General features: G+C 68.0%; 57 protein-coding genes, 1 tRNA gene and 1 pseudogene (1 of these 59 cut by a window edge). 17 read left to right on the plus strand and 42 right to left on the minus strand.

All coding sequences use genetic code 11. The features are described 5' to 3' along the window. Positions 1–151: 151 nt before the first annotated feature. Together AC3WTD_RS13845 and AC3WTD_RS13850 are read right to left on the minus strand one after the other, a co-directional pair. The gene (locus tag AC3WTD_RS13845) at positions 152–796 is read right to left on the minus strand and encodes a DUF6348 family protein (protein ID WP_492614119.1); all 645 of its coding nucleotides are present in this window, start codon (positions 794–796) and stop codon (positions 152–154) included. Between the two features lie 2 nt (positions 797–798). Next, positions 799–1,317 (minus strand): M48 metallopeptidase family protein, encoded by a 519-nt coding sequence (locus AC3WTD_RS13850; protein WP_027491557.1) that lies wholly within the window; start codon positions 1,315–1,317, stop codon positions 799–801. Between the two features lie 58 nt (positions 1,318–1,375). On the opposite strand from AC3WTD_RS13850, the gene AC3WTD_RS13855 reads away from it, so the two are divergent. Then, positions 1,376–1,759, plus strand: a complete 384-nt coding sequence (locus AC3WTD_RS13855) for a VOC family protein (protein ID WP_492614120.1) — start codon at positions 1,376–1,378, stop codon at positions 1,757–1,759. Between the two features lie 37 nt (positions 1,760–1,796). Here the strand turns inward: AC3WTD_RS13855 and AC3WTD_RS13860 are convergent, their stop codons facing one another. The 4 genes from AC3WTD_RS13860 to AC3WTD_RS13875 form a co-directional block, all read right to left on the minus strand. Continuing rightward, a complete protein-coding gene (locus tag AC3WTD_RS13860) occupies positions 1,797–3,029 on the minus strand; it encodes an MgtC/SapB family protein (RefSeq protein WP_492614121.1) in 1,233 nt (410 codons plus the stop codon). Continuing rightward, entirely contained in the window at positions 2,972–3,469 is a 498-nt protein-coding gene (locus tag AC3WTD_RS13865; protein WP_492614122.1) for a hypothetical protein, read from the minus strand. Before AC3WTD_RS13865 ends, AC3WTD_RS13860 begins: the two co-directional genes overlap by 58 nt. 279 nt (positions 3,470–3,748) lie before the next feature. Then, positions 3,749–4,078, minus strand: a complete 330-nt coding sequence (locus AC3WTD_RS13870; protein ID WP_492614123.1) for a hypothetical protein — start codon at positions 4,076–4,078, stop codon at positions 3,749–3,751. A gap of 33 nt (positions 4,079–4,111) precedes the next feature. Next, positions 4,112–5,473, minus strand: coding sequence for a tryptophan--tRNA ligase (locus AC3WTD_RS13875; protein WP_027491561.1), 1,362 nt, complete (start codon positions 5,471–5,473; stop codon positions 4,112–4,114). Positions 5,474–5,612: 139 nt separating this feature from the next. On the opposite strand from AC3WTD_RS13875, the gene AC3WTD_RS13880 reads away from it, so the two are divergent. After that, positions 5,613–5,942 (plus strand): YegP family protein, encoded by a 330-nt coding sequence (locus AC3WTD_RS13880; RefSeq protein WP_027491562.1) that lies wholly within the window; start codon positions 5,613–5,615, stop codon positions 5,940–5,942. A 54-nt stretch (positions 5,943–5,996) separates the two neighbouring features. Here AC3WTD_RS13880 and rocF read toward each other — a convergent pair whose 3' ends face one another. From rocF to AC3WTD_RS13970, 18 genes are all read right to left on the minus strand, one after another. Then, positions 5,997–6,911, minus strand: a complete 915-nt coding sequence (gene rocF, locus AC3WTD_RS13885) for an arginase (RefSeq protein WP_492614124.1) — start codon at positions 6,909–6,911, stop codon at positions 5,997–5,999. 668 nt (positions 6,912–7,579) lie between these two features. Beyond that, complete coding sequence (locus tag AC3WTD_RS13890; RefSeq protein WP_492614125.1) at positions 7,580–7,813, minus strand: hypothetical protein; 234 nt, start codon at positions 7,811–7,813, stop codon at positions 7,580–7,582. 205 nt (positions 7,814–8,018) lie between these two features. Then, the gene (locus AC3WTD_RS13895; RefSeq protein ID WP_027491565.1) at positions 8,019–8,270 is read right to left on the minus strand and encodes a hypothetical protein; all 252 of its coding nucleotides are present in this window, start codon (positions 8,268–8,270) and stop codon (positions 8,019–8,021) included. 389 nt (positions 8,271–8,659) lie between these two features. Next, positions 8,660–9,247 (minus strand): DUF4124 domain-containing protein, encoded by a 588-nt coding sequence (locus AC3WTD_RS13900; protein ID WP_492614126.1) that lies wholly within the window; start codon positions 9,245–9,247, stop codon positions 8,660–8,662. Positions 9,248–9,336: 89 nt separating this feature from the next. After that, entirely contained in the window at positions 9,337–10,038 is a 702-nt protein-coding gene (locus AC3WTD_RS13905; protein ID WP_492614127.1) for a M48 family metallopeptidase, read from the minus strand. Continuing rightward, a complete protein-coding gene (locus AC3WTD_RS13910; RefSeq protein ID WP_492614128.1) occupies positions 10,035–13,322 on the minus strand; it encodes a type I restriction endonuclease subunit R in 3,288 nt (1,095 codons plus the stop codon). The genes AC3WTD_RS13905 and AC3WTD_RS13910 overlap by 4 nt, the downstream gene beginning before the upstream one ends. Before the next feature lie 250 nt (positions 13,323–13,572). Then, positions 13,573–14,889, minus strand: coding sequence for a restriction endonuclease subunit S (locus tag AC3WTD_RS13915; RefSeq protein WP_492614129.1), 1,317 nt, complete (start codon positions 14,887–14,889; stop codon positions 13,573–13,575). Continuing rightward, on the minus strand, positions 14,882–17,329 hold the full coding sequence (locus tag AC3WTD_RS13920) for a type I restriction-modification system subunit M (protein ID WP_492614130.1): 2,448 nt from the start codon (positions 17,327–17,329) through the stop codon (positions 14,882–14,884). Before AC3WTD_RS13920 ends, AC3WTD_RS13915 begins: the two co-directional genes overlap by 8 nt. Positions 17,330–18,150: 821 nt before the next feature. Then, a complete protein-coding gene (locus AC3WTD_RS13925; RefSeq protein WP_492614131.1) occupies positions 18,151–19,545 on the minus strand; it encodes a replicative DNA helicase in 1,395 nt (464 codons plus the stop codon). Positions 19,546–19,595: 50 nt separating this feature from the next. After that, positions 19,596–20,387: a hypothetical protein gene (locus AC3WTD_RS13930; RefSeq protein WP_492614132.1), complete on the minus strand. Its 792-nt coding sequence runs from the start codon at positions 20,385–20,387 to the stop codon at positions 19,596–19,598. Further along, positions 20,387–20,707 carry a hypothetical protein gene (locus AC3WTD_RS13935; protein ID WP_492614133.1) on the minus strand — a complete coding sequence of 107 codons (321 nt, stop codon included), beginning with the start codon at positions 20,705–20,707 and terminating at the stop codon, positions 20,387–20,389. Before AC3WTD_RS13935 ends, AC3WTD_RS13930 begins: the two co-directional genes overlap by 1 nt. An 8-nt stretch (positions 20,708–20,715) precedes the next feature. Then, positions 20,716–20,949 carry a helix-turn-helix transcriptional regulator gene (locus AC3WTD_RS13940; protein ID WP_492614134.1) on the minus strand — a complete coding sequence of 78 codons (234 nt, stop codon included), beginning with the start codon at positions 20,947–20,949 and terminating at the stop codon, positions 20,716–20,718. 79 nt (positions 20,950–21,028) lie between these two features. Continuing rightward, complete coding sequence (locus tag AC3WTD_RS13945) at positions 21,029–21,805, minus strand: hypothetical protein (RefSeq protein WP_492614135.1); 777 nt, start codon at positions 21,803–21,805, stop codon at positions 21,029–21,031. A gap of 109 nt (positions 21,806–21,914) precedes the next feature. Continuing rightward, on the minus strand, positions 21,915–23,132 hold the full coding sequence (locus AC3WTD_RS13950) for a tyrosine-type recombinase/integrase (protein WP_492614136.1): 1,218 nt from the start codon (positions 23,130–23,132) through the stop codon (positions 21,915–21,917). 164 nt (positions 23,133–23,296) lie between these two features. Further along, positions 23,297–23,372: transfer RNA gene (locus tag AC3WTD_RS13955), tRNA-Thr, on the minus strand. A gap of 39 nt (positions 23,373–23,411) precedes the next feature. Then, positions 23,412–24,077 (minus strand): SPOR domain-containing protein, encoded by a 666-nt coding sequence (locus tag AC3WTD_RS13960; protein WP_492614137.1) that lies wholly within the window; start codon positions 24,075–24,077, stop codon positions 23,412–23,414. Positions 24,078–24,123: 46 nt separating this feature from the next. After that, positions 24,124–24,867: a type III pantothenate kinase gene (locus AC3WTD_RS13965; RefSeq protein WP_492614138.1), complete on the minus strand. Its 744-nt coding sequence runs from the start codon at positions 24,865–24,867 to the stop codon at positions 24,124–24,126. Further along, complete coding sequence (locus tag AC3WTD_RS13970; RefSeq protein ID WP_492614139.1) at positions 24,864–25,853, minus strand: biotin--[acetyl-CoA-carboxylase] ligase; 990 nt, start codon at positions 25,851–25,853, stop codon at positions 24,864–24,866. Before AC3WTD_RS13970 ends, AC3WTD_RS13965 begins: the two co-directional genes overlap by 4 nt. A gap of 189 nt (positions 25,854–26,042) precedes the next feature. On the opposite strand from AC3WTD_RS13970, the gene AC3WTD_RS13975 reads away from it, so the two are divergent. Both AC3WTD_RS13975 and AC3WTD_RS13980 read left to right on the plus strand, forming a co-directional pair. After that, positions 26,043–26,366 carry a hypothetical protein gene (locus AC3WTD_RS13975; RefSeq protein ID WP_492614140.1) on the plus strand — a complete coding sequence of 108 codons (324 nt, stop codon included), beginning with the start codon at positions 26,043–26,045 and terminating at the stop codon, positions 26,364–26,366. 11 nt (positions 26,367–26,377) lie between these two features. After that, positions 26,378–27,172, plus strand: coding sequence for a M90 family metallopeptidase (locus AC3WTD_RS13980; protein ID WP_492614141.1), 795 nt, complete (start codon positions 26,378–26,380; stop codon positions 27,170–27,172). Between the two features lie 41 nt (positions 27,173–27,213). Here the strand turns inward: AC3WTD_RS13980 and AC3WTD_RS13985 are convergent, their stop codons facing one another. The 4 genes from AC3WTD_RS13985 to dusA form a co-directional block, all read right to left on the minus strand. Continuing rightward, the gene (locus AC3WTD_RS13985; RefSeq protein ID WP_492614142.1) at positions 27,214–28,635 is read right to left on the minus strand and encodes an ATP-binding protein; all 1,422 of its coding nucleotides are present in this window, start codon (positions 28,633–28,635) and stop codon (positions 27,214–27,216) included. Then, positions 28,601–29,293, minus strand: a complete 693-nt coding sequence (locus AC3WTD_RS13990; protein ID WP_027491571.1) for a response regulator transcription factor — start codon at positions 29,291–29,293, stop codon at positions 28,601–28,603. Before AC3WTD_RS13990 ends, AC3WTD_RS13985 begins: the two co-directional genes overlap by 35 nt. After that, on the minus strand, positions 29,293–29,616 hold the full coding sequence (locus AC3WTD_RS13995; RefSeq protein ID WP_027491572.1) for a PepSY domain-containing protein: 324 nt from the start codon (positions 29,614–29,616) through the stop codon (positions 29,293–29,295). The genes AC3WTD_RS13990 and AC3WTD_RS13995 overlap by 1 nt, the downstream gene beginning before the upstream one ends. Before the next feature lie 83 nt (positions 29,617–29,699). After that, positions 29,700–30,686 carry a tRNA dihydrouridine(20/20a) synthase DusA gene (gene dusA / locus AC3WTD_RS14000; RefSeq protein ID WP_492614143.1) on the minus strand — a complete coding sequence of 329 codons (987 nt, stop codon included), beginning with the start codon at positions 30,684–30,686 and terminating at the stop codon, positions 29,700–29,702. A 382-nt stretch (positions 30,687–31,068) separates the two neighbouring features. Between dusA and AC3WTD_RS14005 the strand changes: the two genes are divergently transcribed. From AC3WTD_RS14005 to AC3WTD_RS14015, 3 genes are all read left to right on the plus strand, one after another. After that, on the plus strand, positions 31,069–31,845 hold the full coding sequence (locus AC3WTD_RS14005) for a ferredoxin--NADP reductase (RefSeq protein WP_492614144.1): 777 nt from the start codon (positions 31,069–31,071) through the stop codon (positions 31,843–31,845). A gap of 116 nt (positions 31,846–31,961) precedes the next feature. Further along, positions 31,962–32,441 carry a DUF456 domain-containing protein gene (locus tag AC3WTD_RS14010; protein ID WP_027491575.1) on the plus strand — a complete coding sequence of 160 codons (480 nt, stop codon included), beginning with the start codon at positions 31,962–31,964 and terminating at the stop codon, positions 32,439–32,441. Positions 32,442–32,510: 69 nt separating this feature from the next. Beyond that, a complete protein-coding gene (locus AC3WTD_RS14015; RefSeq protein WP_492614145.1) occupies positions 32,511–34,283 on the plus strand; it encodes a DUF885 domain-containing protein in 1,773 nt (590 codons plus the stop codon). A gap of 152 nt (positions 34,284–34,435) precedes the next feature. On the opposite strand, the gene AC3WTD_RS14020 is transcribed toward AC3WTD_RS14015, so the two are convergent. The 3 genes from AC3WTD_RS14020 to AC3WTD_RS14030 form a co-directional block, all read right to left on the minus strand. Continuing rightward, the gene (locus tag AC3WTD_RS14020) at positions 34,436–34,768 is read right to left on the minus strand and encodes a TfoX/Sxy family protein (protein ID WP_492614146.1); all 333 of its coding nucleotides are present in this window, start codon (positions 34,766–34,768) and stop codon (positions 34,436–34,438) included. Beyond that, positions 34,765–35,427, minus strand: a complete 663-nt coding sequence (trhA, locus tag AC3WTD_RS14025) for a PAQR family membrane homeostasis protein TrhA (RefSeq protein ID WP_027493376.1) — start codon at positions 35,425–35,427, stop codon at positions 34,765–34,767. The genes AC3WTD_RS14020 and trhA overlap by 4 nt, the downstream gene beginning before the upstream one ends. A gap of 118 nt (positions 35,428–35,545) precedes the next feature. Then, a complete protein-coding gene (locus tag AC3WTD_RS14030) occupies positions 35,546–37,687 on the minus strand; it encodes a TonB-dependent receptor (protein WP_492614147.1) in 2,142 nt (713 codons plus the stop codon). Between the two features lie 422 nt (positions 37,688–38,109). Between AC3WTD_RS14030 and AC3WTD_RS14035 the strand changes: the two genes are divergently transcribed. From AC3WTD_RS14035 to AC3WTD_RS14055, 5 genes are all read left to right on the plus strand, one after another. After that, on the plus strand, positions 38,110–38,763 hold the full coding sequence (locus AC3WTD_RS14035; protein WP_027493374.1) for an energy transducer TonB: 654 nt from the start codon (positions 38,110–38,112) through the stop codon (positions 38,761–38,763). 139 nt (positions 38,764–38,902) lie between these two features. After that, positions 38,903–39,478 carry a cysteine dioxygenase gene (locus AC3WTD_RS14040; protein ID WP_027493373.1) on the plus strand — a complete coding sequence of 192 codons (576 nt, stop codon included), beginning with the start codon at positions 38,903–38,905 and terminating at the stop codon, positions 39,476–39,478. 31 nt (positions 39,479–39,509) lie between these two features. Further along, positions 39,510–40,877: an FAD/NAD(P)-binding protein gene (locus tag AC3WTD_RS14045; protein WP_492614148.1), complete on the plus strand. Its 1,368-nt coding sequence runs from the start codon at positions 39,510–39,512 to the stop codon at positions 40,875–40,877. 51 nt (positions 40,878–40,928) lie between these two features. Then, positions 40,929–42,323, plus strand: coding sequence for a cardiolipin synthase (gene cls, locus AC3WTD_RS14050; protein WP_492614163.1), 1,395 nt, complete (start codon positions 40,929–40,931; stop codon positions 42,321–42,323). Between the two features lie 8 nt (positions 42,324–42,331). Beyond that, a complete protein-coding gene (locus tag AC3WTD_RS14055) occupies positions 42,332–43,114 on the plus strand; it encodes a carboxylesterase family protein (RefSeq protein WP_492614149.1) in 783 nt (260 codons plus the stop codon). A gap of 7 nt (positions 43,115–43,121) precedes the next feature. On the opposite strand, the gene AC3WTD_RS14060 is transcribed toward AC3WTD_RS14055, so the two are convergent. Then, complete coding sequence (locus AC3WTD_RS14060) at positions 43,122–43,556, minus strand: hypothetical protein (RefSeq protein ID WP_235642411.1); 435 nt, start codon at positions 43,554–43,556, stop codon at positions 43,122–43,124. 59 nt (positions 43,557–43,615) lie between these two features. Here AC3WTD_RS14060 and AC3WTD_RS14065 point away from each other — a divergent pair, with 59 nt between their 5' ends. Beyond that, positions 43,616–44,266: a nicotinamidase gene (locus tag AC3WTD_RS14065; protein ID WP_492614150.1), complete on the plus strand. Its 651-nt coding sequence runs from the start codon at positions 43,616–43,618 to the stop codon at positions 44,264–44,266. 95 nt (positions 44,267–44,361) lie between these two features. Here AC3WTD_RS14065 and AC3WTD_RS14070 read toward each other — a convergent pair whose 3' ends face one another. Further along, positions 44,362–44,550 (minus strand): CPXCG motif-containing cysteine-rich protein, encoded by a 189-nt coding sequence (locus AC3WTD_RS14070; protein ID WP_027493367.1) that lies wholly within the window; start codon positions 44,548–44,550, stop codon positions 44,362–44,364. Between the two features lie 63 nt (positions 44,551–44,613). After that, positions 44,614–45,072: a putative toxin-antitoxin system toxin component, PIN family gene (locus AC3WTD_RS14075; RefSeq protein ID WP_492614151.1), complete on the minus strand. Its 459-nt coding sequence runs from the start codon at positions 45,070–45,072 to the stop codon at positions 44,614–44,616. Positions 45,073–45,140: 68 nt separating this feature from the next. Here AC3WTD_RS14075 and AC3WTD_RS14080 point away from each other — a divergent pair, with 68 nt between their 5' ends. After that, on the plus strand, positions 45,141–45,395 hold the full coding sequence (locus tag AC3WTD_RS14080) for a hypothetical protein (RefSeq protein ID WP_027493365.1): 255 nt from the start codon (positions 45,141–45,143) through the stop codon (positions 45,393–45,395). A gap of 24 nt (positions 45,396–45,419) precedes the next feature. On the opposite strand, the gene AC3WTD_RS14085 is transcribed toward AC3WTD_RS14080, so the two are convergent. From AC3WTD_RS14085 to AC3WTD_RS14095, 3 genes are read right to left on the minus strand one after another with little or no spacing between them, the layout of a single operon-like run. After that, the gene (locus AC3WTD_RS14085) at positions 45,420–46,142 is read right to left on the minus strand and encodes an HAD family hydrolase (RefSeq protein WP_027493364.1); all 723 of its coding nucleotides are present in this window, start codon (positions 46,140–46,142) and stop codon (positions 45,420–45,422) included. A gap of 25 nt (positions 46,143–46,167) precedes the next feature. Further along, positions 46,168–46,689 (minus strand): DUF6630 family protein, encoded by a 522-nt coding sequence (locus tag AC3WTD_RS14090; protein WP_027493363.1) that lies wholly within the window; start codon positions 46,687–46,689, stop codon positions 46,168–46,170. Between the two features lies 1 nt (position 46,690). Further along, positions 46,691–47,065 carry a YciI family protein gene (locus AC3WTD_RS14095; protein ID WP_492614152.1) on the minus strand — a complete coding sequence of 125 codons (375 nt, stop codon included), beginning with the start codon at positions 47,063–47,065 and terminating at the stop codon, positions 46,691–46,693. A 45-nt stretch (positions 47,066–47,110) separates the two neighbouring features. On the opposite strand from AC3WTD_RS14095, the gene tsaA reads away from it, so the two are divergent. After that, a complete protein-coding gene (gene tsaA / locus AC3WTD_RS14100) occupies positions 47,111–47,683 on the plus strand; it encodes a tRNA (N6-threonylcarbamoyladenosine(37)-N6)-methyltransferase TrmO (RefSeq protein ID WP_027493361.1) in 573 nt (190 codons plus the stop codon). On the opposite strand, the gene AC3WTD_RS14105 is transcribed toward tsaA, so the two are convergent. The 3 genes and pseudogenes from AC3WTD_RS14105 to AC3WTD_RS14115 form a co-directional block, all read right to left on the minus strand. Continuing rightward, positions 47,678–47,923 carry a hypothetical protein gene (locus tag AC3WTD_RS14105; RefSeq protein ID WP_027493360.1) on the minus strand — a complete coding sequence of 82 codons (246 nt, stop codon included), beginning with the start codon at positions 47,921–47,923 and terminating at the stop codon, positions 47,678–47,680. The genes tsaA and AC3WTD_RS14105 overlap by 6 nt on opposite strands. 560 nt (positions 47,924–48,483) lie before the next feature. Continuing rightward, positions 48,484–49,200, minus strand: a complete 717-nt coding sequence (locus AC3WTD_RS14110; RefSeq protein ID WP_492614153.1) for a L,D-transpeptidase family protein — start codon at positions 49,198–49,200, stop codon at positions 48,484–48,486. 148 nt (positions 49,201–49,348) lie between these two features. After that, positions 49,349–50,164: pseudogene (locus AC3WTD_RS14115) on the minus strand (L,D-transpeptidase scaffold domain-containing protein); the annotation flags it as partial. A 144-nt stretch (positions 50,165–50,308) separates the two neighbouring features. Between AC3WTD_RS14115 and AC3WTD_RS14120 the strand changes: the two are divergent. Further along, positions 50,309–51,010 carry a murein L,D-transpeptidase catalytic domain family protein gene (locus tag AC3WTD_RS14120; RefSeq protein ID WP_027493358.1) on the plus strand — a complete coding sequence of 234 codons (702 nt, stop codon included), beginning with the start codon at positions 50,309–50,311 and terminating at the stop codon, positions 51,008–51,010. Between the two features lie 36 nt (positions 51,011–51,046). Here AC3WTD_RS14120 and AC3WTD_RS14125 read toward each other — a convergent pair whose 3' ends face one another. Both AC3WTD_RS14125 and AC3WTD_RS14130 read right to left on the minus strand, forming a co-directional pair. Next, positions 51,047–51,427, minus strand: coding sequence for a hypothetical protein (locus AC3WTD_RS14125; RefSeq protein WP_027493357.1), 381 nt, complete (start codon positions 51,425–51,427; stop codon positions 51,047–51,049). Between the two features lie 363 nt (positions 51,428–51,790). Then, positions 51,791–53,437, minus strand: coding sequence for a trehalase family glycosidase (locus tag AC3WTD_RS14130; RefSeq protein WP_492614164.1), 1,647 nt, complete (start codon positions 53,435–53,437; stop codon positions 51,791–51,793). 106 nt (positions 53,438–53,543) lie between these two features. Between AC3WTD_RS14130 and AC3WTD_RS14135 the strand changes: the two genes are divergently transcribed. Then, positions 53,544–54,214, plus strand: partial view of an endonuclease/exonuclease/phosphatase family protein gene (locus AC3WTD_RS14135; RefSeq protein ID WP_492614154.1) — the 5' portion only. 181 nt of this gene lie beyond the right edge of the window; the window shows 671 of its 852 coding nt (coding positions 1–671); its start codon is at positions 53,544–53,546; the stop codon falls past the right edge of the window.

A 54,214-nucleotide genomic window follows, 5' to 3' on the forward strand; every position in this document is an offset into this window, starting at 1 on the left:
AAGTCGATCACGACCAAACCCAGTCTTTGACCGGCTTCAAGTGGATAACTTCTATATCATTGAACGCAAATTAGTATGAAAGCTGGGATTCGGGATTCGGGATTCGCAAGAGCAAAAGCATTGCCCGCGAGCGGGCTCCTACCCGACGGGATCAATAGTCACGCACATCCAGCAGCAGGAAGCGGCGCGCGACGTAATCGCCGCCGTGTGGCCACGGCACGGCGGTCAACGCCAGCGTTCCGGCCGTCCACGGTTCGTTGTCGAGCAGCGCCTCGCAGCATGAATCGCCGTCCGCGGCGTGGCGGTAGACCAGCCGCAGCCAGTGCAACTCGGGTGTCAACGCCTCGTGCTTCAAGGCGGCCTCGATCGACGCCAGCGCCTCGGCCGGCATGCGCGCAGCATCCGCGCCGCGAGCGCTGCTCGGGCCTATGAACACGTCCCAGCTGCGCACGCCGATGTTCCACGCGGCGATCCGCATGCGGCGCTCGTCGGTGACGTACCAGCATGCCGCCAGCAGCACGTGGAACACGTCGCGCTCGAACGTGCGCAAGGCATCGCGGCAACCGGCGTCGCCGCCGCCATCGCCGGCGAAGCTCTCCTCGATGTAGCGCTCCTCGCTCAGCACCACGTCGACGTCGAGCCGGCCGGGTTCACTTGCCGCGCCCTCATGCCAGGCAGCGCGGATCGCGGGGAAGTCGCCGTCAGTGACCAGCCAGCCGTCCTCGTCCGCTTCCAGCTCGACGTCGTGGCGCTCGAACAGGCGCAACAGGTACTTCTGCAGCGCTGCGCTGTCCATCGTCATGCCTGCAAGTGGGTGGTGTCGCTTGACGGCAGCTCGCGCCAGGTCAGGTAGACGCGCAGGTCGAACTCCAGCTGGTGGTAGTCCGGCAACATGTGCGTGCACAGCTGGTAGAACGCCTTGTTGTGATCCATCTCTTTCAGGTGCGCCAGTTCGTGCACCACGATCATCTGCAGGAACTCCGGCGCGGCGGCCTTGAACAGGCTGGCCACGCGGATCTCCTTCTTCGCCTTGAGCCGGCCGCCCTGCACGCGCGAGACCGCGGTGTGCAGGCCGAGCGCGTTGCGCAGCACGTCGAGCCTGGCGTCGTACAGCACCTTGTCGATGCCTGGCGCATTTCTCAGGTGCTGCTGCTTCAACGCGGCCACGTACGCGTACAGCGCCTTGTCGCTCTGCACGTCGTGGCGCGCCGGATAACGCCTGGCCAGGTGCTCGCCCAGGCGCTCCTGCACGATCAGCGCGCGCACCTTGTCCTGCAGCGGGGCGGGGTAAGCCTGGAGATACTTGAGCGCAACCATGCGGCTATTCTTGCACTGCATCGCCGCAGGCGTGGCGTCATTCGACGGAGACACTCCCATGCACCACAGTCGACTCAGCACCATCGTCATCGACTGCCAGGTCGACGAACTGGCCCCGGTCGCCGATTTCTGGAGCCAGGCGCTGGGCAAGCCGATCGCCAGCGTCGACCAGGACGGCGACGGCAAGTACGCGGAGCTGCAGACCGCCGCGGACGAGCCGATCATCCTGCTGCAGCAGGTGGACCACCCCAGCCGCGTGCACCTGGACATCGAGACCGACGATCTCGACGCCGAGGTGGCGCGGCTGGAACGCCTCGGCGCACGCCGCAGCGCGTTCGTACGCGGGCGTTGGTGGGTGCTGGAGGCGCCCAGCGGGCACCGCTTCTGCGTGGTGCGGCCGCAGCGCAAGGCGTTCGGGCCGCACCTCAACCGCTGGGACTGACGCACTATCGCCGGCGCGCCAGCGCGCATCGGACGAATCAGCCCAGCCACCAGCCCAGCCAGGTGGCCGCCAGCACCAGCGCCAGGCCCAGCAGCACCGGTCGCGCGAAGTCGCGGTCGCCGTTCGCGCGGGCGATCACCGCCTTGGACAGGCTGTTGCTGCTCAGCGCGATCAGGATCGGCAGCGCCGTGGCTGCGGGCTCGATCTTGCCGGTGGCGGCCAGCGCCGCCACGGATACCGCCGCCGCATGGGTGTCGGCGAAGCCGGCGATGGCTGTGGCGATAGCCAGCCCGCGGTCGCCCAGCCAGGCGCGCATCGCGGCGGACACCAGCAGTACCACGGCGATCATCAGGCCCAGCGCCAGCGAGGCCCTGACGCTGAATACCACGCTGCCCTGCACCGGGTCCGGTGTGCTCAGGCGCAAGCCCTTCCATGTCCACAACGCGCCGTAGAGCGCCGCGGTCACGCCGCCGCAGGCCAGCGGCACGGCGAACACGCGCAGCGTCGCCAGGTCGGTGGCCGCGAGTACCGCCGCCATCTGCACGAAGGTGGCCACGGTCGACAGCACCGCCGCCGCGATCGCCGAGCGCCGCCGCGCCGGCTGGTCGCGCGCCTGCACCCCCATCACGCCGATGGTGGCCACGCTGGACACGAAGCCGGAGAGCAAGCCGGCCAGCGGCAGGCCGACGCGGCTGCCCACCAGCCGCAGCAGCGCATGGGCAGCGGCACCGATCGACATGATCAGGATCACGATCAGCCACAACGCACGCGGGTTGATCGCGTCGAACGGTCCAAGCGGGCGATCCGGCAGCAGCGGAAGCACCAGCAGCGTGGCCGCGGCCAGCACCAGCAGGTTGTTGAGCTCCTCCGCGGTCAGCACGCCGCGCACGAAGTGATGCATGGGCTCGCGCGCCGCCAGCAGGATGGTCAGCGCCACCGCCAGCGCGGCCGCCAGCGGCGGCTGCTGGATGGCCATGGCGCCCAGCAGCAGGCAGAGCAGCAGGCTGACCTCGGTGGTCAGGCCGCGGTCGCTGCCGGAATCGCGCGCATAGGCAATCGCCAGCAGCCCCGCCACCGCCGCCAACGCCAGCAGCAGCGTCGCGGTACCGAAACTCGCGCCGACCGCGCCCAGCAGCGCCACCACGGCGAAGGTGCGGATACCGGCGACCGCATCGCCGTCGCCGCCCTTGCGCCGCTCGCGCTCGGCGCCGATCAACAGGCCGATGCCCAGCGCGACCGCAAAACCGGTCCAGGAAAAGTCGACACCCATGAAGCCTCACACGTGACGAGCCGCGGCCGCATTCCGGCCTCGGCGCGATCATGCCGGAGCACCCGCGGAAAGTCGCGCAGACGCGACAACCTGTTCCAGCGCATGGGCCATCCCGTCGAGAGGCGCGAGGGCTTGCGCGATGGCGCCGTGCGGCGGCCTGCCGCCGGAAGCGGCCAGATGTCGAAGCGGTAGCTCAGTTTCACCAGCAGTTGCTCGTCGTCGCGCAGCGCGAGGCTGCGGCCGAACAGGTCGCCGGCGTCGCGCGCCTGCTCGTCCATGGCGCGGCCGCCGCGGTTGTAGACCACGTACAGGTACGACAGCGGCGCCAGCTCGTAGCGGTAGCGGATCTGCAGGCCGAGGTTGCGCACGGCGAAGTCGTCGACCGGCTCGTCGCTGGCGGCGGCCCGGTCGTTGGCCTGCACCCGGTAGCCGCCACGCATCTGGCCGGGTCTGGTGGAAGTCGCTGACGTGTTGCGCGCCCTTCCACTCATCGGCGCCGAGGTGGCCGTCGATCTCGACGGCCGGCGCCGGTGCCGACAGCGCAGCCAGGGTAACGAACAGCAGGCATGCCAGGCGCATGTTGAAAAATTCCCGCGGGGCGGCGACGCGAGGCGACGCCGGGTGACGCCCAGCTCGCCGTCTGCGCGCGGCCGCTTCGACCGCCACAAGTCACGCCATGGCTGGTGACCGGCGCTCCGCCCCGAACGTGCGCCGCCCGCTCAGCTGCGCCGACGGCGTCCCCACAGCACATGGCGCAGCAGCATCGCCAGCACGACGACGGCGGCGAACGCGCCGTAGCCGTACAACGCTGGCAGCACCTGCTGCCAGATCGCGCCGCTGGCGCGACCGAAGCCGTCGACCGCGGGCAGCTCGACGGTGTCGAAGCCGAGCACCGCGAACTGCACCGCGGCGATCAGCGCCAGCAGCAGCGCGACGGCATCGAAGATGCGCCGGCCGGACGTGCGCGGCAGGCTCTTCGGGTACGCCCAGTAGCCCCAGCACAGGATCAGCAGCAAGGGCGCAAGCAGCAGGATGGCGAGGTAACGCATCGGTCGATCACCCGGAAAGTGTGGCGCCGCGCCTCATGCCTGCGCGGCGAGTTGGTCCAGCGTCGCGCGCAACTGCGCCAGCGCTTCGTCGCGCGCCTGCTCGTCGCGATAGTCGGGCGTGCTGGCGACCGCCTCGCCGTCCAGCTCCAGGCTCATGCCCTGCGCCTGGACCTGCAGCACGGCAGCCGCGCCCAGGCTCTTGAGCCGCTTCTGCAGCGCGCCGGCGGCCTTCGGATCGGCGAACGGCTTCGACAGCAGCAGCTCCTCGCCATCGGCGGAAAACAGCCGGAAGCGGAAGCGGCCATCGTGATCGCGGAAGCTCGCGAAGCGCGGAGCCCGGTCTGCCTTTGCCGCGGCCTGTGCCTGTCCGGCGCGCGCTGGTGCGGTGGTCATCGCGCGCAGGCCCAGCACTTCGCGCAGCGCGGCCAGCTTCGGCGTGGCGATCGCGCGCGCCTTCTGCGCGCCCTGGCGCAGGGTCGCCTCGATCGCGGCCGGGTCGGCCATCAGCGCCTCGTAGCGCTCGCGCATCGGCGCCACGTCGGCCTCGATGCGCTCGTACAACGCCTGCTTCGCCTCGCCCCAGCCGATGCCGCCCAGCAGCGCCTGGCGGAACGCCGCGGTCTCGGCCTCGCCGGCGAACGCGCGGAAGATGGTGAACAGCGCCGAGTTGTCCGGATCCTTCGGCTCGCCGGGCGCCCGCGAGTCGGTGACGATGCGCATGATCGCCTCGCGCAGCTGCTTCGCGCCGCCGGCGAACAGCGGGATGGTGTTGTCGTAGCTCTTTGACATCTTGCGGCCGTCGAGCCCCGGCAGGGTGGCCACCTGTTCCTCGATCAGCGCCTCCGGCAGCACGAAGAACTCGTGCCCATGCAGATGGTTGAAGCGCTGGCCGAGGTCACGCGCCATCTCGATGTGCTGGATCTGGTCGCGTCCCACCGGCACCTGGTTGGCGTCGAACGCCAGGATGTCGGCGGCCATCAGCACCGGGTACATGTACAGCCCGGCGGTGATGCCGGCGTCGGCGTCCTCGCCCGCCGCGGCGTTCTTGTCCACCGCCGCCTTGTACGCGTGCGCGCGGTTGAGCATGCCCTTCGATGCAACGCAGGTGAGGAACCAGGTCAGCTCGGGGATTTCCGCGATGTCCGACTGGCGATAGAAGGTTGCCCGCTGCGGGTCCAGGCCGGCGGCCAGCCAGGTGGCGGCGATCTCCAGCCGCGAACGTTCGATGCGTGCGGCGTCGTCGCTCTTGATCAGCGCGTGGTAGTCGGCAAGGAAGAAGAACGCATCCACGTCGTCGCGCCGGCTGGCCTCGACCGCCGGACGGATCGCGCCCACATAGTTGCCCAGGTGCGGGGTACCGGTGGTGGTGATGCCGGTGAGGACTCGGGTGTTCATGCTGCGCCGCGCAAGGAAAAGCGCAGTCTACGACATCCCGCCAAACAGCTCGACCGGCCGGGCTGCAGCCCTTGCCAAAAAAATCACATGTGCCAGTACAGATTCCGTCGACCCCAGTCGCAGCAGGAGACCGAAGCTCATGAGCGGCAAGTTCACCCTGTTTACCGGCAAGAACGGCGAGACTTACTTCAACCTCAAGGCCGGCAACGGCGAAATCATCCTCAAGAGCGAGGGATACAGGGACAAGGCCAGCGCGCACAACGGCATCGAGTCGGTACGCAAGAACGCGCCGGACGCGGCGCGCTACGAGAAGAAGACCTCGGTCAACGGCAAGTTCCACTTCAACCTGAAGGCCGCCAACCATCAGGTCATCGGCAGCAGCGAGATGTACGAGAGCGAGCACTCGCGCGACGCCGGCATCGCCTCGGTGATGGCGAACGCGGCGGACGCGAAGCTCATCGAGGGGTAAACGAACCTGCCGCCGGCGCGCGCCGAACGACCGCACCGGCGTCGCCGGGCCGCCTCAGCGGATCAGCGTGGACTTGCCGAACAGCGACTCGACCAGGTCCACCGCCAGCTTCGCGGTCTGGTTGCGCTTGTCGAACGCCGGGTTCAGCTCGACGATGTCGAGCGACGCCATGCGACCGGTGTCGGCGATCATCTCCATGCACAGCTGCGCCTCGCGGTAATTCGGCCCCCCACGCACGGTGGTGCCCACGCCCGGCGCGATGCTGGGGTCGAGGAAGTCGACGTCGAAGCTGACGTGCAGGTGGGTGTTCTCGTCGACGCCCGCCAGCGCCTCTTCCATCACGCGCTTCATGCCGATCTCGTCGATGTGGCGCATGTCGTGCACTCGCATGTTCGCCCCGCGCACGAGCTGCTTCTCGCCCTCGTCCACTGAACGGATGCCGATGTAGCGGAACACCTCCGGCGGGGTCGCCGGCACGTTGCCGCCCAGGTCGATCAGCCCGGCCGGGCCGATCCCGCACAGGCAGGCCACCGGCATGCCGTGGATGTTGCCGCTGGGAGTGGCCTGCGCGGTGTTGAAATCGGTATGCGCATCCAGCCACAGCACGCGCAGGCGTTTGCCCTCGTCGTGGCAGTGGCGCGCCACCGCCGAGATCGAGCCGATCGCCAGGCTGTGGTCGCCGCCGAGCATGATCGGCAGGCGGCCGGCCTGAAGCTCCTGGTGAATGGCCGTATAGACGGCCGTATTCCAGGCCACCACCTCGTCCAGATGACGATAGCCGTGCTCGGGCGGAAGCCACGGATTGAGCGGACCCTGCAGGTTGCCGCGGTCGATCACCTTCAGTCCGCGCCGCCCCAGCTTCTCCGCCAGGTTGGCCACCCGCAGCGCCTCCGGCCCCATCGCGGCGCCGCGGTGGCCGGCGCCGATGTCGGTCGGCACGCCGATCAATGAAACGTTCTGTTTGCCCATGATCCGTGGTTACCCGCCATGTGTCGCGGCGGTCGCACGGCCTGGGCCATCGCTCGCCGCCGAGGTCGGGACGGCCGCCGGCGAAGGGGACCGTCTGCCACTGTCCCGAACGAGTCACCGCCGTCCCTGTGAGAAGGATGCCCACGGCATGAAGCGCCGCGAACAAGCCGAAGTTTACCGGAACGCAACCGGCGACGTTGCCAGATCGCCGCGCACGATCGCGGCGGTCGTATTCACGACCAGTGCGTCAGCTCCTGCGAAACGGCGCGCCAGTCCGGCCGACGCAGCCCGTCAGTGGCATTCCGTCTGGCGACTTCGCGCCAGTTCGTCCTCGCGACGCGAATGCGCTCCCGGATTCCATGACACCAGCTCCCTGGCACTCCGGGACGGTGAAACGGCGGATCTGGTATTCCGGACGACTTTCGCCAACAGCGTCCCTGCAAACAACGACACTCCACGCCAGAAGGCGGAATGCGTAATAAGTGTTTGCATGTCAATCACCCCGGACTGCCCCTGCGCAGCCACGGTGTCGATCCTAGCAAGCTTTTACGCCACGCGCATGTTCACGCGCAGCAACCGCCAGTCACCGCCGGCAGCAGCCCCCATCTGGCACCGCCGACGGCGATACATGGTGCGACGACACACGGTACCGCGACGAATCGGCGCCGTCAGGCCGCGACGCGGCGCGGGCTGACGCCGCCCACATAGTGCGCCAGGGCGATGGTGAATTCCGAGCAGGCCAGTTCGACACTGGCTACGCAGCCGGAGCTGGCGTGCTCCTCACGAGCCAGTCCGCGCGCCAGCCGGATCGCACGTGCGAAGGGCAGCTTGTCATACAGCACTGCCTCCCCGCTGCAGATGCACCACATGCCGTGGCGGTTTTCCTTGATCGTCAGAACCATGCGCATCGCCGCACTCCCAGGGCCAGCGGTGCCGGAGTCCCACCCGTGCGCCCCTGGCCGACGGATGATCGGCGACTCCGGTATTTGTCCAGTCTGCATTGGGCGGCGCGCCGTGTATGTCGGCGCACCCCTACGACCGATGTACGCACCCGGCCCCTCGAGGGGAGACCCGGCCGATGGCCGGCTGCTGTTTGGTTGCCTTGGCTCAGCCGGCCTGGCAAAGACTCTGTTGTTCGGGATGCGGCACCCAGCCATAACGAGCGAGGATGACTGGCTCCGAATACTCGCCGCGGTCAACGTCCGCCGCCTGTGCATAAACCAGCACGCCGTCAAGTTGCCCGGCCAACATCTCGCCGCGCGTGCGCGCCAGCTGTTCCATGCCGTGAAGGATCGGTTTGTCCGCGACGATGTCGCCGTCCACCTCGTGAAAGCCCTGCACCACGTAAAGCGTACCCATGATGTGCCCTCGCGCGTACCCCCCCCGGCGATGCCGAGCCTGAATGGGCGAAAGTAGACAGACCGCGACGATCTCGTTAAGGCCGGCGTGAAGCGTTCAGCCTGGAGCACGCGGCGATGCGGTTGCCACAAGGCTGTCGGCACGGCAAAGTCCACTCGAGTGGAGTGCGGATGCTTGCGAAGTGGTGCGGCACCCGGCGTCACATAAGGCCACGTACATCCCGCCCTTATGCGGATCTATCTCTGACAGCAAGTGCACATGCCCCCAAATATGCCCCCAGATAAAATTGTCTGCCCTTGGCTAAGGCGCGACTCCTGACCATCGGTTCCGCGTTCCGGCCGTCCAACAATAGGCCCACCGAAGATGGCCTTCGCGAACGACGACAGGGCCTACCCGCCACACAGGTTGCGCTTGATCTTGTTCCGCTCGTAGGACCGCGACGACTCGGAATCACCACCCACGTTGGCGCCGGCATTCACCCGATCGCACAAGTCGGATTGGTCCATCGACTGCTGCTGCACCGGAGCCTGCTGGTTCATGAAGCCGTTGCCGGTGAAGTGCTGGCCGCTGACGGTGAAGCCCGTCACGTTCACCGGCGCTGCCTGGCTGTACGTCGACGGGCACGGCGTCTTCTGGATCCACGTGCGCCGCCCCGCCGTGCACTGGTACGCCGCCGCTGGCGCAGGTGCTCCACCGCCCTGCCTAGTCGTGCTCGCGGAGCCACCGGCCGGTGGCTGTTCCTGCACCACGCGTTGCTGCACCACCTGGTCGTCCGTGTCTTGCGCCGCCGGTGCGCGCGACAGGGATTCGTCGTACCGGCTGTGCTTCAGCTCCGCCTGCTTCGGTGGGCATGGCGTGTTCTGGTACACGTTCACCCCGTTCGCGCCCTTGCAGGTGTAGATGTCACCGGCGCGCGCCCCACCTGACAGGGCAAAGAAAGCCACCACCCAGGCCCAATCCGTGCGAGTAACTCTCATGCTGCTCCTCCTTGGAGACATCCCGAGCATAGAACGAGCGTGGGCATCGCGCGCGAGTAATGGTCTCGAAACTCGCTCTTGGCGACGCCCTACGACCCCTCCACATCCATCCCGTGCTCCGCCAGCCAGGCCTTGCGCAGTTCGTAGTCCGGCATCGCGCGTTCCACGCGGCGCCAGAAGCCGGGTGTGTGATGCGGTTCGTGCAGGTGGGCCATCTCATGCACCACCACGTACTCGGCAATGCGCGCGGGCAGCAGGATGGTCTTCCAGTGGAAGTAGAGCCAGCCACCCTTACCGCAGGAGCCCCAGCGATAGCCCAGGTCCTGCACGCGCACGCCGGCGGGGTCGACCTCCATGCGCGCCGCGTAGTCACGCACGCGTCGGCGTAACCACGGCAGGGCACGCGCGACGTACCAGCGCTGCAGGTGGGCGCGTCCGTCAGCCGCCGCGCCGCGCGGCATTACCAAGCGCCCCAGCTTCAACGCCACCGCGGCATCGGCTTGCGCGTCGGGCATCAGGCGCAGACGGTAGCTGCGGCCCAAGTAAAGGAAACCCTCGCCGTCGACGAAGGCCTTGCGCGGCATTGGCCGGGTCAGTACCTCCTTGCGCGCCAGCTGGCGATACACCCACATGCGCTTGCGGCGCACGAAGTCGCGCAGGCGTTCCTCAGCCACGTCCGGCGGCGCCGAAAGGATCAGCTCACCGCCGCGATCCACGGTGATCTCCAGCGTACGCCGCCGCGCGCTGTGGCGCAGCTCGAAACGCAGGTCGTTGACGACCAGCTGACTCATGCCTGCACCAGGCGCGCGTGGTTCGCGCGCGCCAGCTCCAGCAGCTTGTCGGTCAGCGCCTCCAACTGGGCCGGCGGTAGCAGGCGCGTCTTCATCATCGCTTCGAACAGGCGCGTGCCCAGCGCGTCACGCGCCGGCTGGTTCGCCGGTCGCCAGAAGTTCGGCGTCAGCTCGGCAGTGATGGTGTCCACCAGCTCCACTGCCAGCTCGGCCAGCCGCTGGCGCTCGCGCGGTGATGGCGTGGCCTCACCCGCCACGGCATCGGTCAGCAGACGCAGGAACGGCGCGCAGTATTCCGGTACGTCCGCCGCATTGGCCGCATCACCGTCCACCCGCACTTGGCCGGCACGGATCTCGTCGATTACGCCCTTCAGCGCCAGTGCCAACTGCTCCCACTGCTCGCCCAAGCTCTGCAGCAGGTGGGACAGCCGCTCGCTGAGCTTGCGGTACAGCACCGGGTCCTGGTCAGCGTGCTCGCGGATGTGCGCACGGATCGCGTGTTCCATCTCCGAGGCCTTGGCGCGCTGGTTGGCGGCGCGACCCACCTGCGCGTCGAAGTCGGCGTCGGTAAGCGATACCGGCGGAATCTTCGGGTCGATGCCCAGCGAGATCACGTGCTCGTCGATCAGCCGGCGCACCTTGGCGCCCACGTCCTTGCCCAGCACCGGCGTGTCGCGGTAGCGGTTGCGCGCACGGGCGTAGATCAGCGCCAGCCGCTTGGCGTCGGCGCTGTAGGGCAGGCCTTCGGGCCGCGGCAGCACCAGGTCCAGCGAATCGAGGAACTGCTTCAGCTTCACCGTGAACTCGCCACGCAGCCGCTCGTCGCGCAGCGCCTCCACGCAGGCCTCGACATCATCCAGGCCATCGATGCCGCGGCGGCGGAACAGGTCCACCGTGCGCAGATGGCGGTCGCGCAGTACCGGCAGCTCGTCCTTCAGGCTCTGCAGCGCGCCCTCGATGTCCTCCTCGGCGTACACCGCCAACGCCTGCTTGAGGTGGTGCGCCAGCCCGAAGTAGTCCACCACGATGCCGAACTTCTTGCCGTGGCCGGTGCGGTTCACCCGCGCCACGGTCTGCAGCAGCTCGGCCTCCTTGATCGGCCGGTCCAGGTACATCACGCCCTCGATCGGCGCATCGAAGCCGGTCAGCAGCATGGACTTCACGATCAGGAAGGCCAGTGGGTCGGTCTTGTCGGCATCTTTGTGGAACAGCGGCACTTTGAAGCGCTTGATGCGGGCTTCCTGCACGGCGGAACCAGTCCACTCCTTCCACGCCGGGTCGTCGTTGTTGCTGCCGGAGATCACCGGCGCAAACTCCAGCCGGCGCAATACGTCGCGGCTGCGCCATGCCTGCACACGTGCGCGCACGTGCGCAGGCTGGCGACACAGCGTCTCCTCGTCCATTGCCTTGGCGGCTTCGTCCAGCGCTTCGGCCTCGGCCAACAGCTCGTCGCGCGCGGCCTGCAGGGCTTCGTAGTAGCGCACCACCGCCAGCCGGCTGTAGGCCACCACTTGGGCCTTCAGGCCATTGGGCAGGATGTTGGTCACGTAGTGGCGCAGCATGTCGCGCGCCTTGTCCGCGATCAGCGCCGGCGCCTCGAACAGGTTGCCCTTGGTGGCGTATTTCTGGCGGATTGCCTCCAGCTCTTCGGGCGAGCGCTCGCCGAACAGATCCTCGAACAACTCATCGAGGCTGGCGCCGTCCTTTACCGCGCCGCGCGCGGTGCGGCCCTCGTACAGCACCGGCACGATCGCCTCGTCGCGCTCGGCCTGGCGGATCGTGTAGCGGTCGATGAACTCGCCAAACACCTCGTGCGTGCGCTTCTTGTCGCCCATCAGGATCGGCGTGCCGGTGAAGCCGATCTTCGCGGCATTGGGCACGCTGGCCATCAGCCATGCGTGCATGCTGTTGTTGTGGCCGCGATGCGCCTCGTCCACTAAGAGCAGGATTGCCTCGTCGTCGTTGAGCACCTCCGGCAACGCGGTGTCGCGCACGCCTTTCGGTGAAGGCAGGTCGGCCATGGTCAGCGGCAGCTCGCCCACTGCGTCGCCGCCGCGCTGCTTCTGCAGCATCGCGAACAGCAGATCCGGCCCCGACCGGCTCACCAGCGCGCGCCACGACGCCACCGAGGTCGCGCGCAGTACGTTCTCGCCGGTCAGTGTGGCGGTGTCCGAAAGCTGCTTCTCCAGGTCGGTGCGGTCGGTCACCACCACCACCTTGAAGCGGCGCAGGTCGGGATCGCTGCGCAGCTTGCGCACCAGGAACACCATGGTCAGGCTCTTGCCCGACCCCTGCGTGTGCCATACCAGCCCGCCGCGGCGGTCATGCTCGCCATCCTGCTTGCGCGTCTTGCCACTGCGCAGGCGCTGCACGGTCATATTGACCGCGCGGAACTGCTGGTAGCGCGGCACCACCTTGATCGTGCGCCCCTCCAGCTGCATGAAGATCACGTAGTGGCGCACCACATCCAGCAGTTGCGCCGGCGCCAACAGGCCGGCGACCAGTCGCTCCTGGGCGGACAAGGCGACCTTGCCCAGCCTTGCGGCCACCTCGGCCTCGGTCTGCGGCACCACGGTCTTCCACGCCGCGTAGTGCGCCAGCCCCGCGCCGATGCTGCCCAGCACGGCATGGTCGAAACTGCTGGCGATCAGCAACTGGTTGGTGTGGAACAGCGCCTCGTTGCCTTCGTTGTCCGCCACCTCGCCGCTGGCGTGGCGCTGGTTGCTGTAGCGGCGCAACTGGTCCACTGCCTCGGTCATCGCCTCGGGCAGCAGCGGGCTCTTGCACTCCACCACCGCCAGCGGGATGCCGTTCACCAGTAGTACCAGGTCCGGCACGATGAACTGTTTGCCGCGGTCGTAGCCCGGCGGACAATCCACCCGGTACTGGTTCACCACGATGTAGGTGTTGCGCTCGGGATGCTCCCAGTCGATGTACTGGATCGTCTGCCCGCGTCCGCCGTTCCAGTCGGGCAGGCCGTCCACGGTAATGCCCTTCAAGAGCAGCTCGGTGGCGACCTGGTTGGCCTCCATCAGCCGCGGCGCGGCAATGCGGGTCAGCGCGGCCAGCGCCTGTGCAATGCGCGCCTCGTCCAGCCACGGCTCGCCGTCGCGTAGGTTCAACGCGCGCAACTGCTGGCGCAGCGTGGCCTCCTGCAGCACCTGCTTGAAGCTGCTGCGACCGCTACGGGCTGGGTCATCAAGGTCGCCGCCCAGATAGCGCCAGCCCAGGCCCACCAGCTGCTCCACGAAAGGCCTTTCGACGGCTTCCAATTCCCAGCCCATAACTTCGCCCCTGTTCCGCTAGGCCGCTGATTCACACGGCGACGCTTTGGGAACCTTACCCCAAAGCGCCCATATCTCATCGTGAGCCGCGATGACCAGCCTACTTAAAGCTGCTCGTCTCCGCACTGCAACGTCTTCGCGCTGTCGACGCGCTACACCAGCGCGTCGACCAGCTTGCGGTCACGGAGCTTGTAGTGGTCGCTCTGGAGCTCGACCGTCAGCGATTCGCGGGTGAGTAGCATGGGCGCGGTCATGGCGTGGCGGCGGCCTCCAGCAGCTGGGTGACGCGAACACGGCCGGTGAGTAGATCGTCCATCAGGCCGGATTTTTGAAGGTAAAGTTTTTTCAGCTCGGATGCTTCCTCAACCAGACTTTCGCGCGCGATGTTCGATCTGCGAACGATTTCCTCTTGTTCGGTTAAGCCGGGACAAAGGAAGGGATACCGGGATAGCTCTCCAAGCGTGATCGTCTTTTGAGCGTTCCCAAGTGCGATTCGATCCGCATGGTGTCGAAGACGTGTCGAATTGAGGACCAACGGCATGAATCCGCTGGCCACAAATGCAGCGTCTGGATAGATACACGCAATATGGCGTTGAAACGCGAATTTTCTGAACTCGGAGACCTCCGCTGCCTCTCCATACGATCCGACTGCCGTGTAAAGCACCATGTCGGCTGCCGGCTCGCGCCCCTTGGATATGCGTTCGTAGTCACGAGTCGTGATGTATGCGGCCTTGTTCCATGCGATTTGTCCATCGCGAACACAAGACACAAAGAGAAATGGAATCTGACCGGTGCCGTTGGAAACCGTTGCTACCGCCTGATGTGTTCCGTCCGTCACGCGCTTCGAAACGTCGAGCAGTCGGCATACTTCCCACTCCTTTGGAATCCACCCCAGTGGCGACTGCTTGTAGAAGTGCGGGGCTTGCGGTTGCGGGGGGCGCAGTTCGCCGTTGGCGTTGATGCCGCGGGTGAGCAGGTCGTGCAGCAGGCCCTGCTTGATCTGCTTGAGCTTGGCGATGATCGCCTCGGCCTGGCGGATGGCGGTATCGAGGGTGTCGAGGATTTGCGCGATTTTTTGCTGTTCATCCAATGGAGGCAGATCGACCGGCATGGCCTCCAAGATGTTCTTCGACAGTCCGCCTCGGCCTCCACCTGACGAACGCGCACGTAGTTCCTCGTATCTCCGGTCCAAATTGTGGAACAAATAATCCGTGCGTAAGTCGGTCTCATTTGCCTTCAGAAGCGCAATAGATTGATTAGTGCTCAGGCTACAGAGCGTTAGAGCCACTGTGCCGCGAGTCTTTCCTTGCCCAGCTAGTCCAACTGCGACAGCAGGAGGGTTCGTAAGAGCTGCGTTTGACGAACGAAGGCCCAACGCCGTAATCCGCCCCGGAACATCGTGAATTCGGCGAATGTGAACATCGCCCGATGCCATCCAAGGGACGTCACCACCCCAGTACCGAGGCACCTCTGTCGACGGCGTACCACCGAGGATGCACTCAGACACTTGTCCGAGAATTGCAGGTTTCCAGCCTGCCGGCGGAAGGAGGGTAGGCACCTCAGACATACCCCAGCACTCTCAAAAAACCCTGCAACTCCCCCGCCGCCCGATCGCGCTCCCGCTTGATCTCCACCAGAGTCACACGGTACTTGTCCCACCAGTTTTCGAACGCGGCAACTACCTGCTGGCGCTGCGCCGCGATGTAGCGGGCGAGGATGGCCTGCATGTCGTTGCGCTGGATGGCAAGCAGCAGGACCATCGCGCCGGGTTCGTCCAGCGCGTCGACGGCAGCGTCGAGGTGCTGGGCGAAGGCGGCCTGCAGGGCCTTGAGCTGCTTTTTCACCGCGGCTAGCTCCTTCTTCCACGCCTTGAGCTGGGCCTCGTCCACCGCTTCGGCATCGTCCGACTCGGCGTCGTCCTCGCCTTCGGTCTTGTCGGGCGCGGCGGCCTTGAGCTGGCTGTCCAGCTCGGCCTTCTGCGCTTCGAGTTCCGCCAGCGCCTCGATGAAGTCGGGCAGCAGGGCGCGCACCAGCTTGTGGTCTAGCGGGTTGTTCCTAGCCTTCTCGTCCTCCAGCGCGGTGAGGATGGAGCTGCGCCAAGCGTCGATCACGCCCTTGGCGCCGCGCGCCATCAGGGTGAGCAGGTCGAACTTGGACTGGTCCCAGAAGCCCGCGACGATACCGCGCACCTGGAAGCGGTCCAGCAGGCCCACCGGGTCGAGCGCGACGCTGAAGCTGTCCAGCAGCTCGCTGCGCAAGGCGAAAGCGTTGCTGGCGCCGGCAAGCGCGGCGATGCGCGGGCTGTGCGCCTGCCACCACGCCGCAAACGCGTCGCGCGCAGCCTGCTCGCGCGTCAGCAGGCCGTGGTCGGCTTCGACAGCGGGCTTGAGGCTGGCGCGGGTGGTCAGTTCTTCGCGGAAGTCGAGGTAATGCGCATCGCGCTCGGCAAGCAGGTCGCGCGGGTCCAGACCGTGGGCGTCGAACAGCGCGGCCTTGGCTTCGACTTCGGCCTTCGGGATGCCGCCGGCCAGATGCGCACGAACGTCCTGCGGCTCGGGCGGCGGGGCGTTGTCGGCGTAGCGGCGGATGTTGAGGTTGTAGTCGTTGTCTCGCAGGGTCTGCACGTCCACCACGGCGGCGAAACCAGGCACGTCGGTGTAGGCGTCGAAGCTGTTGACGATCTTTTCCACGTGCTCGGGCAGCAGGTAATTCTGCGCGCGGCCCTCGAAGTATTCGCGGTCGGCGTTGATAAACAGCACCTTGTCGCGGCGCGCTTCGGGCTTGCCGCTCTCATTGCCCTTGCGCTGGCGCAGCACCAGCACACAGGCGGGGATGCCGGTGCCGTAGAACAGGTTGGCGGGCAGGCCGATCACCGCCTCCAGCAGGTCGGCCTCGATCAGGCCGGCGCGGATGGCGCGCTCGTCGCCGCCGCGGAACAGCACGCCGTGCGGCATCACCGTGGCGACCATGCCGCCCTCGCGCAGCACGGCCACCATGTGCTGCAGGAACATCAGGTCGGCCTTCTTCGCGCCCAGCGGCACCTGGCCGTAGCGAAAGCGCTCGGGGTGCTTGGGGTTCCACACCGGGCGGCCCTGGGCGTCCTTGTCGGCGCTGCCCCAGGTGATCGAGAACGGCGGGTTGCTGAGCACGCGGTCGAAGCGCATCAGCTCGCCGCCTTCCACGTGCGCGGGCTCGCCCAGGGTGTCGTCGTTGCGCAGGTCGGCGTTGGCGATGCCGTGCAGCAGCATGTTCATCTTGGCGATGGACCACACCGTGCCATTGGCTTCCTGCCCGTAGAGGTCGAGCCGGCGGCTGTTGCCGCCGTGCTCGTCCACGTATTCCTTGGCGAGGATCAACATGCCGCCCGACCCGACACAGGGGTCGTACACGCTCATGCCGGCTTCGGGCTTGATCAGCCGCACCATCATGCGCACCACGGCGCGTGGAGTGTAGAACTCGCCGCCCTTCTTGCCGGCGGAGTCGGCGAACTCGCCGATCAGGTACTCGTAGGCGGCACCGAGCAGGTCGGGGAACTCGAAGTCCTCGTTGCGCAGGCGGAACTGGCTGAAGTGAGTGATCAGCTGGCGCAGCTTGAGGTCAGGGATCTTCGACTGGCCCACCTTGCGGGTGAAGTCGATGTGCTCCAGCACCTCGGCCAGGCTGGCGTTGTTGCTCTCCAGCCCGCCCAGCGCCACGTTGAGGTAGTCGCCCACGTTGTGGTGCGCCTCGTTCACCAAGTACTGCCAGCGCGAGCTGGGCGGCACGTAGAACGACTCGCCGTACCAGCGCTTCATCTCCGCCAGCGCTTCCGCCTCGGTGGTGCTATGCCCGGCGGCGAGCTGCTGCGCCACCACCTCGGCGCGGCGCTGATCGAACACGTCCGAGCAGCGCTTCAGGAACAGCATGCCGAAGATGTATTCCTTGAACTCGCTGGCGTCCATCTTGCCGCGCAGGATGTCGGCGGCCTTGAACAGGTGGCGTTCGAGCTGGGGGAGGGTCAGGGGCATGCAAGACTCCGCGTAGTGACTTAGATGGCCGTAGCGCCGTCACTGAACACGTTGTGCCCCTGTCTACGACCTTTCCGCCGGAACCGGCGGACTGTTGATGATAGGAGTTGCTGGCCTTGTCGACCAGCTGCACCCAGAACGCCAGCGCGGGCAACCCGATACACAGCAACCCACTCACGGCTACACCCTCGCGCGCGTGCGCGTACTGGTCGCAAAATTCCTCGCTCGCGCAATGTTCGGAAATGTCAGGTTTTGTCTGGGTGTCCCTTACGCCTCTCCGTGCTGCCAACTGCGTACGGCCGGCAGAGTCCAGGAGGTGTTCCTGTAGCCACGACCCAAGCCGTGCGTCCGCCGCACATGCCGCGGACGCTGGTGGAAGTACTCCAGCATCCGCGTAACATCGGCACTGAAGCCCGCCTGTCCAACATTCCGGTTCTGTCCGGGTGTCGGCTCAATCCCACCCTGTGGGGCCAGCAGCGCGGGCTTCTCTACGTACAGCGTCCACGGTCATAGAGCGGGTTCGGGTTGTCGCTCCTGTGGTTTCCCTCACCACCTTCATGGCGGCCTTCTCCGGCCGTGCCTTGATACTGTCGCGCGGTCTTGCGAGTGAACGCCATGTATGGATTTGTTACCAGTTACCGTTGGCTTTAACGCGCCCTGAGCCTCCCAAAAGGCTCTGCCAGCGATGTACGCAATTGTCATCACTTCTATGGCGGCGCAGGCGCGCGAAGCCCCCCTGTGGAACGCCAGCCCTTCCTTCCGTTGGCCACCCGTTGGCCACGTACGTGCCGCTGGCGGGTTTGTAGGCGGTCCGTTGGCTCCTAAAAGTCTGTGAGGGTCCGGTCGCTGTGGGCTCTGAATCCGCGAGTGGTGACCAGGCCTTTGGGCGATAGCGTGGGAAGCGTACCCTCCCAATCCGCGATGCGCATTTGGCTGAAGATGTTCCGCAATGCAATAGGTTTGCCGGTTCGGATATTCCGACCCTTAGCCGGGATCACTTCCACAACACCCTGCAGGTGTGTATCGCGGTCGTAATAGTCCTCGCGGTGCAAAAACAGGATCACGTCTGCCTTCTGTTCGATCTCGCCGGATTCGCGAAGGTCAGTCATCGTCGGGTGTTTGTCGGCCCGCCCAGCAATGGAGCGGTTGAGCTGCGCCAACAAAATTACCGGACACATCAGCTCCTTCGCGAGGGTCTTGGCACCTTGGGCGATGCGCCCGTATTCGTGGCGCACCTCTCGCTTGGGGTCGATGCCCATGTCATGCATGTGATCAACCACCACCAGGCGCAGCGGCTTTTGCATGTGCGCGCGCCGAGCGCGAGCCATCATCTGGTCGATGGTGATGCCTGGTGTTTCGTCCATCTGCAGCGGCGAGTCGATGATCAACTGCGTCGCATCGGCCAAGCGGGCCCAGAAGATCTCCGAGTCCTCGTCCTCTTTCGCCGGATTCTCTACCCAGTCGTGCGGAATCTCTGCTACGCATGCCACCGCGCGAGCCATGCATTCCTGGGTGCCCATCTCGACACTGAAGAACGCCACGTGGTTACCGCGCAGTGCTGTGAGGACCGCAACCTGCAGGCCGAAGATTGATTTACCCATGCTCGGTCGGGCACCTACGACGTACAGCACGCCGTCTCTCAGTCCCTTCGTGCAATCGTTCAACCCCTGCCATGGCCAAGGCTGGCCGAGCAAGCCAGGGCCGCGCAGGTAACGCGCCATCAGCTCGACCTGTGTGCACTTCATTGCCTCTTTCACCGGTTCCAGTGCACCGCGCAGCTTGCTGGCCTGCATTTGCGCCAACTCGTGTGCGGCTGTGCCGATGACCTGTTGTGACTCGGCACCCTTCGCCGATGCCGCCGCCACCATCTTGTTACCCGTGGCCATCAGTGCACGCAATTTGGACTTCTCAACCACGATTTCGGCATACGCGACGATGTTGGCTGCACTCGGGGTGGCATTCGCCAACTCGATCAGATAGCTCGATCCGCCGATGATCTGCGCAAGGTCATTTGCTTCGAACCAGTCGCCAAGCGTCACCGCGTCGCAGGGTGCTCCACGTCGCTTGAGTTCGCTCACCGCACGGAAGATCAGCCGGTGATCCTTGCGGAAGAAGTCGCTCTCCTTCAGCCAGTCTGAGACCTTGGACAGAGACTCGGGCGACAGCATCAAACCGCCGAGCACGGCTTGTTCCGCAACGAGGTCGTGCGGTGGCATGGGTACCCCCTCCGCGTCGGGGAACAAGTGATTGGGCGATAGCTGCGTATTCATGCTGCTGCGGCCCTGCGTTCTTGCTCGCCTACCGTCGTCAATCGGCAGTCACCTTCCGGCGCGAACCACCACAACTTGAACCAGTTGCACCGGACCGCGTTGCGGTAATGCGCGACCCAGTCTTTCCTGCGGGTCTTGCGTTCGCGCATGTCATCCACAAACCGCTTCCAGCTCATCGCGAGGAAGTCCAACGGAATCCCTGCCTTTTCGGCGTAGTCGAAGATTGGGTCAGTTGCCGGGATGGCATCAGCACCACCGAGCGAGCTAAGCCAGGTGTCAATCTCGATTGCCTTGCCAGCTGATGACTTAGAAGTGGCCGTTTTCTCGTGCTCTTTCTTTTTTCCTTCTCCACTCCTTTCCTCTCCACTCCTCTCCCGCCCTGAACATTCATCGGATGTTCGACGAACATTCGACGAATCAAGCTCAGGCGCCCGACGTCGAACAGTTGTCGGCACCGAGCCGTCAGGTAGGGGGTGGCGGTAGGTAGGCTGGTCGATGCGCTGGTGCTTTTGCCACCCGGTGACCTTCCAGTAGGTCTCGCCGTCGACCTCGTAGCACTCCACCAGGCCCGCCTTGACCAACTCACCCACCATCACGGAAACGGCAATTTCACCGAAGTCGTCCGAAGGGAATACCTCCATCTTGAGGCGACGCGGCGAAGCCTTATGCACTCCTGCATCGTCAGCGAACGACCACATGCCTATGAACAACAGGCGAGCGTTCGGTGAACATTCGGCGATTTGTTCGCTTGTCCAGAATTCCGGCTTCACAGAGCGGATGCGCGCCATCACACACCTCCACGCGCAGCGACCTGCTCGACAGCTTCCACCAAGCGCCACAGCGGGCTCTTTGCACGGAGTGAGGCGCGGACCCGTTGCCGTTCCGCCTCGGCGCACAGGCGCTCACGGTGGTCGATCGGTGCGACGAGTGCGGCATGCTCCAGTGCAACCTGCCTCGCGTCGAAGCGCTCGTTACCCGATAGCCGCCTTTCGATCGTTGCCATCGCCAGCAGGGCGGCGTTACCATGATGCAGCTCGTTCGCTTGAGCAGTTGTCCTGGCCCTGTTCGGCGCGTCCACGCCGGCAGGGCTTTCGTTTGTCTGGGTCATGGCACACCTCACGCCGCCTTGGTTGACTCGCGCGCAGCGAGCAACTTGGTGAAGGCAGCATCGAGCTCGGCCGTGTGCCACAGGCTCATGCGCTGGCCGATCTTCTGAGGGCGCGGGAGCCTCCCCTCCTTGACGGCCAACCAGAACCAGGAATGGCTCACGCCCAAGCGGGCTGCGGCCGCCTTCGAGCGGACGTAGAGGGGAGAGATTGGGGTGGCGGTGACTGGGGACAGTTGGTTCATGGAGCACCTTGCGTTAACTGAGGTGATTCATGAGACCGCGAAGGCACCGAGAACGGCGCCCTTCTGCTAGCACATAGCCCTATCTGCTAGCAGACCGGGATTTCGCTTCCTTGTTCCACTTGGTACACCAGCCAAGGATGGTCTTTGCAGTGGTGAGCTCAGGGAATTGACGCATTGCTTCAGCGGCGAACTGCTCATTGGTGCGTAGCTTCGGGTGCTGGCCAGCGTGACGCTCTAGCCAGAGATCTTCTACTTTCTTTTTCGCGGCTTGCTTGCCGTCACCATCATTGGCGAGTCTTTGCTCAGCGTTTTTTTTGGCAAACAGAGAACGATGATGTCGTGCAAGGCGGGCGCGATAAATTGCTTCCAACCCCTGCGCCGAGGAGCTTGGGTGACGGCATTTGGCCATGCCACGCAGGTTGTCCCAGAACTCCCTAGCCTCCACAGCATCCGCGTAGAGCATGGCGGCGACAGCGCATCCATCATGTGACGTCCCCTGCAGCAGATGCCTTGCGTGTTCAGCCAGAACGAACCCAGCTATGAGGGCGGTCTCCTCTCTTTCCCAAGGCGGGGATGCGTTGAACGGAAGCGTGTTAAAACTTTCAAATCCCCCGTCGGATGGATAGACAAGACCGCAACAAATCCCGCCGTATTTCGACCATGCAACCGTGAGCGCATGCTCCTTGTCTTTCGATCGCTCGGTGGCAGCAGCCCAGGCTAAAAATGTATCTGACGCCTGTGCAATTTCTACCTCAGTGCGCCCTTCGCATTCTTTAAGAGTGTCTTCAAAGAGCTTGACCAAGTGCGTGACTCGCTCAAGCAACTGGTCATGGAAATGACGCGTCACAGTACCCATCACGCACACCTCTGCGCCCTTCAATAGTTGCCGCGCCAGCCGGGGAAGGTGCCCGGTTTTCGGGGATCAGCCTAGGCGCGGCGTAAAGTGGCCCACTATGCGGCGCGACTCAGCCAGCCTTGCGGTTGATGGCGACGACTTTGCCGCCGGCCTTCAGTCCATCCAAATAATCCGCCCATGCCTGCATCATGCGGGTGCGCTCGTCCAGGTACTGCGCGCGGTTGTAGGCAGCACGCACCTTGTTGCGCTCGGCGTGGGCCAACTGGCGCTCGATCACGTCCGGTGGCCAGCCCATTTCGTTCAGCCGCGTCGACGCCATCGCGCGGAAGCCGTGGCCGGTCATGGTGTCCTTGTCGAAGCCCATGTAGCGCAACGCAGCGTTGACGGTGTTCTCGCTCATCGTGCGAGCCTTGCCGCGGTAGCTGGGGAACACGTACTGCCCGCACCCGGTCAGGGGATGCAGCTCGCGCAGGACCGCGACGGCTTGCTGGGCCAGCGGCACGACGTGCTCCTCGCGCATCTTCATGCGGGCAGCAGGGATGCGCCACTGCGCACCGTCCAGGTCAATTTCCGCCCACTCGGCCTTGCGCAGCTCGCCCGGCCGCACGAACACCAGTGGTGCCAGCCGCAGGGCGCACTTCGTCACCAGCGAGCCTTGATAGGTGTCGATCGCGCGCAACAGGTCACCCACCTTCACGGGGTCGGTGATCGCCGCACGTGACGTGCTCACCACGGGCGCCAGCGCACCACGCAGGTCAGCGGAAGGGTCATGCTTCGCGCGGCTCGTGGCGATGGCGTAGCGGAACACCTGCCCGGCTCTCTGCTTTGTCCGGTGGGCGGTTTCATGGGCGCCCCGGTCCTCGATCCGGCGAAGCAGCTTCAACAGTTCCGGCGCTTCAATCTCGGCGATGGGCCGGTTGCCGATCCATGGGTTGAGCAGCTCATCGAACGTCCACTGCGCCTTTTCCAGCGTCGCGGCCGCCATGCGTGGCTTTTGCAACGCCAGCCATTCCGCCGCGATGACGGCAAAGCTGTTCGCCGCGCGCTCCTCACCCGCGGCCTTCACAGCCTTGCGCTGCTCGCTAGGGTCGATGCCAGCAGCCAGCAGCTTGCGGGCCGCGGCGCGTTTCTCGCGAGCATCGGCCAGGCCGGTGTCAGGGTAGGTGCCGAGTGACAGGCGCTTCTCCTTGCCCCCGTACCGATACTTCAGCCGCCACCACTTGCCTCCAGCCGGGGAGACTTCCAAGTACAAGCCGCCGCCATCGAACAAACGCTGCGTTTTCTCGGTGGATTTGGCCTTGCGTATCGCGGCGTCCGTGAGTGCCATTGGGGGCAACCTTCTCGGGGATAAGTGCTATTGCCCCCGATGTTGCCCCTTGTTGCCCCCGGATTGCAATAGACCTTATTGGGCTCTATCAGACACAAAAAAGGCCGGATCCCTTTCTATATCAAGGTTTGCCGGCCTTCATTGGACTTGCTTGGACTATCAAATGGTGCCGGCACCAGGAATCGAACCCGGGACCTACTGATTACAAATCAGTTGCTCTACCAACTGAGCTATGCCGGCGAGGCCGGGGGATTCTAGCAGGCCGCATCGCGGGGCGGTTCAGAAGCAGCCGGTGCCGTGCGCATCGATGCCCGCGGTACGCACGCGGCTGCGCCAGTCGAAGTTGCCGCCGTCGGCGACCACCAGGTCCAGCCAGTACTCGGGTACGCTCTCGCTGCGCTCGCTCATGCGCGCAGGGAAGCCGGCCGCGGTGACCTCGTCGCGGCGTTTGCGCGCATTGGCCGGGTCCTTGAACAGACCCAGCGAGATGGTGTTGGGCTGGTCGCCGGCGCTGACCACGAAGTAGTCGTCGATGTTGCGCGCCGCCAGCTGGCGCGCCACCGCCAGCGCCTGCGCGCGGCTGCCGGCGGCCGGCAGGTAGACCCACCAGCCGCTGGTCTGGCTGGCCTGTTCCTGGCGCGAGCGCATGCGCACGGTCTGCGCGGACAGCGCCTGGCGCGCGCTGCGCAGATCCTGCGGAGTGGCGAACGGGCCGAGCGCAAGGCAGCTGTAGCTGAGATGGCGCGGCGGGGTCGCCGCGGCCGGGACGGCTGCCGTTGCTGCCGCCGCCGGACCGGGAACCGGCAATTCCGACAGCAGGTGCAGTTCCGTCACGCCGGGATCACTGGGCATGCCGCCGCGGGCATACGGTTGCCCCAGCAACAGCCAGGCGCCCACTGCGATATTCAGCGCGGTCAACAACACGAACAGCAGGCGCAGGAACATCGAACCCCCATCAAACGGCAGCGGCCATCATTCTAGACGGACGACGTCATGGCGCATCGGCCCACACGGCAAGGCCGCGCAGCACGCCGTCCGGACCCAGCCGCGCCGGCAGCGACAGCAGCGGCAGCAGCGAAGCGGCGTCGCCGCCGCCGAGGATCAGTTGCGGCGTGGTACCCAGCCGCGCCGCCGCACGCGTGGTGAAGCGCTCGACCAGCGCTGCCGCCGCGTGCCAGCAGCCCGAGGCCACCGCATCGGCGGTGTTGTCGGCCAGATCCACGATCGCGCCCGGCCGCTCCGGTCGCACCTGCGCCGTGGCGCCCCGCAGCGACTGCTGCATCAGCAGCGGACCCGGCGCGATCAGGCCGCCCAGGTGTCGGCCATCGGCCGCCAGGGCGTCCAGCGTGAGTGCGGTACCGACGCCGGCCAGCACGCACGGCGCGTGGCCGTCGGCATGCGCCGCCACCATCGCGAGGAACCGATCCACGCCGAGCCGCTGCGGCTCAGCGTAGGCGTTGCGCACGCCGCAGGCTCGCGCCGGGGTGCGCAGCCAGGTCGGCGCGCAGCCGAACACCCGTTGTGTCGTCGCGGCCACCTGGCTTTCGCGCGCGGCATCGACCACCGATGCCGCAAGCACCCGCGTCGGCCGCGGCAGACCAGCCCAGGCCGATGCCAGCGCGGCCATCGGGTCAGCTTCCTGCCAATCCACCGCGCCGCGCGCCAGCCAGCCCTCCGGCGGCGCCTGCAGCGCCCACTTCAGCCGCGTGTTGCCGAGGTCGAGCAGCAGCCTCATGCGCGGCGTACCGTGACGTCTGCGCTGTCGATCCGGCGCACGCTGCCGTCGGCCATGCGCACCTGCAGCGCGCCGCGCCCGTCTACGCCGGCGCCCACGCCGTCGAACGCGCCCAGCGCCCCGCTCAGCCGCAGCGGCTGACCGCGCAGCAGGTCGTGGCGCGCGTAGTCGGCGCTGAACGCGGCGAAGCCGTCGCGCTCGAACTGCCGCAAGCCCTCGACCAGGGCGGCGATCAACGCCGCCGCCGCACGGTTGCGATCCGGCGGCGTGCCGCCGGCGAGAGTCGCCAGGTCGCAAGCCGGCTGGCCCGCCTGTTCACGCAACGCCGGGGTCAGCCGCAGGTTGAGGCCGATGCCGATGACCGCCGCACAGGGGCCCTGGTATTCGCCGCTCAGCTCGACCAGGATGCCGCCCAGTTTGCCGCCGCCGTGGCGCTCGCCTGCGGCCAGCAGGTCGTTCGGCCATTTCAGCCCGGCCCCGGCGATGCCCAGGGTCTCCAGCGCGCGCAGCACGATCACGCCGACCGCCAGCGACAACCCTGTCAGCGCGGCAAATCCGGACTCGAAACGCTTGAGGCAGGACAGGTGCAGGTTCAGCCCGGGCGGCGACAGCCAGCCGCGCCCACGCCGGCCGCGGCCAGCCTGCTGGGTCTCGGCCAGCACGATGCTGAAGTCCTTCGCCGCGTGGCCGCGACGCTGCAGTTCGCTGGAGGTGGAATCGAGCTCCCAATGCACCTCCAGCGCACCGAGCGAGCGCGCCAGCGGTGCCGGCAGGGCGGTGCGGATCTGCCCCGCATCCAGCATCTGCAGCGGCCACGGCAGCCGGTAGCCGGCCGTGCCGCGAGCCTCGACCGGCACGCCGCGGGCGCGCAGGGCCTCGACCTGCTTCCAGATCGCCGCGCGGGTCACCCCGGCCCGTGCGGCAAGGCCGGCGCCGGACAACGACTCGCCTTCGGCCAGCAGGGCCAGCAATTGCGCCGGCTGCATCAGTCGGCCCCGCCAGCAGCAGCGGGCGAGGGACAATGTGGGGGATGGCGGGGCAGCTCGGACATCGGCGGATTCTAGCCCGCCCGACCGGCCCTGCGGCAGCCGCGGGCGGCTCGGCAGCACTGGTACGGCCTCGGTGTTTCTGCGACGATCGGAGTCTTCGCTTGAAGGTCAGGGAGTTCGATCGCCATGCGTGCCACCCATTGGCTTATCGGTTGCGCCTTGTGCGTTGCGGGGCTGGGCGGTGCCGCGGCCAGCAGCCTGGACGCCACCCAGGACCTGGACAGCTCCTCGCACGCCACGCTCGACAACGCCAGCTCGCATGACGCCAGCTGCAGCGGCGGCGATGTGCTGGGGCTCAACCGCGATTGCCCGCCGGCCGGCAGCAACGACAGTACCGGCAGCAGCTCCGGCAACGGCAACACCCGTTCCGGCGGCGGCTCCTCCACGCCAACGCCGGCCCGCCGGCCGCACCTGGGCTGGCAATCGCTGCTGCCAGGCTCGATCCAGTAACGCTCGGCGTCATGCCGGGTCCATGGTGGCAATCGCTGCGGGCGCGTTTTGAACCGGCGCCGATCGCCGATCCACTGTGGCGGCGCGCGCTGGCCGGCTGCCCGCTGGCACACCGGCTCGACCCCGAACGGCAGCAGCAGCTGCGCCAGCTGTCCACCTTGTTCCTGGCGCGCAAGCACTTCCATGCCCTGGCCGGCGCCGTGCTGGACGACTACTGGCGCCTGCTGATCGCCATGCAGGCCTGCCTGCCGGCCTTGCGGCAAGGCGGCGCCAGCCTGCGCGGCTGGCGCGAGGTGCTGATCTACCCCGGCGAGTTCAAGGTGCGCCGCAGCCACCACGACGACCGCACCGGAGTGGTCACCGAAGGCGACGAGATCCGCATCGGCGAGGCGTGGGAACGCGGCCCGCTGGTGCTGTCGCTGGCCGACGTGCAGCTGGACCTGGAGCAGCCGTGGGACGGCTACAACGTGGTCGTGCACGAGATGGCGCACAAGCTGGACATGCTCGACGGGCCGCCCGATGGCGTGCCGCCGCTGGTGGACATCCCGCGGCGGCGCTGGATCGGGCAGTTTCAGCAGGCCTACGACCGCCTGGTCGCCACGCCGGCGGAGCACTGCAACAGCCCGATCGACCACTACGCCACCGAAAGCGCCGCCGAGTATTTCGCCGTGGTCAGCGAGATGCACTACTCGCAACCGGCGCTGTTGCGCGAGGCCGAACCGGCGGTGGCCGAATTGCTGGAAATGTTCTATGGCCGCTCGCCGGCCGAGGGCCGCGCGCCGGCGGGCTACTGCCGCACGCGTTGAGCGCCGCGACGGAGCATCCGCAACCGCTCCGCTCTGTCGCCTCAGCTCGCCGCCAGCTTCACGCTGAAGCGCGCGCCGCCGAGTTCCGGCGAACGGTCGACCACCAGCTCGCCCTGGTAGGCATGCACGATGTCCTGCACGATCGACAGGCCGATGCCGTGGCCCTGCACCCGCTCGTCGCCGCGCACGCCGCGCTGCAGCACCTTCTCGATCTGGTCCTCGGCGATGCCCGGGCCGTCGTCCTCCACGCCCAGCCACAGGCCGGGCCGCTGGCGCCCGGGCCGCGGCTGCATCTTCACCACCAGCAGCACGCGATGGCCGGCCCACTTGAACGCGTTCTCCAGCAGGTTGCCCATCAGCTCCAGCAGGTCACCCTGCTCGCCGTAGAACACCGCGCCGTCCTCGATGTCGAATTCGCAGAGAACATTTTTGGCCGCGTAAACCTTCTCCAGGCCCTGCACCAGATCCTCGGCATGGCCGGCGATCGGCACCGCACTGGCGAAGGTCTGCCGGCCGGAGGTGGCCGCGCGCGACAGCTGGTAGGCGACCAGCTCGTTCATCCGCCGCACCTGGTCGAGCACGCTGGCGCGGCGCGCCGCCTCGTCGCCCGCCGTCGGTGATTCCAGCTGCGAGCGGATCACCGCCAGCGGCGTCTTCAGGCTGTGCGCAAGGTCGGCCAGGGTGTGCCGGTAGCGCGTGCGCTGTTCGCGCTCGTTGGTGATGAAGGCGTTGATGCGCTCGGTCAGGCCGGTCAGCTCCAGCGGGTACTGGCTGTCCAACTGCTCGCTGTCACCGCGCTCGACCCGGCTCATGTCGCTGGCCACCTTGCGCAGCGGAGTGAGGCTCCAGCGCAGCAGCAGCAACTGCAGCGCGATCAGCATCACGCCGAGGATCGACAGCCAGATCACCAGGGTATGGCGGAACACCGCGTTCTCGCCCTCGAACTGGTCCTCGGTCTGCGCCACCATCACGGTGAGCCGCACCGATTTTTTTTCCACGGTGTCCAGCGCCACGCCGTAGCTGTAGTAGTAGAGCCGGCCCATGCGGGTCTCGACCGGTCCCACGAACTGGCTCTGGCCCGGCTCCAGCAGTTTCAGGAAGGTGAAGTCGCGGCCGATCGCCGAGGACGATTCCCAGTGGAAGCCATGGTCGCCCAGCGCCACCGCGTACAGGCCCGAGCCCGGCCGCGAGAAGTTGGGGTTCGGCAAGGTCTCCGGCGGCAGCAGCCGGCCGTACCGGTTCACGTCGGTGCCGGTGATGTACGCGATCGCAAAATTCTCCAGCCGGTCGTGCAGCGTGCGCAGCGCGCGCGCCTTGTTGGTCTGGGTCAGGGTCAGCCCGACCAGACCGAGGAACCCGGCCAGCACGAACGTGGTGGCGATCGCCGCGCGTGCCGCCAGCGACAGCGGGCGGCGCGGCGATCCACGCTCATTCGTCGTCGCCGTCGGTGCGCGGGATGGCAAAGCGGTATCCGCGTCCACGTACCGTCTCGATGGGTTTGAGGGTGCCGTCCGGATCGAGCTTGCGCCGCAGGCGGCCGATGAACACTTCCAGCACGTTGGAGTCGCGGTCGAAATCCTGCTGGTAGATGTGCTCGGTGAGGTCGGCCTTGGAGACCAGCTCGCCGGCGTGCAGCATCAGGTACTCCAGCACCTTGTACTCGTAGCTGGTCAGGTCGACCGGCCTGCCCTGCACCGTCACCGTCTGCGCGGTGGTGTCCAGCTTGATCATGCCGCAGGCCAGGATCGGCTTCGACCAGCCGCTGGCGCGGCGCACCAGCGCGTTGATGCGTGCCAGCAGTTCCTCGACGTGGAACGGCTTGACCAGGTAGTCGTCGGCGCCGTATTTCAGCCCCTCGACCTTGTCCTGCCAGCTGCCGCGCGCGGTGAGGATCAGGATCGGGTAGCGCTGGCCGTGTTCACGCAGCGCCTTGACCAGCTCCATGCCGGACATCTTGGGCAGGCCCAGGTCGATGATCGCCAGGTCGAACGGCACCTCGCGACCGAGGTAGATGCCCTCCTCGCCATCCTGCGCCGCGTCGACGGCGAAGCCGTCGCGTTTCAGGCGCGCCGCCAGCGTCTCGCGCAACGGCGCCTCGTCCTCCACCAACAGGATGCGCATCAGCGTTTCTCCTTGCGGCCCGCGCTCTTGGCGGGCGGGTTCTTGGTTGACTGGGCGGATGACGGATTCTTGCCCGATTCGGAGGAGACCACCATCACCCTGACGTGGCCGTCGGCGGTGAGCACCTTGATGCGGTACTCCTGCCGGCGCCCGACCCCCCGCTGCTCGGCCGACAATATCTTGCCGCCGGTCTCCTGCTGCACCTGGAGCACCGCCTGGTCCAGCGTCACCGTCGACTCGGCCGACTGCGCCACGGCCAGCCCGGCAGCGCCGGCAAGCAGCGATATCAGCAGAGCAGGGATGAAGTTTTTGTGCGTCGTCATGGGTAAAGTCACCGCCCCGGCAACTGCCGGTGCGGCCAGCCTAGACAATCAGGCCTGAATACTGACCGGACGGGCGGTGGCTGTCACGCCGCCGCCGCGCACGGCGCCATCGCCTGCTCCAGCAGCGCCCAGCCGGCGCCAGGCAGGTGCGCGCCCTCGCTGAGCGTGCGACGGAACGTGCGCGCGCCCGGCTCGCCCTGGTACAGGCCAAGCAGGTGCCGGCTGATGTGCTTCAGTGCGGTGCCGCGCGCCAGCTCGGCCTCCACGTACGGCCGCAGGCGCTGCAGCACGCTCTCGCGATCAGGCAGCGGCTCGCCGTGCAGCGCATGCTCGAGCTGGGCCAGCAGGTACGGGTCGTGGTACGCCGCGCGGCCCAGCATCACCCCGTCCAGCCGCATCAGGTGCGCACGCACCTGCGCCACCGTGGCGATGCCGCCGTTGATCACCACCACCAGCTGCGGAAACTCGCGCTTGAGCCGGTACACCCGCTCGTAGTCCAGCGGCGGCACCTCGCGGTTCTCCTTCGGGCTGAGGCCCTTCAGCCACGCTTTGCGTGCGTGCACCACCAGCACCCCGACGCCGGCTTCCAGCATCAGCTCGGTGAATTGCTGCAGATCGGCATAGGCGTCCTGGTCGTCCACGCCGATGCGACACTTCACCGTCACCGGCACGCTGACCGCATCGCGCATTGCCTTCACGCAGTCGGCCACCAGCACCGGCTCGCGCATCAGGCAGGCGCCGAAGCGGCCCGACTGCACGCGGTCCGACGGGCAGCCCACGTTGAGGTTGATCTCGTCGTAGCCGGCCTCGGCGCCGAAGCGCGCCGCCTGCGCCAGCTCGCGCGGCTCGCTGCCGCCCAGCTGCAGCGCCAGCGGGTGTTCCTGCTGGCTGTGCTCGAGCAGGCGCAGCTGTTTCCCGCGCACCAGCGCCGCACTGGTCACCATCTCGGTGTACAGCCGCGCGCGCGGCGACAGCAGCCGGTGGAAGTAGCGGCAGTGGCGGTCGGTCCAGTCCATCATCGGCGCCACCAAAAGCTGCCAGGGCGAGGCACGGCGGTGGTTTTCGGTCATGTCGGAACATCTCGAGGAGGCTTGCGGGATGAATGCTACGTCACCCCGGCGTTTGCTCCTATTCCCGCGCGCTCCGCCGTACCTACCTGTCCGCCTTCGCGGTCTTTCTCACCGCAGTATTCGCCTGCGGCAACTGCACAGCGATTCGAACCAGGGGCGGCGACGCGGCACGATGTCGCGGATCGCCTCGCCATCGCGGCCGGGCAGGCGCGTTCCTGGTCGCTCGCGTATCCTAGGCAGTTGTCGCCGCGTCCATCCCGGCGCTCGCAAGGCACCGCGGCCACGGCCGCCCTCCCCGCGAGTCCCCGCCACCGGCCTGCCGGGTGGTCTGGCGTACGACTTCCCCGGCATCCGACAGCGCAACAAGGCGAGACGACCAACCATGGTGGCAATGGCAACCGAGCACGTGATCGACGTGCGGCACTGGAACGACAGCCTGTTCTCCTTCCGCACCACGCGCGACCCCGGCTTCCGTTTCGACAGCGGCCAGTTCGTGATGATCGGGCTGGAGACGGAAGGCCGTCCGCTGATGCGGGCCTACTCCATCGCCAGCGCCAGCTGGGAGGAGCACCTGGAGTTCTTCTCGATCAAGGTGCCGGACGGCCCGCTGACCTCGCGCCTGCAGCACCTGCAACCCGGCGACCCGCTGATCGTCACGCGCAAACCCACCGGCACGCTGGTGCTGACCGACCTCAAGCCCGGCAAGTACCTGTACCTGCTCGGCACCGGCACCGGGCTGGCGCCGTTCATGAGCATCATCCGCGACCCGGACACCTACCAGCGCTTCGACCGCATCGTGCTGGCCCACGGCGTGCGCCGGGTCGAGGACCTCGCCTACGCCGACTATCTGGAAAATCAGCTGCCGCAGCACGACTACCTGGGCGAACTGGTGCGCGAGAAGCTGATCTACTACCCCACCGTGACGCGTGAGCCGTTCCGCCATCAGGGCCGCATCACCGATGCGACCGTTGACGGCACGATGGGTGCGGCGACCGGCCTGCCGCCGCTGAACCCGGCCACCGACCGCGTGATGCTGTGCGGCAGCCCGGCCATGCTGGAGGACCTCGGCGCCCTGCTCGACGGCCGCGGCTTCCACGCCTCGTCGCGCACACGCGAGCCGGGCGACTACGTGATCGAGCGGGCGTTCGTGGAGAAGTAGGGCGCGGTACGCTTCAACGGCCCATCCACAGCCCCGCCGCGCTCCGCCTGGGTGCGGCGCTTGTCCACGCGGGCAAACACCCGCACATCGGGCGCGACCAACCGGGAAAACTGCCGATGGAAATCGCGCTCTACCTGCTCGCTGCACTGCTTATCCTCGGTGGCCTCGCCGGCACCGTGCTGCCGATGCTGCCGGGCATCCCGATGATCTTCGGCGGCATCTGGCTGGTCGCCGCGCTCGATGGTTACCAACACCTGGGCCTGGCCTGGCTGCTGGTGATCGGCGTGCTCGGTGCGCTCGGCGTGCTGGTCGACTTCGTCGCCGGCACGCTGGGCGCCAAGCGGGTCGGCGCCAGTCCGCGCGCGTTGTGGGGCGCCACGCTCGGCACCGTGGTCGGCATGTTCCTCGGCATCCCGGGGCTGATCCTGGGGCCGTTCGTGGGCGCGCTGCTGGGCGAGCTCAGCGCCGGCGCCAGCGTGCTGCGCTCGACCCACGTCGGCGCCGGCACCTGGCTCGGGCTGCTCGCCGGCACCCTGGTCAAGCTGGTGATCTCGTTCCTGATGGTCGGCCTGTTCGGCCTGGCCATGCTGTTCTAGACCTCCGGCACGGGCGCGCCGCGGCCGCCGCCGGTTACGCTGCGTCGGTCATCCACGGAGGAAAAAACCATGCGCAAGATCCCGGCCCTCGCCCTGGCCGCCACGCTGACCTTCGCCGGAGCGCTGCACGCGCAGGCTGCCCCCGCCGCATGGATCGAGCGCAGCAACGCCGACGCCAAGGTGTTGCTGGATACCATCGCCCGCTTCAACCCGGAGTTTGCCAGCCAGGTCGGCCTGCCCGGCTACGACAGCAAGGTGGCGGACCTGGAGCCCGGCATCGACGAGCGCTCGCGCGCCGCGCTGGTGCAAGCCAGGGACGGGCTCGGCAAGCTGCTCGCCACGGAGCAGGACCCGAACGTGCGCGGGGACCTCAAGATCATGATCGAGACCACCGCGCAGCGGATCGAGGGCATCGGCCTCGACCGCAAATACCTGTTGCCCTACCAGGACGTCGGCGCGCTGGTCTTCAACGGCGAGTTCGTCCTGCTCAAGGACGACGTCGACGCCGCGCGCCGTCCCGCCGCGCTCGCGCGCCTGCAGTGCTACGTCGGCAAGGCGCCCGGCTGCACGCCGGTCACCGAGCAGGCCAAGGCGCTGACCACGGCCCGGCTGGACAACAAGGCGCTGCTCGGCCCCTACCAGGGTGAGGTCGAGCAGAAGCTGGCCAACACGCCGCGCTACGTCGAAGGGATCCGCCAGCTGTTCGCCAAGTACAAGCTCGACACGCCCGAGGGCAAGGCCGCGCTTGACGCGCTCGATGCCCAGCTGAAGCAGTACGACGCCTGGGTGCGCCACACCGTGCTGCCGCGCGCGCGCACCGACTTCCGCCTGCCCGAGCCGCTGTACGCCTACCGCCTGCGGCAGGTCGGCATCGACATCCCGCCCGAGCAGCTGATGAAGCAGGCCGAGCTCGAGTTCATGGAGCTGCGCGGCATGATGCAGGCGATGGCGCCGGCGGTGGCCAAGGCCGAGGGCATCCACGCCACCGACTACCGCGACGTGCTCAAGGCGCTGAAGCAGCAGCAGCTCACTCGCGACCAGGTCGAGCCGTGGTACCACGAGGTGCTCGGCCACATCGAGGACATCATCCGCCGCGAACGCATCGTCACCCTGCCGCAGCGCCAGATGCAGATGCGCGTGGCCTCGGAAGCCGAAGCCGCGGCGCAGCCGGCGCCGCACATGGACCCGCCGCCGTTCCTCAACAACCATGGCGAGCGCGGCACCTTCGTGCTGACCATGGGCAACCCGGCCGCGAACGGCGACAAGAGCCAGGCCTACGACGACTTCACCTACAAGGCCGCCGCCTGGACGCTGACCGCGCACGAAGGCCGGCCCGGCCACGAGCTGCAGTTTGCCGCGATGGTCGAGCGCGGGGTGTCGCTGGCACGCAGCCTGTTCGCCTTCAACAGCGTCAACGTGGAAGGCTGGGCGCTGTACGCGGAGTCCGAGATGCTGCCGTACGAGCCGCCGGCCGGCCAGTTCGCCGCGCTGCAGGCAAGATTGCAGCGTGCCGCCCGCGCGTACCTGGATCCGATGCTCAACCTGGGCCTGATCACGCCCGCGCGCGCGCACCAGGTGCTGGTGCACGAGGTCGGCCTGTCCGAGCCGATGGCGCGGCAGGAGATCAACCGCTACACGTTCCGTGCGCCCGGCCAGGCCACCGCGTACTTCTACGGCTACCTGCGCCTGCAGCAGCTGCGCCTGCAGACCGAGCTGGCGCTGGGCCCGAAGTTCGACCGCCTGGCCTTCAACGACTTCGTGATCGGCCAGGGCCTGCTGCCGCCGGAGCAGCTGGCCGAGGCGGTGCGCACTCAGTTCGTGCCGGCGCAGCGCAAGCACTGAGAGGTTGTGACTATTCAACCTCTCAGACCGGCCACGAGGGCCGGGCATGAAACAGTCACACATGACTGTTTCATGTGAGCGAGTCCGGGCGTGTACCAGACTCGCGATCGAAGAAAACCACAGGAAGTGGTTTTCTTCACAAGCTCTGAGCATCAGCGCCGCGCGCTCTTCGCCAGCCAGCCGGCAAGCTGCACGGTGTCGCGGCTGAGCGCGGCGGGCAGCACGACGTAGTGCCGGCTCGGCGCCGCGCCGGGTTTCGCGATCAGCCGCGCGGTGCCTGCAAGCCGCAGCAGCGCCGGCTGGTCGGCGGGCGCCAGTTTCAGGGCCAGCCCGCCTGGCGTCAGCCACGCGCACGGCTGCTCGTCGAGGTAGGCCATGAGCGCGCCGAACATCGGCTGGAAGCGCAACTCGTGCGGACGGCCCAGGTGAGTGGCCGCATCTTCCAGTTCGCGGCGCAGCGCCGCGAGGCCCGGCGGCACACTCATGCCGGGTCGGGAATCACATACAGCAGCACGGCGAGGAAGTGCAGCACGCTGCCGGCCAGCACGAACACGTGCCACAGCGCGTGGTGGTACGGCAGCCGCCGCCACAGGTAGAACGGCACGCCCAGCGTATAGGCCAGCCCGCCGGCCAGCAGCAGCACGATGCCGCCGGTCTGCAGATGCTCGCTGAGCGGCTTGAACGCGACCATGCCGATCCAGCCCATGCCCACGTACAGCAGCACCGCCAGCCTGTGGTAACGCCCGAGCAGGCCCAGCTCCAGCGCACTGCCGGCCAGTGCCAGCGCCCACACCGCCACGAACAGGCTCCAGCCCCACGCCCCCGGCAGAGCCACCAGGGTGAACGGGGTGTAGGTGCCGGCGATCAGCACGTAGATCGCGATGTGGTCGAGCGCGCGCAGCGTCGGCTTTGCGGCCGCCACGGGGATCGAGTGATAGAGCGTGGAGGCGGTGTACAGCAGCACCAGCGAGGTGCCGAACACCGCGCAGGCCACCACCGTCAGCGCATTGCCGTGCAGCGCGGCGAACGCCACCAGCGTCGCCAGCCCGGCAATGCTGAGCACGATGCCGAGGCCATGCACGATGCTGCTGGCCAGCTCGTCGCCGAAGCTGTAACGGGGAATCGCCGCGACGGAGGTGGACATGGCATGGCTCCCGGATCCGGTTCGCGCCTACCTTAGCGGGCGCACCGGCGCTTGCCTACCGGCGACAATCCACATGCATGCCGTGCCCTTTCCGCCGAAGGCCATGGCCCTCCCTGGTTCAGAGCCTGACGTTCACCCCCAGGTAGAACGCGCGTGGCGAACCCGGAGTGATGTTGTTGTCGTTGTGCGCGCTGACGAAATACCGCTTGTCGAAAAGATTCTCGACATTGAGCTGCAGCCGCAGCTGCGGACTCAGCGTCAGGAACACCGCCGCGTCGTAGCGGGTGTAGCTCTTCAGCGTCACCTTATTGCTGGTGGAGGCGAACACCGACCCTTGATGGATCGCGCCGATGCCCGCACCCCACATCGGAGTGAAGTCGTAGCGGTTCCACAGCGAGGCACTATGCTTGGGCAACTGCGCCAGCCGGGTGCCGGCGGGGAGACTCGGCGACAACGGCCTGGTGATCTCGCCCTCCTGCCAGGCATAGCCGCCCATGACGCTCCACGCCGAAGTCAGCCTGCCGCTGAAACCGAGCTCGACGCCCTTGATGCGCTGGCCGTCCACCAGCAGCGACTGCGGCACACCCGGGTTGGTCGCCGGGTCCCAGGCCGGGTTGGTCACCGCCACGTTGCTGCGGTCGAGCCGGTAGACCGCCGCGGTCAGCGCCAGCGCGGGGCTCACATCCCACTTCGCGCCGAGTTCGCGGTTGGTGAACCGCTCCGGCTCCAGTGTGCGGTTGCCCAGCGTAAGCGAGGTGAGCTGCTCGCCCGCGCGTGGCTGGTGGGCGATGCTGTAGCTGGCGTACAGCGACAGCGGTTCAACCGGCTTGTAGACCAGGCCCGCGCGCGGCGACACCAGGTTGTCGGTGCTGGAGAAATCCTGGCCACTGCGATGGTCGTGGAAATCGACCGTGAAGCGGTCGTAGCGCAGACCGAGGACCGCCTGCCATTGCGGCGAGAACTCGATCTGGTCCTGGAGATACAGCGCGGCGACCTTGGCGATGCCGTGATTGCTGGGGTCGGTCGCGCTCTGCCGGAAATCGACCGGCAGCGTGTAGCGCGGGTCCGACACCGGCACCCTGGCCGAAGTCCCGGCGAAGGCGGGTCCGCCAAAATAGCCGGTGCGACGGAAATTGTCGGTGCTCTGGCGGCCCAGCTCGAGTCCGCCGAGCAGGGTGTGGTGGACTGCGCCGGTCACCAGTTCATACGTAAGGTCGGTCTGGTTGAACAGATTCCGGCGCCGGGTGGCATTGCTGTAGGCCGAGATCGACACCTGCGTGCCGGCGGCGTTGACCGCACCGGGAAATACATTCTGGTAGAACTTGTCGTAGTCGGCGTAGCGGGTGCGGTTGCGCAGGCTCACGCCGTTGCCGAAATCGTGGTCGACCAGGGCATTGAACGCGTCCACCGTGACCCAGGTCGGGCTCTGCCGCGGATCGCCGAAGAAGGTCGAGGCGGCGGTGGGCAGCGGCAACCCCCGGTATGACGGCACGCCGCGGTCGGTGACCCGCTCGTCGCGGAAGTGCTCGTAGCCCAGCGTCACCTGGGTGCGCTCGCCGGCGCGCAACGCGAGCGTCGGATTGATGCCGTAGCGCTTCAGCGTGACGCCGTCGCGGTAACTCCCGGAATCCTCGTACAGCCCGGTCACACGGAACGCGGCACTGTCCCCGACCGGCTCGCCGAAGTCGGCGGTAAGGCGCCGGCGCTGCTGCTCGCCCAGTTGCAGCGACAGCTCGCGGTGCTGCTGGCCATCGGCCGCCTTGCTGACCCGGTTGAGCACGCCGCCGGAACCGCCGCGCCCGAAGATCATCGCGTTCGGCCCCTTCAGCGCCTCCACCCGTTCGATGTTGTACAGGTCGCGGAAGTACTGCACGTCGTCGCGCATGCCGTCGATGAACAGATCGGCGGTGGAGCCGTTGCCGCGCAATATCGGCGCATCGCGGTGGCCCTCGCCCTGCCCCATGCCGACGCCGGGCATGTAGCGCACGGCGTCGGCCATGCTCGTCATCGCCAGGTCGCGGATCAGGTCGCCGGTCACCACCGTGATCGACTGCGGGATATCGCGCAGCAGGGAACGCGTCCGGGTCGCCGTGTCGGTACCGGCCGCCGCGTAGCCGTCGACACTCGCCGCGCGGACATTGACCGGCTTGAGATTGGTGGCCTGTTCCGGACCCGACGCGGATCCGGCGACGACGGGCGGGGCGAACGCGAGAAGCAGCGCCGCAGCGAGCGCCGCAGTGAGAGGGTTTGGATTGGACATGGAGCTGCCTTGGGTGGATGGGCGGGCACATCGGCCCGGTTGGGCATAGGACGATATTGATATTTATTCTCGTTTGCAAGATCTTACGATTGCTCCGCTTGCGCCTTCCACGCCATGCGGGAAGCTGCGCAACGATTGGCTTCAAGGCACCGCACCGCACGCCCGGCCGCCGCGAATCCACGCCCGCCCCGGTCCGTGATCGCAGCCGGAACCCGTTCGCGGTGGGCCGCACCCAGCCGTCCGCACGGCCGCCTGCCGCGCAGGCCGGCGCACCGAACCGCCCTTCGACGAATAGCCTTCTGGACGGCCACTTGCGCGGAAATTCGCGCCGGGCATAGCCTGCAGGCGCGTCCCCACGATCCCCCTGCGCCCCCGCGCAGCGTGCACGGATGCATCCAGCCCATCGCTGTCAGGAGGTCGCCATGTCGTCCGCAAGCCTGGCCGTTGCTCATCGTCCCCACCCCGACCGCATCGCCGCCATCAGCGCGGCGATCGCACTCAACCTGGCCGTGATCGTGATCGCCTCGCGGCCGAGCGCCCCGGCGTTTTTCCACGCGATCGAACAGATCAACCCGATACCCACGCTCCGTCTGGACGAACCGAAGCCGCCCCCGCCTCTGCCGCCGGTCACGATGAAACCGCTACCGCACCCGCCCGCCGCGCCCGTCGCGCACCCGCGGCCGCTGCCGAGCAGTCCGCCAGCCGCTGCGCCCGCCGCCGCAGGCAACGTCGCCGCGCCGCCAGCGGCCCCGAGCCTGCTGCCGAAGGCGGCCACGCCCGGCCCGGCCGCGGCGGCGCCAGTCGAGGCCAGCCTGGCCTATCGCTCGGCGCCGCTGCATTTCCCCACCCGCGCCCTGCAGCAGCGCATGCACGGCACGGTGCTGCTGCGCGTGCTGGTGGATGAAACCGGCAAGCCGGTGCAGGTGTCGGTGGAGCGTGGCAGCGGCTACCTGCTGCTCGACCGCAGCGCCGCCGAACAGGTGCTGGCCGGCTGGCAATTCCAGCCGGCGATGGTGGACGGGCAGCCGGTGCGCGCATGGGCGCGGGTGCCGGTGACGTTCGACCTGCGCGACTAGCACTTTCGCTGCTGGCGCCCGGCCGGCGAACGCGCCAGCCGGGCGCCCCGCGCCGGTGCCGCCGAAACACTATTGGCTTACGCACCTTTAACGATATGCATGCTCCACTGGCACTTGTTCACCCTGCCAGGTTCAACGCATGGGCAAGTACCAGCATCTCCTGAAAATTCTGCGCGCGATCGCGCTCGAGCACACCGGCGTCGAACACCCCGATCTCGCCACCATGGCGCGCGAACTGGGTCGCGTGGTGCACCAGGATGCCTCGGCGCTGGCCACCCGGCTGGCCGACCTGCGGCGGCGCCGGCACGGTTTCGAACGCTGGCAGCTGGCCGAGCGCAACAAGCCGCCGGTCAGCGTGCTGGTGCTGGCCTGGCCGCCGAACCACGCCACGCCGGTGCACGACCACAGCGGCCGGTGGGGTCTGGAAATGTCCCTGGTGGGCGCGCTCGAGGTGCAGACGTACGACCGCGCCGATTCCGGCGAACTGAGCCTGTATGGCCGCCATTGGCTCGGCCCGGGCGACGGTTTCTGGTTCGAGAGCGACTGCGCGCAGGCCTACCGCTGCCGCAACCTGTCGCGGCACGACACCGCGCTTTCGCTGCACGTCTACGGCGGCGAGCTGGCCGGGCACGTCATCGGCACGCAGGCCGAACCCGCCGGCCGCTGGATGGCGCCGCCACGACGCAACGCCATCGCCGGCCGCCTGTCCGGCTGACCCGCCCGCCACCGCACGCACGGGGGAGTCCATGTTTCGACGGGTCGCCATCATCGGCGGCGGCGCCGCGGCCGCCACGCTGCTCAGCGAGCTGCTGGAGCGTGCGGCGGCGCAGCCGTTGCAGCTGGACTGGTTCACCGGCGGAGGCGCGCCGGCGCGCGGGGTGGCCTACGGCACCATGTCGGAGCGCCATCTGCTGAACGTGCGCGCGGCTTCGATGAGCATGTTCGCCGGCAGGCCGCGCGGCTTCCTGGATTTCGTGCAGCGCGACGACCCCGCCGTCGCCGGCACCGACTTCCTGCCGCGCCGCCGCTATGGCGACTACCTCGAGGCAGAGGTGGCGCGCGCGCTGCGGCATGGCAAGACGCGCGGGCACCACGTCAACATCATCCCGTTCGCGGTCGATGCGCTGGTGCCCGAGCGTGATGGCGTCACCGTGATCCACGGCGAAGAAAGCCATCGGGCCGACGCCGCCGTGCTGGCGCTGGGCGCGCTGCCGCCGCAGCCGCTGGCCGGGGTCGACGCCGCCGCGCTCGCCAGCGGTCGCTACGTGGTCGACCCGTGGCCGCTGCTGGCCGGTGCCGCCGAGCTGCAACCGCCGCCGCGCAAGGTCGTGCTGATCGGGCTGGGGCTGACCGCGGTCGACGTGCTGCTGGAACTGTCCATGCAGTGGCCGCAGGCCGAGTTCGTCGCGATCTCCCGCCACGGCAGCTTGCCGGCGGCGCACCTGCCCGCAGCCGCCGCCCCCAGCGGCGACGGCGCCGAGCTGGTCGAGGCGATGCGCGACGCGCCGGAGATCCGCCGCTGGATACGCCTGCTGCGCGAGGCGATCGCGCAGGAAGGCACCGAGTGGCGCAGCGTCGTCGACAGCATGCGCCCGCACCTGCCGGCACTGTGGGCCGAGCTGTCGCCGGAGCAACGCGCGCGCTTCATGCGCCACGCGCGCTGGGCATGGGAGCGCGTGCGCCACCGCATGCCGCCGCAGGTACGCGAGGCGATCGCTGCGCTCGAACGCGACGCCCGACTGCAACGCCAGTGCGGACGCGTGCACGCGGTGGAGCTCGCCGGCGATGCGCTGCAACTGACCGTGGGCCACGCCGGCGCGACCCACACGCTGGACGCCGAGCTGGTGATCCAGACCGTGGGCCTGGAAACCGATCTGCGCCGCTGCAACCACCGGCTGCTCAGCCAGCTGCTCACCAACGCGCATATCGCGCCCGACCCGCTCGGCCTCGGCGTGCAGGCCGACAGCGACGGCCACCTGCGGCACGGCGAGCGCTGCTGGCCGAACCTGTTCGCCATCGGCAGCCTGCTGCGCGGCACCTTGTGGGAATCCACCGCGATGCCGGAAATCCGCCAGCAGGCGCGCCACCTGGCCGACCAGCTGCTGGGCAGCTGAGCGCCTGTTCATGATCTCCACATGCCCGGCGTTGCCATCGAGTGGCCCGCGATGACCGCCAGCCTGCTCACCGCCTGCATCGCTGCGGCGCACCTGCTGGGCCTGTTCGCGGCGATGCATGCGGTGATGCACATGCGCACGCCGCAGGGCGCGGTTGGCTGGACGCTCGGCCTGCTGCTGCTGCCCTACGTGACCCTGCTGCCCTACCTGTACCTGGGCTCCAGCCGCTTCCTCGGCTACCGCGCCGGACACCGCGCGCCGGCGGCGCCCGCGCTGTCCACCACGGCCGACGCCGCGGCGCCGGTCGACCCGGGCTGCGAGCGCTACGCCGCGATCAGCGCGCTGCAGCGGCGGCCGTTCCGCAGCGGCCACCGGCTGCGCCTGCTGATCGACGGCACGGCCGCGTTCGAGGCCATGCTCGGCGCGATGGCCGGCGCCCGGCACAGCCTGCTGGTGCAGTTCTTCATCATCCACGACGACACGCTCGGCCGGCGCCTGCAGCAGGTGCTGCTGGAGCGCGCCGCCGCCGGCGTGCGCGTGTGCGTGCTGTTCGACGGCATCGGCAGCCACGCGCTGCCGCAGCAGTACGTCGAGACCCTGCGCGCCGGCGGCGTGGCGATCCACCGCTTCGCCACGCGCCGCTGGCGCAACCGCTTCCAGCTGAACTTTCGCAACCACCGCAAGATCCTGGTGGTGGACGGCACGCGCGGTTTCGTCGGCGGGCTCAACGCGGGCGACGAATACCTGGGCCTGAAGCCGCCGCTGGCGCCGTGGCGCGACACCCAGCTGGAACTCGCCGGGCCGGCGGTGGCCGACCTGCAGCAGCTGTTCGCCGACGACTGGCACTGGATCACCGGCACGGCGCTGCCGCTGTGCCCGGTGCCGCCTGCCGACGGCCACGCCAGCGCACTGGTGGTGGCCTGCGGCCCGGCCGACCCGCAGGAGACCGGCTCGCTGTTCTTCGCCGCCGCGATCAACGCAGCGCGCCAGCGCGTCTGGCTGAGCACACCGTACTTCGTGCCCGACCACGCGGTGCGCGCCGCGCTGCAGCTGGCCGTGCTGCGCGGAGTGGACGTGCGCGTGCTGATCCCCGCACGGCCGGATCACCGCACCGTGTTCCTCGCCTCCACCCTGCACGCCTACGCCGCCGTGCGCGCCGGCATCCGCGTGTTCCGCTACCAGCCCGGCTTCCTGCACCAGAAGGCGCTGCTGATCGACCGCGACACCGCCGCGATCGGCAGCCTGAACCTGGACAGCCGCTCGTTCCGGCTCAACTTCGAGGTCGCCGCGCTGGCGGTGGACCATGCCTTCGCCGCCGAGGTGGCGGCGATGTTCAACGCCGACTTCACCCGCGCCAAAGCGATCGACGAGCGCGAATACCGCGAGGCACCCTACCTGCACCGGGTGGCCATGCATGTGGCACGCTTGTTCGACCCCCTGCTGTAGGAACACTCATGCACCGACTCGTCCTGTTGCTCTGCCTGATGGCCACCGGCGTGGCCGCCCGCGCCGGCGAAGCGCCGCGCTTCGTGGAACGCTCGCTGCAGCTGCACGGCGTCAGCTACCGCTACCAGGTGTTCGTGCCGGAAGGCTGGACGGCCAAACGCGACTGGCCGGTGGTGCTGTTCCTGCACGGCAGCGGCGAGCGCGGCAGCGACAACCGCGCCCAGCTCAGCCAGGGCCTGCCGCACTGGCTGGTGCAGCACGGCGCGGATTTCCCGGCCGTGGTGGTGATCCCGCAGGCGCCTGACGGCAGCCAATGGAACGGTGCGATCGAGGCAATGGCGCTCAAGGCGCTCGACGACAGCCTCGGCGAATGGCACGGCGACCGCCGGCGGCTCTACCTCACCGGCCTGTCGATGGGCGGCTACGGTGCCTGGCAGATCGCGCTGGATCACCCCGGCATGTTCGCCGCCGCCGCGATCATCTGCGGCGGCATCCGTCACCCGAACGACAGCCTCGAGCTGCAGGTGGAGGGCATTCCCGCCGACGTCGGCGACCGCTACGCCTGGGTCGCCGCACGCATCGGCGCGCTGCCGACGTGGATCTTCAACGGCGCCGATGACGACGTGGTGCCGCCGGCGGAATCGCGCCGCATGGACGCCGCGCTGCAGGCGCGCGGCAGCGAGGTGCGCCACACCGAATTCCCGGGCGTCGGCCACGTCTCCTGGCCGCAGGCCTACGCCACCGCGTCGCTGTGGCCGTGGATGTTCGCGCACCGCCTGGCGGCGCGCTGAGGAACCGCTACCTGCGCCCGCCGAAGCGGCGACGCCAGTCGCCGCTGGCGACTACCCAGCCGAGGTAGATGCCGAGCGCCACGCCGAGCAATTCGCACAGCGCGCGCAGGCCCATGTGGTCCGGGTCGTGCACTTCGGCCAGCTTCACCTTCAGCAGCTGCAGCGACTGCAACCGGCCGTAATTGAAATAGAACAGGTTCCACAGATCGCCACCGGCGGTCAGCGCGGTCGCCAGCAGGAACGACCAGCCGATCTTCTGGCCCCAGCTCCAGCCGTTGCGCCGACCCAGCCAGTGGAACCCGAAAAACAGCAGCAGTCCCGCCGCCGCCGAGATCAGGCCGGCCTGGAGCCCGCCGACGATCCCGTAACCCATCCACGACTGGTCGTACTGCATCGCCTGCCCCTGATTCGTATTGCCGCCGCAGCGCGCATTATGGGTCATGCCGGCGCATCGCGGCGCGCGCGCTAGACTGGGCGGACCCTCCCTGCGCCTGCCACGCCATGAGCCAGCCCCTCTCACCCCATGCCGCGCTGATCGTGGTCGACGTGCAGCCGGACTTCATGCCCGGCGGCACGCTGGCCTGCCACGAGGGCGACGCGATCGTGCCGGGCCTCGACGCACTGCTGCGCGCGCGCCGCTTCCGTCACGTGGTGGCGACCCAGGACTGGCACCCGCGCGGACACGTCTCGTTCGCCAGCTCGCACCCGGGCCACGCGCCGTTCGAGCAGATCGCGCTGTACGGCCAGTCGCAGACACTGTGGCCGGACCATTGCGTGCAGGGGACGCCCGGCGCCGCATTGCATCCGGGCGTGGACTGGTCGGCGCTGGACGCGGTGATCCGCAAAGGCAGCGACGGCGCCGTGGATTCCTACAGCGGCTTTCGCGAGAACCACGGCCCGCACGGCGCGCGCCCCAGCACCGGGCTGGCCGGCTGGCTGCGCGAGCGCGGCGTGGACGAGGTGTTCGTGTGCGGTCTGGCGCGCAACGTATGCGTGCTGTGGACCGCGCAGGACGCGCAGGCACTGGGCTTGCGCGCCAGCGTGCTGTGGCACCTCAGCCGCCCGGTGACGCCGGCCAGCGACGAAACCACCCGCGCCGCGCTGCAGGCACAAGGCATCGGCATCGTCACGTCGGCGGCATTTACCGGATAACGGTGAGGAGCTGGAGGTCGCGGCTCCCTCCCCCTGCCATGCAGGGGAGGAGCAGAGAGCGCTGACTTCCTCGCCTGCCGTGCGAGGAGCCAACTTCAGGCTTCGTCCTCGCCAGTCGCGCGCACCTGCAGTTCACCGTCCGCGTCGATCTCCACGCTGAGCGTGATCGGCCGGCAGCAGACCTGGCAGTCCTCGATGTACAGCTGGCTGGGGATCGAGGCGTCGACCAGGATCCCGATCGGTTCGCCGCAGTAGGGGCAGTCGATGGTGTGCGGGGTGAGCATGGCGCATCTCGGCAAGCGGGTCTGCGAGTACACCATGGCACCGTACCGGCGACGCTGCGACGCTCAACGCTCGTACGGCGACCACGCCTGCGGCAGGCCGATCCAGAACAGCGCGTCGCGCGCGCAGCGCGGCGCCAGCTTCAGCAATTCGTTGTCCTTGCTGACCAGCCAGCGCGCACCCGAGGCCTGCGCCAGTTCCAGGAATTTCTGGTCGTCCGGATCGGCGCAACGCGGCAGCGGCAGCGCGGCCGGCGCCATGGCCTGCTTGTCGGGCAGGCAGCGCACCAGCACATCGAACGCCGCCTCGATCGCCGGCCGGGTGGCGTCGGTGACCGGCAACTGCGGGTAGTGCAGCACGCGCCGCCACTCGTCGCGGCAGTCTGCTCGCGTCACCGCCTCGATCGTCCCGCGCTGCATCGCCACGTGCAGCGCGGCGGATTGCGCGTCGTGGAACACGAACAGGTCCAGGCACACGTTGGTGTCCAGCACGATGCGCGGCACGGGCGGCTCGTCGGCGTTCATCGCGCCATGATGAGGCAAGCGGGCCACGCGATACACTGCACGCCCCACCCCAGCCGGAGCCGCCGCCGATGGCCGAGCGCGAGTTCAACGACTACCTGGCCCGCTCCGGCGCCACACTGGAAGGTTCGCGCTATGCGGCGTGGCTGGCGATCACCCCGCGCCGCCACGGTTTCCCGGTGTATTACGCGATCTGCGAGAACCGCAGCTTCCGCGACAAGAACATTGCCGAGGCCGCCGCCGCCAAGGCGCTGGCCGACATGCAGGGCCTGGAAGCGGACGGCACGCCGATCTTCCCGGACGACTACACCGGCTTCGACGACTAGCCGCGGCGGCGGACAAGGTTCGCCCTACGCGGCGGCGCTCGCCAGTTCGCGCAAGCGTTCCACCGCCGCCGGGATCGCCGCCGGCGCATCCACCGTGAGCATGCGCGGCTCGTCGGCGGCCAGGCCGTTCTCCAGCTCGTGCGCCCAGGTCACGTGGTACGGCAGGTGCACGCCCCAGCCGCCCAGCCGCAGTACCGGCTCGATGTCCGAGCGCAGCGAGTTGCCGACCATGGCGAACTGTGCCGGCTGCAGCGCGAACTCGCCCAGCACGCGGCGGTAGGTAACGGCGTTCTTCTCCGAGACGATCTCGATGCGGCGGAACAGGTCGGCCAGGCCGGACTCGGCCACCTTCTTCTCCTGGTGGAACAGGTCGCCCTTGGTGATCAGCACCACCTCGTACTTCCCCGCCACCGCCTCGACCGCCGCGCGGATACCCGGCAGCAGTTCCACCGGATGCTGCAGCACGGTCTTGCCCAGCTCGACCAGGCGATGGATGTCGGCCGCCGAGATACGACCATCGCTGACCGCGATCGCGGTCTCCACCATCGACAGTGCCATGCCCTTGGCACCGTAGCCGAACAGCTTGAGGTTGCGCTGTTCGGTGGCCAGCATGCTGTCATGCACGTGCTGGTCGCCGAGGTTCACGTAGCGCCCCATGATGGCGGCGAACGCCTCGCCGGCCTGGCGGTAGTAGCCCTCGCTGTGCCACAGCGTGTCGTCACCATCGAAGCCGATCAGTTGCAGCATGGCTGCCTCCCTCGTCTCGCGCGGCTCAGCCGAAATCGCTACCCAGGCGCAAATTGATGTGCAACGCCGCGGCCAGTTCGCGCATTGGTTCGTTGTCGCGGGTCAGGGTGATCCAGCCGGCGTACGAATCGTCGTCGGTTTCCCACGTCCACAAGGTGTAGCCGGATTCGGCCAGGCGATCGTAGGCGATGCCGAGCAGGCTGCCGGCATCGGCATCGTCGAAATAGTCGTCGTCGCCCGGGTCGCCGCCCCAGTCGATCGACAGGTTCCAGCGCGCGGCCAGTTCGTCCAGCGCCTGCACCAGCGAGCGCACGTCGTCCTCGGCGACCATGAAGCCCGAGCGCCAGTCGATCACCCGCGCGATCAGCGCCACCGGCTCGGCGTCGCCGTCTTCGGCGAGCGCCTCGCGGTATTCGCCGAACTGCTGCAGCGCGGTCTCCTCGTCGCCGGGATTGATCAGCAGCAGCAGCTGCCACACCTTCGCCTCGACCGAGTCGTCCTCGTCGTCGAAGTCGCGGTCATCCTCGAAATCGTCGTCGTCGCGCATGTCAGGCGCCAACCTGCCGCCGCACCGCATCCATGTCGCGGATCGGGCGAACCTCGATCGCACCGGTACGCGACCACGGGAAGGTCGAGGCGATGCGCACCGCCTCGTCCATGTCGGCAGCCTCGATCAGGTTGAAGCCGCCCAGGTATTCCTTGGTCTCGGCGTACGGGCCATCGACCACGCTGGTGGCGCCGTTGCGCACGCGCACGGTGCGCGCCGTCGCCGGCGCTTCCAGCTGTTGCGAGTCGTGCAGTTGCCCGTTCGCGCGCAAGGCGTCGGCCTTGGCGAAGCAACCGTGCATCAAGGTGTCGAACTCGCCTTCTGGCAGCGCGCCCAGCAAGGCGTCGTCGCAGTAGATCATCACGAGAAACTTCATGGCGTCCTCGGCGGGGATGCGGGGCGAAGGAGCGATAATGCCGCAATGAGCACCGCGCCCGATAGCTTGCACGCCCTGTCCTGCCATCCGATCGCCTTCGTGCGCTCGCCGTATGCGCAGCGTATCGACGCGCCGCACCAGCCCACCGTGGTGGCCGGCACCGAGACGGGGGCGGCGGCCGAAGCGGTGGTCGAGTTCGTGGCCGGCTTCCCCGCGGCGGCGTTCCGCGACCTCGCCGGCTTCGAGCGCATCTGGCTGCTGTTCGCCTTCCACCGCAGCGAGGGCTGGAAGGCCGAGGTGCGTCCGCCGCGCGGCGGCGGCAAGCGCAGCGTGCTGGCCACGCGCTCGCCGCACCGGCCCAATGCGATCGGGCTGTCCGCGGTGGAACTGGTGGCGGTGGAGGAAGGCGCGCTGCGCGTGCGCGGGGTGGACCTGCTCGATGGCACGCCGATCCTCGACATCAAGCCGTATGTGCCCTACGCGGACGCGTTCCCGCAGGCACGCGCGGGCTGGATCGACACCATCGACGCGGCGCAGGGCCGCCGCTCCGCGCCGGGGCCGCGCAAGCCGCGTTCGGCGCGGCCACGCGGCACGGACGACGACGTCAACGCATCATGAGCAGCTGCCGCAGCAGGTGCTGCCGCCGCTGACGTGGATCTGCCGCGGCTCGGACACGCGTGCGGCCTCATAGCCCGCCTCCTGCAGTGCGGTGATGACCTGGCCGGAGGTCAGCTGTGCCGATACGTCGATCTGTCCGGCGACGGCATCCGCGGTGACCTTCGCGGTGGCGTCATGGGCACGCAGGATGGCGGCGATGGCGCCGGTGGCGCCGGCAAGATCCTTCACTTGAAACAGCATCGGTACGGTCTCCAGGGTTGAGGGCGGCCTATCCGCCGGCGGCGATGGTGACCGGCGCCCCGCCCGGGCGCCCTGACCGGGATCAGGGCCATCCCAGTCGGTGAGACCCGCGCCCGGCATGCTGCGCGGGCCGGCGCGGAGCGCTCCGCCGCCGGCACCGGTGCATTGGCAGTGGATCGGTTCCAACCCTGGCCGCGCCAGTTCCGCACCTGGCGCGGCCTTTTTTTGCTTCATGGAGCGCCGCCTCGACTCGAAATGTCCACCCCCCTCGTCATTCCGGCGAAGGCCGGAATCGCACTTCAATCGTGAAGAGGTGCATCGTGTTGGCCATGACCTCTGGTTGGCGACTCACGCGTGATGGCTCTCTTTGTCGTTCAAGTGCGATTCCGGCCTTCGCCGGAATGACAGTGGGGGGATTGTCGGAGCCTCGACACTGTGGGCAGTGACCATGGAAAAGACCCCTCAGCGGGCCGCGGTGCGCGGCGAGCGCGCTTCTGAAAATATTCCGGACAGCAGGCGCAAGCCGGGATGACGAACAAAACCGGATTTTCGGGGCTCCCTCACGGCGGCGTCGCAACCACCGGCAGCCACGGCGACACGCGCGGGCGCTCCAGCGCGGCAAGCAGCGGCGGGTCGCGGTCGTACACATCGGGACGGAAGCCGACCCGGCCGTCCTCGCGCAGGTCCACCGTCCAGTACGCCAGCAGCAGGGTCACCGGCTTGCGCAACATCACGGTCTGCGTCTTCAGCGTGTCGATCGCGCCGTCGATGCTCGCGCGGTCCCAGCGCTGCTGATCATCCAGCAGCAGCTCGGCCAGCTCGCGTGGACGTTCCACCCGGATGCAGCCGGAGCTGAAGGTGCGCTGCTCGTTGGCGAACAGCTCCTGGTGCGGGGTGTCGTGCATGTATACCGCGTAGTCGTTCGGGAAGCGAATCACCAGCCTGCCCAGCGAATTGCCCGGGCCGGCGTCCTGGCGCAGCACGATGCCGCGCGGGTTGGCCCAGTCCACGCTGGAGGGCGACAGCTCGCGGCCCTGATTGTCCAGCACCCGGATGCGGTTGGCGGCAAGGTAGCCGCGGTTCTTGCGCACCTTCGGCAGGATGTCGTTCTTCAGGATGGTCGGCGGCACCGTCCAGGTCGGGTTGAGCGTGAGGTAGGTGATCTTCGACTTGAACACCGGCGTGCTGCGGTACGGCTTGCCCACCTGCACGCGCGAGCGCCACACCGGCTTGCCGTCCTTGTAGTAGGCGACCTGGTAGCCGGCGATGTCGACCACCACGAAATCGCCCTGCAGCTGGTACAGCAGCCAGCGCGCGCTCCAGGTTCACGCGCAGCTGGTCGATCCGCGCCGCGACCGGCACGTTCAGCGCCGCCAGGGTGGCCTTGCCCAGGTGGCCGTCGGGCGTCAGGTACTGTTCGCGCTGGAATTGTTTCAAGGCGGCCTCCAGCGTCGGGTCGTACAGGTCGTCCACGCCCGCACCCACCGCATAGCCAACCAACTGCAGCCGCTGGCGCAGTGCCGGCACGCGCGCATCGTGCGTGCCCGGCTTCAGCGTGGCGCCGTCCGCGATCGCGGGCCAGCCGCCCTGCGCCGCCACCTCGCGCAGCTTCGCCAGCGCAGTGCGCAGCTGGCCGTACAGCGGATGCTGCGGCCGCGCCCGCGCGAACAACTCGCCAACCGTACCTTGCGCCAGCGCATCGCGCACCGCCTTGAGGCCCCGTGCCTGGTCGAGCTGGCGCGGATCGAAGTTCCAGTGGGTGTCCAGCGTGGCCGGATCGACCTTGCCGCGATACAGATGCAGCAGCGTGCCAAGGCAGGCATCGGTGGCCAGCAGGTCGAACTGCGCGCGCTGCTGCGGCGTGGCGCGCGGGTCGACGAGCACGGCGCGCCCGCGCTGCAGCTCGTCCAGCGCATAGTCCTGCGGGTCGAGGCCGTCCGTGGCCACATCGCGCAGCGCGGCCAGCAGCTGGTCGAGGTCGTCCGGGCGCGTCCACGCCGGCGCGAAACGGTTTTGCTCGTAGAACACCGCCACCGCGCCGCCGGGCGTCCCGACGGCATCGGCGTCGGCATGCGCGCCGCGCCACTGTTCGACCCGCTCGCGGATCTGCTCGGCCACCGGGCTCAGCGGCTGCTCGCCCGCGGCCTGCCGGACGTCGGGCTGCTGCGCCTGCGCGGCCACTCCCAGCAGCAGGCCCAGCAGGATGATGACGCGAACGGCACGGGGGATTTTTGGCGGCACGGCACGATCCTGCGCAGGGGATGCCGCCTGTCATAGCACAGCTGCCGGTCGGCGCAAGCGCCGGCCGCGCGCGACGGGTTCTTAACGAGGGGCTGCTAGGATCGACCACCGCATGCCCGAGCCGATCCCAGCCCTGCCGTTTCGATGAGCCGATTTCCACGCCCCGCCGCCGTCCTGATGCTGCTTCTCGGCAGCGGTTTCGCCACGGCGCATGCCGCGGAACCGTCATTGCAGGACGCGCTCAGCAAGCTCGCGCCGCACGCGAACCCGAAGGTGATCGCGCTGGCGCTGGCCGCCACCGAATGCGCCACCGCGCAGGGCCAGCCGCCTACCGACCGGCTGGCGGTGATCGACTATTCGAAACCCTCCACCGAGCCGCGACTGTGGGTGTTCGACCTGGCCAAGCGCAAGCTGCTATACCACGAGCTGGTGGCGCACGGACGCAACACCGGCGAGAACCTGGCGACGGCCTTCTCGAACCGGCCGGAGAGCCTGCAATCGAGCCTGGGCCTGTTCCGCACGCTGGGCACCTATGACGGCCACAACGGTTACTCGCTGCGCATGGAAGGCCTCGAACCGGGCACCAACGACCATGCGCTGGAGCGCGCGCTGGTGATCCACGGCGCGGCCTACGTCAATTCGGCCATCGCCCGCCAGCAGGGTCGCATCGGCCGCAGCTACGGCTGCCCGGCGGTGCGCAACGCGATCGCGCGGCCGCTGATCGACGCGCTCAAGGGCGGCCAATACGTGTTCTCCTACTACCCCGATGCGCGCTGGCTGGGCAGCTCGCCCTACCTCAAGTGTGGCGTCGGGCGCGCCATGACCGCCAGACTCGCCGCCCCCTGAAGCCGCGCCGGCGGCATGCACGCCGACGCGGCGCCTTCAGCGCGTCGCCCCCAGCAGCCCCACGTGATAACCGGCCGCGCGCAGCCTGGCGGTCGCCTTCGCGTTCAGCACCAGCAGCACGATCAGGCTGATCAGCGGCACGAACATCAGCACGATCAGGATCACCCGCACCAGCATCGAATAGCCCAACCCCGAGCACAGGCGGAAGGTGCCGATCAGCCCCATCAGCGCCGCAGCCAATACCACCAGCACACCGACCGGACCGAGCCAGACCCGCGCGGCGGCGCCCGCGAAATAGGCGAGGATCGAATAGATGATCAGCTTCTGCGCGCTGGCCACCTGCCCGATGCCGGCGTCGCTCGCCGGCGGCGCCGCGATGTCGGCCTTCGGCGCCTCGTACGGATTGTAGGTGTTCATTCCCTTTCCCCTGTGGATGGACGACGCAAGGCGGTTGCCCGCCGCTACCGGCACGGCGACACGGGCGACGCATGCACGGCCGCGGCCCGATGGTCGAGCCGGTGGACTGCCGAAGCTGCGATGCGTATCCCCCTGTCCCCTGCCACGGCGATTATGCCCGAAGCCGCCGTGCCCACCGCCCCTTCAGGGAAGCGCTGATTTCGCTCGTCATCCAGCGAGGCGCCTTTCAACAGCCGGAGGCTGGTCAAGCTGGGATCCAGCGCCTCCAAACTGCTGAACGCAAGGGCGCTGGATGACCAGACCTTCGTCTGTTGAAAAGCGCTTCCTGCCTTCGCAGGAATGAAGAGCAAAATCAGGGCTTCCCTAGCGCTCGCCGGGGGACTCGCGCAACAGCGCCCGCATCTTCAGGTACACGCCGTTGCTCCAGCCGAAGCCGATCACGTTGGCGGTGTAGCCGGCGCTGATCTTCACGTCCGCGTTGCCGCTGGCCATGTTGTATTTCTCGCGGATGGTGCCGTCGTGGGCGAGGCTGCGGTCGATGGTGGCGGTGAATTCGCGCGCGATGCGGCGGGCGTCGTCGTGGAAGCCATAGGCGTCCAGCCCGGCCACCGCCAGCCAGTTGGTCGGCGCCCAGCCGAACGGCGCATCCCACTGCGCGCCGCTGGCGTGGTCGCTGGTCTGCAGGCCGCCCTTGCGCTCGAAGATGCCAAGTTTTCCGCGCAGCGATTCGGCCTGCGCCTGCGAAGCCGCGCCGGCCCACAGCGGATAGAAAGTGGCGACGAAGTGATAGTCGGACGGCTTGCCGCGCACGAAGTCGTAATCCATATACATGCCCTGGTCGGCACGCCACAGGTACTTGTCGATCGCCGCGCGCCGTGCCGCGGCGGCATCGTTCCAGCGTGCCGCATCCGCCGCGTTCCCCAGCTGCACGGCGAAGTCGTGCAGGTCGCGCTCGTAGCGGTACAGCAGGCTGTTCAGATCGACCGGCGCGTAGTGATGGGTGGAGCCGCTGAACGGACCCACGCGGAAGCTGGTGTCGAAACCCGACTCGCGCATCGCGCGGTCGCCGAGGTAGAAGTCGGCGCTCAGACGATAGCCTTGCGACCAGGCGCCGGCGCAGACCTTCGAAGCCTCGACGTCGCAGCTGGCGGTCTTCAGTCGCGCGGCTTCGGCCGCATCCGGATGCTCGGCGGCCTTGACCAGGTAGCCGGGATCCTCCGACGGGTGCGCGAGCAGCCAGTCGATCACGCCGCGCAGGTAGCTGCTGTCGCGCATCTCCAGCACCGGCGCGGCGCCGCCATAGTCGTAGTAGCGCGCCAGGCCAGTGTCGCCGGCCTGATGCTCCTTGCGCGTCCAGGTGGAGTAGTCGCGCACGGCGAGCGGATACGCGTGTTCGAGCCATGCATGCGCTTCGGCCTTGCTCTGGAAGCTGTCCGGGTCGTCCAGCACGGCACGGATCATCGAGCTCAGAAACGGCGGCTGCGAACGGCTGAGGTAATAGGTGCGGTTCGCGTTGAGCACCGCGCCGTAGTACTGCACCTCGAACAGCGCGTTCTCGACCATGTCGCGCGCCAGCGCCTCGCGGTGGTCGGCGACCAGGCCGAGCACGATGAAGTAGCTGTCCCAGCCGTACATCTCGTTGAAGAAGCCACCCGGCACCACGTACGGATGCGGCAGATAGAGCAGCCCCTGCTGCGGCAGCGAGGTCGACGCGATCTCGCCGAGCTGGTCGATCGCCCGCGGCAGCACGTGCACGTCGACGTTGCAGCGCTGTTTCACCGCGGCCAGACCCGGCGGTGTCGGCAGGTTCGCCGGCAGGTACAACACCGGCCGCGTGTCCACCTTGGGATCGCGCAGGGCCGAGCAGTCTTCCATCGAGCGTGTCAGCGTGGTCCACGCGTGGTCGATATAGGCCTCGGTCTTCTGCGCATCGGGCGCCTGCTTTGCGGGCGCCGCGGTGACGAAGACCAACGACGCGAGCAACAGGAAGATTCGGGACAGCGGTTTCATCGACATGATCTTGCGTCCGGGGAAGGGGCGTGGCCTGCATCATCACGCCGCTGGCACCGTTATGCTAGCGACGTCCTCCCGTGCCGATGCGTTCGAAGGAACCGCCATGCGCGTCATCCCGCTGCTGCTCGCCGTGGTCATGCTGTCGCTCCCGTTGCCGCCGGCCTCGGCGCAGACGCTGCGCGTGATGAGCTTCAACGTGCGCCTGCCCAGCCCCGACGACGGCGCCAACCGCTGGGAGCTGCGCCGCGACCTGATGGTGCGCACCATCCGCGAACAGGCGCCCGACCTGATCGGCACGCAGGAGCTGTACAAGCTGCAGGGTGACTATCTGGTCAGCAAGCTCACGCACTACGCCTGGTTCGGACGCGGCCGCCGCGGCGGCGACGGCGACGAGCACATGGGCGTGCTTTACCGCACCGACCGGCTCAAGCTGGTGGAGTCCGGCGACTACTGGCTGTCCGACACGCCGGACGTGCCCGGCAGCATCAGCTGGGGCCATCCGTTCCCGCGCATGGTGACCTGGGCGATCTTCGAGCTGAAGGCCGGCAGCCAGCGCTTCTACTACACCAACACACACTTCCCCTACCGCGACCAGGACGAACCGGCACGCACCCGCGCGGCGCAGGAAATCCTTCATCGCCTCGAAGCCGTGCCCGCGAACCTGCCGATCGTGCTGACCGGCGACTTCAACACCACGCCGGCCAGCCCTGCCCATGCACTGCTCACCGGGCTGCTGCAGGACGCAAGGCTTGTTGCCGACACCCACAGCGGCCC

This window comes from Rhodanobacter sp. FW106-PBR-R2A-1-15 (genome assembly GCF_058789735.1).

Coding starts and splice junctions, on each gene's coding strand:
- AC3WTD_RS13845 (WP_492614119.1), bottom strand. CDS start 796: ATGGACAGCGCAGCGCTGCAGAAGTACCTGTTGCGCCTGTTCGAGCGC.
- AC3WTD_RS13850 (WP_027491557.1), bottom strand. CDS start 1,317: ATGGTTGCGCTCAAGTATCTCCAGGCTTACCCCGCCCCGCTGCAGGAC.
- AC3WTD_RS13855 (WP_492614120.1), top strand. CDS start 1,376: ATGCACCACAGTCGACTCAGCACCATCGTCATCGACTGCCAGGTCGAC.
- AC3WTD_RS13860 (WP_492614121.1), bottom strand. CDS start 3,029: ATGGGTGTCGACTTTTCCTGGACCGGTTTTGCGGTCGCGCTGGGCATC.
- AC3WTD_RS13865 (WP_492614122.1), bottom strand. CDS start 3,469: ATGCGTGGCGGCTACCGGGTGCAGGCCAACGACCGGGCCGCCGCCAGC.
- AC3WTD_RS13870 (WP_492614123.1), bottom strand. CDS start 4,078: ATGCGTTACCTCGCCATCCTGCTGCTTGCGCCCTTGCTGCTGATCCTG.
- AC3WTD_RS13875 (WP_027491561.1), bottom strand. CDS start 5,473: ATGAACACCCGAGTCCTCACCGGCATCACCACCACCGGTACCCCGCAC.
- AC3WTD_RS13880 (WP_027491562.1), top strand. CDS start 5,613: ATGAGCGGCAAGTTCACCCTGTTTACCGGCAAGAACGGCGAGACTTAC.
- rocF (WP_492614124.1), bottom strand. CDS start 6,911: ATGGGCAAACAGAACGTTTCATTGATCGGCGTGCCGACCGACATCGGC.
- AC3WTD_RS13890 (WP_492614125.1), bottom strand. CDS start 7,813: ATGGTTCTGACGATCAAGGAAAACCGCCACGGCATGTGGTGCATCTGC.
- AC3WTD_RS13895 (WP_027491565.1), bottom strand. CDS start 8,270: ATGGGTACGCTTTACGTGGTGCAGGGCTTTCACGAGGTGGACGGCGAC.
- AC3WTD_RS13900 (WP_492614126.1), bottom strand. CDS start 9,247: ATGAGAGTTACTCGCACGGATTGGGCCTGGGTGGTGGCTTTCTTTGCC.
- AC3WTD_RS13905 (WP_492614127.1), bottom strand. CDS start 10,038: ATGAGTCAGCTGGTCGTCAACGACCTGCGTTTCGAGCTGCGCCACAGC.
- AC3WTD_RS13910 (WP_492614128.1), bottom strand. CDS start 13,322: ATGGGCTGGGAATTGGAAGCCGTCGAAAGGCCTTTCGTGGAGCAGCTG.
- AC3WTD_RS13915 (WP_492614129.1), bottom strand. CDS start 14,889: ATGTCTGAGGTGCCTACCCTCCTTCCGCCGGCAGGCTGGAAACCTGCA.
- AC3WTD_RS13920 (WP_492614130.1), bottom strand. CDS start 17,329: ATGCCCCTGACCCTCCCCCAGCTCGAACGCCACCTGTTCAAGGCCGCC.
- AC3WTD_RS13925 (WP_492614131.1), bottom strand. CDS start 19,545: ATGCCACCGCACGACCTCGTTGCGGAACAAGCCGTGCTCGGCGGTTTG.
- AC3WTD_RS13930 (WP_492614132.1), bottom strand. CDS start 20,387: ATGGCGCGCATCCGCTCTGTGAAGCCGGAATTCTGGACAAGCGAACAA.
- AC3WTD_RS13935 (WP_492614133.1), bottom strand. CDS start 20,707: ATGACCCAGACAAACGAAAGCCCTGCCGGCGTGGACGCGCCGAACAGG.
- AC3WTD_RS13940 (WP_492614134.1), bottom strand. CDS start 20,949: ATGAACCAACTGTCCCCAGTCACCGCCACCCCAATCTCTCCCCTCTAC.
- AC3WTD_RS13945 (WP_492614135.1), bottom strand. CDS start 21,805: ATGGGTACTGTGACGCGTCATTTCCATGACCAGTTGCTTGAGCGAGTC.
- AC3WTD_RS13950 (WP_492614136.1), bottom strand. CDS start 23,132: ATGGCACTCACGGACGCCGCGATACGCAAGGCCAAATCCACCGAGAAA.
- AC3WTD_RS13960 (WP_492614137.1), bottom strand. CDS start 24,077: ATGTTCCTGCGCCTGCTGTTCGTGTTGTTGACCGCGCTGAATATCGCA.
- AC3WTD_RS13965 (WP_492614138.1), bottom strand. CDS start 24,867: ATGAGGCTGCTGCTCGACCTCGGCAACACGCGGCTGAAGTGGGCGCTG.
- AC3WTD_RS13970 (WP_492614139.1), bottom strand. CDS start 25,853: ATGCAGCCGGCGCAATTGCTGGCCCTGCTGGCCGAAGGCGAGTCGTTG.
- AC3WTD_RS13975 (WP_492614140.1), top strand. CDS start 26,043: ATGCGTGCCACCCATTGGCTTATCGGTTGCGCCTTGTGCGTTGCGGGG.
- AC3WTD_RS13980 (WP_492614141.1), top strand. CDS start 26,378: ATGCCGGGTCCATGGTGGCAATCGCTGCGGGCGCGTTTTGAACCGGCG.
- AC3WTD_RS13990 (WP_027491571.1), bottom strand. CDS start 29,293: ATGCGCATCCTGTTGGTGGAGGACGAGGCGCCGTTGCGCGAGACGCTG.
- AC3WTD_RS13995 (WP_027491572.1), bottom strand. CDS start 29,616: ATGACGACGCACAAAAACTTCATCCCTGCTCTGCTGATATCGCTGCTT.
- dusA (WP_492614143.1), bottom strand. CDS start 30,686: ATGACCGAAAACCACCGCCGTGCCTCGCCCTGGCAGCTTTTGGTGGCG.
- AC3WTD_RS14005 (WP_492614144.1), top strand. CDS start 31,069: ATGGTGGCAATGGCAACCGAGCACGTGATCGACGTGCGGCACTGGAAC.
- AC3WTD_RS14010 (WP_027491575.1), top strand. CDS start 31,962: ATGGAAATCGCGCTCTACCTGCTCGCTGCACTGCTTATCCTCGGTGGC.
- AC3WTD_RS14015 (WP_492614145.1), top strand. CDS start 32,511: ATGCGCAAGATCCCGGCCCTCGCCCTGGCCGCCACGCTGACCTTCGCC.
- AC3WTD_RS14020 (WP_492614146.1), bottom strand. CDS start 34,768: ATGAGTGTGCCGCCGGGCCTCGCGGCGCTGCGCCGCGAACTGGAAGAT.
- trhA (WP_027493376.1), bottom strand. CDS start 35,427: ATGTCCACCTCCGTCGCGGCGATTCCCCGTTACAGCTTCGGCGACGAG.
- AC3WTD_RS14030 (WP_492614147.1), bottom strand. CDS start 37,687: ATGTCCAATCCAAACCCTCTCACTGCGGCGCTCGCTGCGGCGCTGCTT.
- AC3WTD_RS14035 (WP_027493374.1), top strand. CDS start 38,110: ATGTCGTCCGCAAGCCTGGCCGTTGCTCATCGTCCCCACCCCGACCGC.
- AC3WTD_RS14040 (WP_027493373.1), top strand. CDS start 38,903: ATGGGCAAGTACCAGCATCTCCTGAAAATTCTGCGCGCGATCGCGCTC.
- AC3WTD_RS14045 (WP_492614148.1), top strand. CDS start 39,510: ATGTTTCGACGGGTCGCCATCATCGGCGGCGGCGCCGCGGCCGCCACG.
- cls (WP_492614163.1), top strand. CDS start 40,929: ATGACCGCCAGCCTGCTCACCGCCTGCATCGCTGCGGCGCACCTGCTG.
- AC3WTD_RS14055 (WP_492614149.1), top strand. CDS start 42,332: ATGCACCGACTCGTCCTGTTGCTCTGCCTGATGGCCACCGGCGTGGCC.
- AC3WTD_RS14060 (WP_235642411.1), bottom strand. CDS start 43,556: ATGACCCATAATGCGCGCTGCGGCGGCAATACGAATCAGGGGCAGGCG.
- AC3WTD_RS14065 (WP_492614150.1), top strand. CDS start 43,616: ATGAGCCAGCCCCTCTCACCCCATGCCGCGCTGATCGTGGTCGACGTG.
- AC3WTD_RS14070 (WP_027493367.1), bottom strand. CDS start 44,550: ATGCTCACCCCGCACACCATCGACTGCCCCTACTGCGGCGAACCGATC.
- AC3WTD_RS14075 (WP_492614151.1), bottom strand. CDS start 45,072: ATGAACGCCGACGAGCCGCCCGTGCCGCGCATCGTGCTGGACACCAAC.
- AC3WTD_RS14080 (WP_027493365.1), top strand. CDS start 45,141: ATGGCCGAGCGCGAGTTCAACGACTACCTGGCCCGCTCCGGCGCCACA.
- AC3WTD_RS14085 (WP_027493364.1), bottom strand. CDS start 46,142: ATGCTGCAACTGATCGGCTTCGATGGTGACGACACGCTGTGGCACAGC.
- AC3WTD_RS14090 (WP_027493363.1), bottom strand. CDS start 46,689: ATGCGCGACGACGACGATTTCGAGGATGACCGCGACTTCGACGACGAG.
- AC3WTD_RS14095 (WP_492614152.1), bottom strand. CDS start 47,065: ATGAAGTTTCTCGTGATGATCTACTGCGACGACGCCTTGCTGGGCGCG.
- tsaA (WP_027493361.1), top strand. CDS start 47,111: ATGAGCACCGCGCCCGATAGCTTGCACGCCCTGTCCTGCCATCCGATC.
- AC3WTD_RS14105 (WP_027493360.1), bottom strand. CDS start 47,923: ATGCTGTTTCAAGTGAAGGATCTTGCCGGCGCCACCGGCGCCATCGCC.
- AC3WTD_RS14120 (WP_027493358.1), top strand. CDS start 50,309: ATGAGCCGATTTCCACGCCCCGCCGCCGTCCTGATGCTGCTTCTCGGC.
- AC3WTD_RS14125 (WP_027493357.1), bottom strand. CDS start 51,427: ATGAACACCTACAATCCGTACGAGGCGCCGAAGGCCGACATCGCGGCG.
- AC3WTD_RS14130 (WP_492614164.1), bottom strand. CDS start 53,437: ATGAAACCGCTGTCCCGAATCTTCCTGTTGCTCGCGTCGTTGGTCTTC.